Here is a 57,671-nt window from a genome sequence, read left to right on the forward strand (position 1 = left end):
TTTATACTGTTTAAGCATGAATGGCAATAGAGCAGATCGGATCAGAAGCGTAACAATAATGATTCCCAATCCATAATTATCATTAAAAAGATGGGCAGTCCATACGATCAAAAAAGTAAAAGGTTTGACAAAATACAAAGTAAAAAGTTCACTACTTTGCCCGTTATCTAATGAACAAGCCGATAAAAATAAAACAATGAACGTAAGCAATAACAGAAATAAAGTATTTTTCTTATTAACCATCGTGTATTATTTCCCCCAATATTTTATTTGAAATTATTTTTGGTGGGAAATAGATGATGTGGTTCCTCATCTCGATTATCTTTTCTACGGATTGTTTTAATCATCCAGAGGATTCTTTTATCGATATCGATCCGTATATTTGACTTCAGTGTTGGATTTTTAAAAATCTGCTTGTCTGAGGCGATCTGATTGTTTTTTTTGGGACCATTTCAATTCAGTTTTATATACCCATAGGAATTGAAATGTTAAGCTGATCATCAGTCCAAGAACGAAAGAATAATCAACTTGTCCGTTTAAAACATCAATCAATATTTCAAACAATACATTCACCTCCGGAATATTCCGATTCTAATTAGGTGCTTTTGAAGTATATAAGTTTTTCTGTTAATACTCAATAGAAAACAATAGAAGTTCATGAAAGTTTCTCACTTTATAAGTATTAGACAAATATTGAATTAAGGCTATAATATTAAGGGAACATTATCATTAATTGGGCGAATTTGTTTGTTTGAGGATATTAGGGAGGTCTTGCAATTGGTCGATTATTATAAAGATGACAGTTTAACATTACATACAGATTTATATCAGATAAATATGATTGAAACTTACTGGGAAGACGGAATACATAATCGAAAAGCAGTTTTTGAAGTATCTTTCCGCCAATTGCCTTTTGGGAACGGATATGCGATTTTTGCAGGGTTGGAAAAGGTAATTCATTACTTACAAAGTTTACGTTTTACAGAAAGTGATATCGGGTATTTACGTAATGAACTTGGTTATGATGAAGACTTTCTTTCTTACTTGAAAGATCTTCGTTTTACTGGCACTGTACGTTCGGTTGTAGAGGGAGAAATTGTATTCGGATATGAACCATTGATGCGGATAGAAGCGCCGCTTGCGGAAGCTCAATTAATTGAGACGGCCATTTTAAATATCATTAATTTTCAAACTTTGATAGCAACAAAAGCTGCAAGAATTAAGTATGTTATTGGGAATAATGAAGCAGCTGCAGAGTTTGGAACGAGAAGGGCCCAAGAGATGGATGCCGCCATTTGGGGTACACGGGCAGCTTATATTGGCGGGTTTAGTTCAACATCCAATGTACGCGCTGGAAAAATGTTTGGGATTCCGGTTTCAGGAACACATGCTCATTCTCTTATTCAAGCATACATTGATGAATATACGGCTTTTCATAAATACGCTCGCCGTCATAAAGACTGTGTTTTCTTGGTGGATACATATGATACTTTACGTTCTGGGGTTCCGAATGCCATTAGAGTTGCTAAAGAACTAAGCGATAAAATCAATTTCATAGGTATTCGTTTAGACAGTGGAGATCTTGCATATCTATCAAAGGAAGCAAGATTGATGCTTGATGAGGCTGGTTTCCCAGATGCCAAAATTATCGCGTCTAATGACCTTGATGAGTATACGATTATCAACTTGAAGCAGCAAGGAGCAAGAATCGATGGTTGGGGAGTAGGAACCAAACTCATAACTGCCTTTGATCAGCCTGCGTTAGGGGCTGTTTATAAGATTGTATCAATTGAAGATGACAACGGAGATATGGTTGACACCATTAAAATCAGTGCAAATCCAGAAAAAGTTTCCACACCTGGACTAAAAAGGGTCTATCGAATCATCAATTTAGCCAATCAAAAGTCAGAAGGGGATTATATTACGCTTGAACACGAAGATCCCAATAAGGAAAAAAAGCTGCATATGTTTCATCCAACCCATACTTATTTAAAGAAGTATGTAACGAATTTTGAAGCTAAAGAACTTCATCAGGATATTTTTGTGAATGGAAAATTAGTTTATGATCTGCCAACCATTCACGACATTCAAAGGTTCTGTCATCATAATTTAAATTATCTCTGGGATGAATACAAACGCTCATTAAATCCAGCCGAATATCCGGTTGATCTAAGTCCTTTATGCTGGGAAAATAAACGCCGAAATATCGAAACAGTAAGTGAAAGAGTTCGGGAAATGGTAAATAAAGTGAAAAATGAAAAGGGAGAGCAGTAAAATTGAATATGCAAAAAAGAATTATGCAAGAGTTACATATTCAAGCAGTCATTGAACCGAAAGAAGAAATTAAAAAGCGAGTCCAATTTTTAAAAGATTATCTAGTTAAAACAAATGCAAAGGGTTATGTTTTAGGGATAAGTGGGGGACAAGATTCAACGTTGGCAGGTCGGCTTGCTCAGCTTGCTGTCGAAGAATTAAGAAATGAAGGTCGTCAAGCTAAATTTATTGCGGTTCGTCTTCCTCATGGAGAACAAAAAGATGAAGATGATGCAAAGCTGGCCTTAAATTTTATTAAAGCGGATCAAGAAATGATTTTTAATATTGAGAAGGCTGTTAATGCAGTTAAAGAAGAGTATGATAAACAAACGAATGGAGCAGCTCTAGCCGATTATCATAAAGGCAATGTGAAGGCCAGAATGCGGATGATTGTTCAGTACGCGATTGGGGGGCAAGAAGGCTTACTCGTGATCGGAACGGATCATGCAGCTGAAGCGGTTACTGGTTTTTATACAAAATATGGCGATGGGGGAGCAGATGTAACTCCGTTAACTGGCTTAACAAAGCGACAGGGAAAGGCGTTATTGCAAGAGTTAGGTGCAGAAGAAAGACTTTATTTAAAAGTACCAACTGCAGATTTGCTTGATGAGAAACCAGGTCAGGCAGATGAAACCGAACTTGGTGTAACATATGATGAACTTGATGATTATTTAGAGGGCAAAGCGGTAGATCCAATCGTTGCGGAAAAGATTGAAAAGCGTTATTTTGTCTCACAACATAAACGGGAAATGCCAGCTACACTGTTTGACGAATGGTGGAGAAAATAAGAAATGAGGGTGCACGAATTGGGCACCCTCATTTCTTATTTTTGGCTAGCAAAGACAACGGCCTTTGTTAAAATTTGATAAGCATTTTGCACACGTTCTTCACTAGGAGACTCGATGTCGGCTAGTGGATAATCCAAGCCAAGTGCCTCCCATTTATATACACCTAATTTGTGATAGGGTAAAACCTCAACTTTTCGTACATTTTGTAAAGTACTAATAAAGTCACCTAGTTCGTGTAAATCTTCGTCATGATCCGTAATCGTTGGGACAAGAACATGGCGAATCCAAATAGGAATCTGCTTTTTTGACAGTAATTTTGCAAATTGTAGAATATGATCATTAGCCATTCCAGTTAAGCTGATATGCTTTTTACGGTTCATTTGTTTTAAATCTAATAAAATTAAATCCGTATATTGAAGCAGCTCCTGTAATTGTTCTTGAAATAGTGGAGCTGTAGAATAACAACCACCTGAGGAATCGATAGCTGTATGGATACCAAACTTTTTACATTCCTTAAATAATTCAATAAGAAATGGGATTTGTAATAAGGGTTCTCCGCCGCTAACGGTGATTCCTCCGCCAGAAGCTTCAATAAAGGGGAGGTAAGAAGTTAAATCTTGGATAATTTCATCTACTGACATTTGCTTTCCTGTCCCAATTTCCCAAGTATCTGCATTATGGCAGAATTGACAGCGAAGAAGACAACCTTGTGTAAAAATGACATATCTTATGCCAGGGCCATCAACTGTCCCAAATGTTTCAATAGAATGAATGTTTCCGTTCATAAAAAATCTCCCCCTTAATGAATGTGCTAGAACAAACGAAGTAATCTGTTTGCAGCGAATTTGAAGTTGAAAACCAGAGAGGAACCATCCTTCCTGGTTTTCAAGCTTTTTAGGCTAAAACTGTTTCTTTAGGTGAACCCGCTACACTTTCATGGAATGTACGGTTGATCACATCGATTTGTTGTTCGCGAGTAAGTTTAATAAAGTTAACTGCATATCCAGAAACTCGAATCGTTAATTGTGGATATAATTCAGGATGTTCCATCGCCTCTAATAAAGTATCACGATTTAATACGTTAACATTGATATGATGTCCGTGTTTTGTCATATAGCCATCAAGCATAGCAACTAAATTGTTGACTTGAGACTCATCCTCACGTCCAAGTGCATTCGGAGTGATCGTGAATGTATTAGAAATTCCATCTAATGAAGATTCGTAAGGCAATTTAGCAACAGATGTTAAAGAAGCTAGAGCCCCTTTCGTGTCACGGCCATGCATTGGGTTCGCACCAGGTGCAAATGGTTTACCAGCTTCACGTCCATCAGGAGTTGCACCCGTTTTCTTCCCATATACGACGTTAGATGTAATTGTTAATACGGATTGAGTTGGTACGGCATTACGATAAGTTTTGTGTTTTCTAATCTTGTTCATAATGTCTTCAACAAGTTTAACAGCAATCGAATCGACGCGTTCATCATTATTCCCGTATTTAGGGTAGTCGCCTTCCATTTCATAATCAACCACTAAACCATTTTCATCGCGAATGGTTTTTACTTTTGCATATTTAATCGCACTTAATGAGTCTGCTGCAACTGAAAGTCCTGCAATCCCACATGCCATGGTTCTTAAAACTTCACGGTCATGAAGGGCCATTTCAATTCTTTCGTAGGCATATTTATCATGCATATAGTGAATAACATTAAGGGTATTCACATATAATCCACATAACCAATCAAGCATTTTATCATATTTAGCAATTACTTCGTCATAATCTAAATATTCAGAAGTGATGGATTGATAGGATGGACCCACTTGTTTTTTCAGTTTTTCATCAACCCCACCGTTGATTGCATACAATAGCGCTTTGGCCATGTTGACACGAGCACCGAAGAATTGCATTTGTTTACCAATTCTCATAGCAGAAACACAGCAAGCAATTCCATAGTCGTCGCCCCAATGTTCTCTCATGATGTCATCGTTTTCGTATTGGATTGCACTTGATTTAATCGACATTTTTGCTGCATATTGTTTAAATGCTTCTGGAAGCTTAGTAGACCATAGAATCGTTAAGTTTGGTTCTGGAGCAGGTCCTAAATTATCTAATGTGTGTAAGAAACGGAAAGAGTTTTTCGTTACTAACGGACGTCCGTCAAGAGCCATACCAGCAATTGATTCAGTTACCCATGTTGGATCTCCACTATATAATTCATTGTATTCAGGCGTTCTTGCAAATTTAACAAGACGAAGCTTCATTACAAAATGATCGACTAATTCTTGAGCTTCTTTTTCTGTTAATGTACCATTCTGTAAATCTCTTTCAATATATATATCTAAGAAAGTAGATGTACGTCCAAGACTCATTGCCGCACCATTTTGTTCTTTTATCGCAGCTAAATAACCAAAGTATAACCATTGGATCGCTTCTTTTGCATTTGATGCTGGCTTAGAAAGATCATAACCATAAGAAGCAGCCATTTCCTTAAGTTCTTTTAATGCGCGGTACTGTTCACTGTATTCTTCACGGTCACGAATGACATCAGAAGACATGGATCCGTCACCGATATATTGATACTCTCTTAACTTTTCTTGCATTAAGAAATCTACACCGTAGAGGGCAACACGACGGTAGTCACCGATAATCCGGCCGCGTCCATAAGCATCAGGTAGACCAGTAATGACACCGGCAGATCGTGCAGCTCTCATTTCAGGTGTATAAACATCAAATACACCTTGATTATGTGTTTTACGATATTCGGTAAAAGTGTGTTCAACTTCCTTATCTAATTCAAAGCCGTATGATTCTAAAGCAGTTTTCGCCATTCTAATTCCACCGAAAGGCATTAATGAACGTTTAAAAGGTTTATCCGTTTGAAAACCGACAATTTGTTCTAGCTCTTTATCTAAATAACCAGGACCATGTGAAGTAATCGATGATACAATTTTTGTATCCGCATCTAAAACTCCACCAGCTTCACGTTCCCTTTTTGATAAATCCATTACTTGATCCCAAAGCTTAGTTGTTGCTTCTGTAGGGCCTTCTAAAAATTTCTCATCACCCGTATAAGGAGTGAAGTTTTTTAGAATAAAATCTCGAACATTAACCTCTTTTTGCCAAACTCCATTAGTAAAACATTTCCATTGTTCCATATGTGGTCACCTCATCTAATTTATTAAGGTTCGTAATTTCATGTCATCAGTTGTGTTTGTTTCTATATGGTTAGTATAACAGACTAATCTAGAAGTGAAACACATAATAAATGAACACTTTGTGAAGGTTTTAATAATCCAATATTATCAACGTTTAAGGTAATTTGTTTTATAAAAAACAAATTATTTCTAAAAACTGTACTATAATGTAATTGAATCTGTGTACCTGTTATATAAACAGATTACAAATGATGTGAAGGGTAATAACTTCGTATTTGTATTATTATTTTGTTTACGCTTATGGTAAAGTAATGAAACAGGGAAAATATAGGTAAGGCATGATTTCATTCAGCAAATTCGGCACGAATTTTATTGAAGAAATGTAATCAAGATAAAGATGGAACTTACTTATAGATTTACATACAAAATGACTAGAAGAGGTGGAGTTGGATTGATTCATTTATATACCCATAATGATTTAGATGGACTTGGTTGCGGAATATTGGCAAAGTTGGCATTTGGTGAGGAGATTGAGGTTCATTATAATTCAGTAGCGCGATTAAATCCCCAAGTAGAACGTTTTTTTGACAAACAAGGCGCAGGGGAAAAGGATGTCTTGTGGATTACCGATTTAACGGTTAATGAGTCGAATAGTAAAAAAATTGATCAATTTGTAAAGGCAGGTGGAAAGGCACAATTTTTAGATCATCATAAAACTGCATTACACTTAAATGAATATAGTTGGGCCAAAGTTTTAGTTTCTTATGATGATGGGAAGTTAACGTCTGCAACAACCTTATTTTATGACTATTTACTTGAAAATGAATTCATAAAATCGAGTGAGTCTTTGAATGAGTTTGTGGAGTTAATTCGCCAATATGATACATGGGATTGGGAAAAAAACGATAATATAAAAGCTAAACAATTAAATGATTTATTTTCATTGTTATCATTAGATGATTTCGAAACAAGGATGATTGACCGATTAAAAAATGAAGAGACCTTTTCTTTTAATGAGTTTGAGCAACAAATTTTGAAGATGGAAGAGGATAAAATTAATCGTTATATCCGTAAAAAAAATCGCGAGCTTGTCCAAACTTTTATTGGTGATCAATGTGCTGGGGTTGTTCATGCAGAAATGTATCATTCTGAGTTAGGGAATGAATTAGGGAAAGAAAATAGTCACTTAGATTACATTGCCATTTTAAATATGGGTGGGAAAAAGGTTAGTTTCCGAACGATCCATGATCACATTGATGTTTCGGAAGTAGCCGGTCGTTTTGGTGGAGGAGGCCATGTAAAAGCCTCAGGTTGTACGATGACAGACCAAGCATTTGAATTATTTGTAAAAGAAGTGTTTCCTTTAGAATCATCAAAATTGGATGCACCAAAAAATCAACACAATCTTAAAAATAACCCATCAGGTTGTTTATATGAGAACGTAAAAAAAGAAAAATGGTTTATTAAGCAAAACGACAATAAGAATTGGGTAATTGAGCATGAGCATAAGTTATTGCCAATCAGTTTTCCTTCCTTTATAGAAGCTGAGCAATTTGTCAAAAGACAGTATACAGCTGCTTTAACTAGAGATGATCAATATATCGAGTATATTAAAAATAACAAAAAGAATCATTCTTAATTCATTCTTCTAATGCATAATGGCGCTCTTGGATTGGGATTATAAAGGTGGAGGTGTTGAAATGTCGAAACGCAAAAAAGATCCATCTAAAATTGGGTTAAATTCTCCACAAGTTGAGGGACAGGGAACAACGACAACGGAAACTGGTTCTGTTAAAGCTCCATCTTCTCGTAACAAACAAAAGCGCTATTAAATAATAAAGGAAGGTGCTACTAAATATAAATTGCAGCACCTTCCTATTTTTTTCATTAAGCTTGATACATTTGAGCGATTTCTGCTTGAAGATCTTGATTATCTAAATATTCATCATAAGTCATCTGTTTATCAACCATGCCATTAGGAGTTAACTCAATAATTCGATTGGCAATCGTTTGGATGAATTGGTGGTCATGGGATGAAAAGATCATAGAGCCTTTAAATGCAATAAGTCCATTATTCAAGGCTGTAATGGATTCTAAATCTAAGTGGTTCGTCGGCTCATCTAGTAGTAATACATTTGCACCGCTTAACATCATTTTAGAAAGCATGCAACGAACCTTCTCGCCTCCGGAAAGAACACTTGCCTTTTTTAACACTTCTTCTCCTGAGAATAACATTCTTCCTAAGAACCCTCTCAAGAAGCTTTCGCTATCATCTGTTGGTGAGAACTGACGTAACCAATCAACAAGATTAAGATCACTGTTCTCAAAAAACTCGGAGTTATCTTTTGGGAAGTAGGCTTGTGAGGTTGTAATGCCCCATTTAAATGAGCCGCTGTCAGGCTCTAATTCCCCTGTTAATATTTTAAAAAGTGTTGTTTTCGCGATTTCATTTGCTCCGACTAGAGCGATTTTATCGTCTTTATTCATAATAAAGCTTATGTTATCCAAGACCTTTACGCCATCAATGGTTTTACTTAAACCCTCGACACGTAATAAGTCATTGCCTATTTCACGATCAGGTGTAAAGTTGACATATGGATATCGGCGTGATGATGGTCTGATATCATCCAAAGTAATTTTATCTAATAATTTTTTACGAGAGGTCGCTTGCTTCGATTTAGAGGCATTAGCACTGAACCTGGCAATAAAATTCTGAAGATCTTTAATTTTTTCTTCCTTCTTTTTATTTGCATCTTGTGCCATTTTTGAAGCTAACTGACTTGATTCGTACCAAAAATCATAGTTACCTACATAAATTTGGATTTTAGCATAATCTAGATCAGCGATATGTGTACACACTTTATTTAAAAAGTGTCGGTCATGGGAAACAACAATTACTGTATTTTCGAAGTTAATTAAAAACTCCTCAAGCCATTGAATGGCTTTAATATCTAAATGGTTTGTAGGTTCGTCTAGTAAAAGAACATCTGGTTTACCAAATAATGCCTGTGCTAACAGTATTTTTACTTTCTCTCCGCCCGTTAGGTCAGCCATTTTTTTATCATGAAGAGCCTCTTCGATCCCAAGGCCTTTTAATAAAATGGCAGCTTCTGATTCAGCTTCCCAACCATTTAATTCAGCAAACTCGCCCTCAAGTTCAGCTGCACGCATGCCATCTTCATCTGAAAAGTCAGCCTTCATATAAATGGCGTCTTTTTCTTGCATCACTTCGTAAAGTCGGCTATGACCCATAATAACTACCTTTAAGACTTCTTCCTCTTCGTACTGGAAGTGATCCTGTTTCAAAACAGCAAGTCTTTCCCCAGGACCGAGTGTTACAGAGCCTGATTGGGGTTCGATTTCACCTGATAATATTTTCAAAAATGTTGACTTCCCAGCACCGTTTGCACCAATTAGTCCGTAACAGTTTCCAGGAGTAAATTTAATATTGACGTCTTCAAATAATTTACGGTCTCCAAAACGAAGACCTACATCACTAACAGTTATCATAAATCTTTTTTCCTCCAAAACACAATATGTTTCGATTATACCACTTTATATGAAGAAGGGCGAATATTATTCTATAGAAAAAACGGTGTCGCTTTTTGTTCAAATGAAGGGGAAATATTGAATAAAATATAAATTTTGTGAAAGTTTTAAATTATTGCAGGAAAATAGTGGTTAAAAATCGTATTATAAGAATATAGATAGAATGTAGCGAATGTTTAGTCATAATTTTGAGGTGTATATAAAAAGGTGACTATAAAGGAGTAGGTGTTATGCCTAGCAAACAACTTGTTGACCTTGTAACAAGGTTAAAAAAGTCGGGAGTCCAGATTAGCTTTACAAAGCCACGGTCAAAAATGTCGTTGCATCTTTATAACGATATTGTACCATCTACAGATAAAAATGATTACTCATCACATGAAAAGACGAAGGAACGTACATTACTGGAGTATATATAGCTCAGGGGCAAGATGGAGGACATCATTGCCCTTTGTTTTTATGATCAGATTAAAATTATACTTACATAATTTTCTATTATTTGTCTATACTATTTAAAGATGAAAATAATTACTTCTCATTGTATTCCAAATCTCTAATGAAAATTGGGGGATAGTGGAACAGGAACATTGCTTTAATACGCATTATAAAAATATATAGGGGTGATTAACATATTTTTTAACAGAAAAAACCAAGAGGATAAGCTAGAAAATATTTTGGAGGATGTAGAGGTTTATTCTTGCAATGACACTGGATGTAACGGGTGGATGAGAAAGGATTTCGCATCAGAAGATTTAAAATGCCCATTATGTGGAGATGAAATGACAATTGAGATACGGGAACTACCAAAAATATAAACTACACTTTTACAGTGTAGTTTTATATTTTTAGTTCTTATTGTAAAAGATTAAAATTAAATTTAACAGAATATTCATATTTAAGGCGTTTACAATTGAAAAAATGATATATAATAAAGGTGTAGAAAAGAAACAAAGAAAAAAGCTCCAACCAAATACTTAACACTTTTGGAGGCTCAACCATATAGTGTTCGTTTCGTATAAGTAAGCGAAAACCTATATTACCTTCAATCTTAAGAGAAACATTGGGTAAGGTTGAACGAGGTGAGCTCAATAATTTAATATAAGGGAGGAATTCAACCGGGACATAGTGAAAAATTAAGCCTATAACGTTTGTAATATTAAGCAAAATACAATGTCACGAAAAAAAATTATTATAACAAAGAAAAGATCCTTTATAAGATCATTGCAAAAGTTATGACTGACTGAAACCATAAAAATTAAGTAACAAGTTTTGAAACGTTGAAAATCAAAAGGTTCAATAACAAGTAATTAATTGAAAGTTAGAAAGGATAACAGTCACAAATAATAATACACTTAAAAATTGTATAAGTAAGGTAAGTGTAAGGTTATAAAAATTAACTGACATTTGTGTATGCAAACAATGTTATGCGCAATACGCTTAATAAAATAACTCTTGAACCAAAAATCATTTTCACCATAATTAGTGAAAGGGTGTTTCACTAAGGAAAAATGATAGGAATTCTATTTAAGCCCATAACCAAGCAATTATCGAAAGGGAAAATCGATAATTATCTTTTAATAAAGAATTGCGAAACAAACACATATTAGCTGAATAGCTAAAGGAAAATGAGATTACTCATTGGAAATGAATGAATGTGTTCGCAATCAGCTGATGATGGTTGGGTCTCCAAAAGTGTTAATAATTTAAAAAGCTCTTATCCAAGGGGCTTTTTTATTTTGTTTTGATTCAGCTTCATTATTCAATAAACTCAACCTCTATATAGATACTTTATCGGGTTTAACGGCAGTAATCCCCACCTCTTGATTCTAAGAATAGTGAAAGAATATAGCGAATGTACATAAAAAGCCGTTAGTTGAACACAGACTATATACACCGGCGGCAACGTCTGCATGACCAGCATCCGGTGACCTAAGGCTTTCCATTACTAGGGATGAAAGAAAACCCCTTACTGATAGAAGGTTCACTTTATGTTAAAATCAATTTGGTTTTAAAAAATGTTTATTCATGTAAGTTTGATGCCTAGATGATGAGGAGATGAATGAGAAGCTTAATGGAAAGAGTAAAACCAATTTTGGATATGTTTAAAAGAAGTTGGAATAAATATAGTCCTCCCGTTAGTAACTGGTTACAAAAGGTGCTCGAAAAATTAAGACATTATTGGAAAAAGACCCATATTACACAAATTGTTATTTTAACAGGTTTAGTGTTCCTCCTGTCTGTAATTGTATTTTTTGCCTATACGGCTTCACAAGCAAATGTGCAATCATTGCAAGAAGGGTTGTCACAAACAACCATTATTCATGATAAAGACGGGGCTGAAGCGACAAAAGTAAATGTTAATCGAACAGAGGGAATCGATGTTAAACAATTGCCTGAACATGTGTCAAACGCTGTGATTGCTATAGAAGATCGTCGCTTCGCGGAACATAATGGATTTGACCTTATGGGCATTTCAAGAGCATTCTTCAAAAATTTTCTGGCCGGTAAAATTACAGGTGGAGGAAGCACCATCACCCAACAATTAGCTAAAAATGCCCTTCTTACCCATGAGCAAACCATTAGAAGAAAAGTGGAGGAGTTATTTTTAGCTGTTGAGATCGAAAAACACTACACAAAAGATGAAATATTGAGTATGTATTTAAACCAAGTTTACTTTGGCAGTGGGGCTTGGGGAATTGACCATGCTTCCATGAAATATTTTAACAAAGAGATTACCGAAGTTACGATTAGTGAAGCAGCCCTTTTGGCCGGCCTGCTGCAGTCACCATCTGCGCTAAATCCATACAAACATTATGAGAGGGCGATGAATCGAAGAAATGTTGTTCTTGGTACAATGAAGGAACTTAACATGATTTCTAACGAACAATATTCGCAAGCTGTAAATGAAAAAAATGTATTAGAAGATGGCGGGGAAAATCGTATTAAACGTGAATATCCTTATTATGTTGATGCGGTAATCGATGAGGCGATCTCACGTTACGGATTAACGCAAGAAGAGATCATGACACGTGGCTATCGAATCTATACAGAAATGGATCAAGATATTCAAGCATCATTAGAAAACGTCTATCAGAAAAGAGCGAACTTCCCAACTGGAAAAGGAAATGCTTTAGTCCAAAGCGGTGCAGTATTGCTTGACCCGCAAACAGGGGGTGTTCGAGCGTTAGTAGGTGGGCGTGGGGATTATGTGTTTAGAGGATATAACCGAGCCACCCATATTAAGGTACAACCTGGTTCAACGTTAAAGCCACTTGTCGTTTATACGCCAGCATTAGAGGAAGGGTATCAACCAACCTCCCTTCTAAAAGACGAGAAAATGGGGTTCGGGGATTATGCACCGACTAATGTTTCCGGCATCTATCAAGGTGAAGTCCCGATGTATAAAGCCTTAGAACAGTCGATTAATTTATCGGCCGTTTGGTTGCTTAATGAGATCGGTTTAGACAAAGGAATTTCCTCTTTAGAAAAGTTTGGAATTTCGATTGAAAAGGAAGACCGTTATTTAGGAATTGCATTAGGTGGGATGAGTAAAGGGGTTTCACCTTTACAATTAGCAGAAGCTTATTCCACATTTGCAAATAACGGTAAAAGGGAAGGTGCCCATTTAATCACAAGAATTGAAGGGCCAACAGGGAATGTAATGGCCGAACATAAAGCGAAAACGGTAAAGGTTACATCTAAGAAAGTAGCTAATCAGATGACTTCAATGCTACTTGGGGTAGTTGAAGAGGGAACAGGAAAAGCAGCGAACATCCCTGGTGTTCAATTAGCAGGAAAAACAGGTTCAACTCAATTACCTTATAATGATATTAAAGGGACGAAAGATCAGTGGTTTGTAGGATATACTCCTAATTTAGTTGGGGCAGTATGGCTTGGATATGATAAAACGGATCGAGACCATTACTTAGCTTCAAATAGTACGGAAACAGTCGTCCCATTATTTAGGACAATCATGGAGCAAGCCGTTCCATTTATTGAAAAAGAAGAGTTTCCAGTTCAATCCATCCAATCTACTATAAGGGAAGAAGAGGCAGAGAAAGAGAAGGAAAAAGAGAAAGAATCACTTAAGGATCAAACAGAGCGATTGAGAGAAAAAGTGTTAGAAGAATTCCCAAAATGGAAAGAAAGAATTGAGAAAGGTACAGGAGAGTTAGAGGATTTTGGGAAGAAATTGAAAGACAAATTAGAAGATATGGTCGAAACGCAACATTAAATTTACTTCATTCAGCAGAAGAACTTTACTTCTAAAGTTAAGGGATGAATGCAAGTAGCTCTGCGATTCAGTGATTGTTCACCCCCGTGCTGAATGAAGTTAAGCCTCCGGCGGATGTTACGGATTTTTTATCGAGCGAGCTCGATAAAAAAATCCGAACGCAAATTCGAGGGAGAATTTGATTAAATATCTTTAAAAATCTATATTTTGTGATAAAGTATTACTAATAGAATTTCATATTAGTCTGATATTTAGATAGGAGAAGAAGATCATGTCAAACGAAAAATTAACGATTACTAGAGCAACTACTCACAAACCTAAACCTGATTCTGAACACCTTGAATTTGGTAAAGTCTTTACAGATCATATGTTTGTGATGGATTATACAACAGTTCGAGGATGGCATGATGCGCAAATCATACCTTATCAACCATTGTCAATTGATCCTTCAGCCATGATTTTTCATTATGGACAAACTGTTTTTGAAGGTTTAAAAGCCTATTATACAGAAGAGGGTAAAATTCTTCTTTTTAGACCTGATAAAAATATGCAACGTTTAAACCAATCAAATGACCGTTTATGTATCCCAGAAATCGATGAAGCTTTAGCATTAGATGCATTGAAAGAGCTTATTAAAATAGATTATGAATGGGTACCTAAAGCAGAAGGAACTTCCCTTTATATTCGTCCATTTATTATTGCAACACAACCTTCGCTTGGTGTACATCCTTCTGAATCATATAAATTTATTATCATCATGTCACCAGTTGGTTCTTATTATAAGGAAGGAATTAAGCCGATTAAGATTGCAGTTGAAAGCAAGTATGTACGCGCAGTAGCGGGTGGAACTGGACAAGCAAAAACCGCTGGAAACTATGCTTCGAGTTTAAAAGCACAGGAAGTTGCTGATGCAGAAGGGTATTCTCAAGTACTTTGGTTAGATGGAGTAGAAAGAAAATATATTGAAGAAGTTGGAAGTATGAATATTTTCTTCAAAATCAATGGTGAAGTGATAACTCCTGCTTTAAACGGAAGTATTCTGCCAGGTATTACAAGAGACTCGATTTTACATGTATTAAAGCATTGGAATGTACCTGTTGTTGAACGTAAAATTTCAATGGAAGAAGTATTCCAAGCATATGAAGACGGGCTATTAGAAGAAGTATTCGGAACTGGAACGGCAGCCGTTATTTCTCCAGTAGGTGAACTATATTGGGATGATAAACATTTAAATATAAACAATGGCGAAATTGGGGATCTATCATTGAAGTTATATCATACATTAACTTCAATTCAACTTGGAAAAGAAGAAGATCCATTCGGTTGGACCGTCGAAGTGGAACAAGAGGTAACAAAAAATAAGTAAATAGATATACGAGCGAACGATAAGGGGAGAGGGATTTTAAATGATACAAGCCATATTTTTTGATCTTGATGACACATTGTTATGGGATCAAAGAAGTGTTAAGGAAGCTTTTACATCTACGTGTTTAATCGCTTCTGAAAAATATCAGATTGATCCAGAGAGATTAGAAGAATCGGTTCGTGAAGAGGCTAGAAAGCTTTATAGTAGTTATGAGACCTATCCATTTACTCAAATGATCGGGATCAACCCATTTGAAGGACTATGGGGAAATTTTTTAGATGATCATGATGAGTTTCGCAAAATGAAAGAGATCGTGCCACAATATCGTAAAGACGCATGGACAAATGGATTAAAAGCTTGTGGAATTGACGATAAGGAATATGGAGCGTTTTTAGCAGAGAAATTCCCCGAACAGAGGCGCAAGAAACCATTTGTATATGAAGATAGTTTTCAAGTGTTGGATGAATTAAAGGGCAACTATAAGTTATTGCTTTTAACAAATGGTTCACCCGATCTTCAAAATACGAAATTAACAATTACTCCAGAATTAGTCCCTTACTTTGATGAAATTGTGATTTCAGGTGCATTTGGAAGAGGGAAACCTGATGCCTCAATCTTTGAACATGCACTTTCACTATTTAATATTGAGAAAGAACATGTAATTATGGTCGGGGATAATTTAATGACGGATATACTAGGGGCAAAACGGGCAGGGATTAAGTCGGTTTGGATTAACCGTCATAACCAATCAACGAATGAAGTAGTTCCTGATTATGAAATTAGTAGCTTAAGTGAGCTATTAGATTTATTAAAGCAATTGTAAGAATATAGGTAACCCCAAAGTCTATTTGCAAACAAATAAAGAAAATGAGATGATCTTGTTACACTTCTATGTTAGGGGTTATGTTTATGAAATGTAAAATTAATCGTCATGCTGCAAAGGTTCTGCAGGAAATGGTTGCAAACGAAGGGGATACAGGAAAAAAATACTCCGTGTGTATATTACTCATATGCATGGGGATCATGCTCATTATGATCTTCGTTTTGATCTTCCAACAGAATTTGATGAAATTGTTAAAACAGACAAAGACATTGATATTCTTTTAGATACAAGAGAAGATTTTCTAGATGGAGTCTGGATTCAATACTATTATGTTCCTCAAGAGGGCTTTGTGATTACAAACCCAGTCAAGGATCGTGAAGGTCATGGTCATCATTAATAATAAAGTGAAACTACCATCAACGGGGGGCTTTCATCCCCCACTGATGGTTAGTCACGCAGAACCTGATTGATTTATCTAAGGGCTAAAGCCCAAAGATAAATCTTATTGCCCGTTAAGCCTGATAAAAGTCTCGGTATTTGCCGAGACTTTTATTATATTATAAATCTAGTAGACTAGAAAAATATTATGTAAACTAAGAGGACGAAAATATAAAAAGTTCTATAAAAATTAGAAAAAATGTGTGAAAATGGAAATAATAATGAATGAAGGAGATAACCAATGGGAAAAGGGTTAACAGGTAAACATGTAGTGCTAGGTGCAACACGAAAAACAGACGAAATGATCACATTGATTCAAAAACAGGGCGGTACAGCTATTGTTCGTTCATTACAAGGAACCGTTATTAAAGCAGGCAAAGAAATTGAACAGGGGATTGTAAATTTCGCTCAAAATGGTGCAGACTGGGTGATTTTAACCACTGGAATCGGGTTAGACACATTGCTCGATCAGGCCGATCAATTACAATTAAAAGAAACCTTTATTGAAAAATTAAAAATAGCAAAGGTGGCCTCAAGAGGTTACAAAACGGCTAACGCATTAAAACGATTGAGTATTAATGCTGTCATTTCTGATGATGATGGAACAACTCAAAGCTTGATCCGTCAAATGCAGGATATTGATTTATCTGGAAAAAGAGTGATTGTCCAGTTGCACGGAGAAAAAGCACCATCTCTTATTCATTTTTTAGAAACAAAGGGTGCAGAAATATCATTGTTACTGCCATACCAGCATATCGCCCCTGATCAAGAAACCCTTGAAACGCTTTGTAAAGAGATTTTAAATAAAGAAGTAGATGCTATATGCTTTACAACTGCGGTTCAAGTACATGGGTTATTTGAATATGTAAATGAGAAAGAAATTTTAGAGGACATTAAAAAGATCTTTAATGAGGGAAAAACGGTTGCGACAGCGGTTGGAAAAGTAACTGCCGCCGCATTAAAAGAAGAAGGCATAAATAGAATCGTTGTTCCAGCTCACGAGAGAATGGGGGCCATGATCATTGAATTAGCGAGATATTATGAAGAAAATTAAATGTTATAATAAATAAGCTGTAATATTTTGTATAATGATATAAATAGTGGTATGATTAAACGTGGTTTTATTTATAAAAAGGAGATGAATGAAATGGCTAAAAAAGGATACATATTAATGCAAAATGGAGACAAAATCGAATTTGAGCTATATCCAAATGAAGCACCTGGCACAGTAGCAAACTTTGAGAAACTCGTGAATGAAGGTTTTTATAATGGTTTAACTTTCCACCGTGTGATCCCAGGCTTCGTAAGTCAAGGCGGTTGCCCTCATGGAATTGGAACAGGTGGTCCAGGATATACAATTAAATGTGAAACAGAAGGCAATCCACATACACATGAAGTTGGATCATTATCAATGGCGCATGCAGGAAGAGATACAGGTGGAAGCCAATTCTTTATCGTACATGAGCCACAGCCACATCTAAATGGTGTACATACTGTTTTTGGAAAAGTAACTTCAGGAATGGATACTGTGCTAGCTATGAAAAATGGCGATGTAATGGAAAAAGTAGAAGTAATGGATGCTTAAAAAAGATTGAGGTGCTCGGCACCTTCCGATTTGGAAGGGATCGAGCACCTTTTTAAATTTTTACATATTTATAATTATACATTTTTATGATTAAATATTGACTTTTTATAAAAAACAAGTATGATTAAACCATTATAGAAAATCCGTAAAGTGGGGACGAGATATGGTTAAGATCAGAAGGGCAAAAATTTCCGATATAGACAGCCTATATGAATTAATTAATATTTATTCAAAAAAAGGAATTGTGTTACCAAGAACAAAAAAGTCTTTGAGTCAAAATATTTTTTCGATTTTTGTAGCGATCGTAGACAATGAGGTTGTAGGTACAGCAAGTTTGGCTATACTAGATACAGATTTGGCAGAAGTTCGTTCTCTTGTTGTTGATGAATCTAAGATGAAGTTGGGAATCGGTAAAATGCTTGTGGAAAAGATAAAGGAAGAAACAGATCGCATCGGAATTGAAAAATTGATTTCCTTAACCTATCAAGTAGATTTCTTTAAAAAATGTGGGTTTGAAGTGACTGTTAAGGATAAGATGCCGCAAAAAGTGTGGCAGGATTGTATTAATTGTCCAAAGTTGCACAACTGTGATGAAATAGCCATGATCTATTATGTTAAAAATAAAGTGTGTATCTAATAAATACTGTAATAGCAATAAAAAAGGTTTTAGGAAATTTAATCCTAAAACCTTTTTTATTATAATGCTTTTAATGTATCTGTTAGGACAGGTACAATTTGTTTTTTACGAGAAACTACACCTTTAAGGGTAGCAGTATGATTGTCTAATTCAATATTGAATGCTGATTCAACGGCATTTGTCATTTTACCAAGAGCTAAACTAATCGAATCATTTGTTAAAATATCTGTTACAACAAATAAGAACAAATCAAGGTTCTCTTTTGCAATTACCGCTTGGATAGCTTCTTCAATTTCCTTTTGACGTGAAAGGACATCATTTGTATCAACTGCATTTACTTGTGCAATTTTTACTTTATATTCGCCCATGTCAAAGCCTTTTGCATCAAGCGTAATCAATTGTTCTATCGTCTTATCACTTAAATCTGCACCCGCTTTTAGCATTTCTAGACCATAGCTTTCTGCATCAACTCCAGCAATCTCGGCTAATTCACGAGCAGCTGCTACATCTTGTTCTGTACATGTTGGGGATTTAAATAATAATGAATCAGAAATAATTGCCGAAAGCATTAAGCCAGCGATTTCTTTTCTTACTTTTACACCATTTTCCTTATACAGCTTATTTAAAATGGTAGCCGTACAACCTACAGGTTCTGCTCGATAATAAAGCGGGTCGCTCGTTTGAAAATTAGCGATGCGATGGTGGTCAATAACTTCTAAAATTCTCACATCATCAATATCATCTGCACTCTGTTGTCTCTCATTATGATCCACTAAAATGACTTGGCTCGCTTCCTCCGAAACCTTTTCAACTAAACGAGGTACATTTACTTGAAAATACTCAAGTGCATATTTTGTTTCACTGTTAATCTCACCAAGACGGATTGGTTCAGCATTGACACCCAATTCAGACTTAAGATTGGCATAGGCAATAGCCGAGCAAATGGTGTCAGTGTCCGGGTTTTTATGTCCAAATACTAGTACTTTTTTCATTTTTTGTACTCCTTATATGTAGTTATTCCCTTCATCCATCTTTAGATGAAAGTTTATTCAAACAATATCTTACCATATAAAAAGTGAATTTTTAACCATATTTTTCGCAAAGTCAGATATTTTGTCAAGTTTGCACGAAGTGGATGAACTATTCTCCAATGATTAAATATGATATTACAAAACAAATTAGTTGAATCGGTGTACAAACTTAGAGTAGTATAGAAAAAATTACCTTAAGAACGAATTGCTGGATAAATATTTGCATGAATACTAACTTATTAGGAGGGAAATGGGATGAGAGATGTAACATTAGTAAAAATTTTTAATCACCATATAGCCCAAAAATATGTTAATCGATCTGGCTTAGTTCATGCGATAGCGGTTGCTTATCATGCTTTTCATCTCGCCAAAAATCGAGGGGTTGATACAGATAGTGCGGCTAAAGCTGGATTTTTGCATGATATCGGGCATTTTACTTGGTATCAGAACGGAAAGTGGGATTATGAATTATATCGAAAAAATGACATTCATGCGATAAAGGGAGCAGAAAGGGCTCATAAACTCTTAGTTCGTTTAGGGGAAAATCCAGTGAAAGCAAAGGAAATTGCCTTAGCGATTTTATTTCATACAGATTCTTATTTTCCAGGTGGGGATATCATTCGAACACCACTTCAGGAAATTGTCAAACTAGCCGATGAGAAAGATGAGGAGCCTGGTGGCCAGCACCATTATCGAAAAATCGATCATGAGAAAGCAATTAAGTTGTTACAGAAATTAGATGAAAAAATAGACCAAGCTTTAAATGAAGAATCTTGAAATGCTGTAACATATTTTATCCCTTACCAGAATAAGTCTCAATAATGGAGATATTGTTCTAAAAGGGGGATTACCTATGTCTTCACATATGTTTAAAACAGTTGTTAACATTCCGATCGAGACGGTATGGAAATTCCTACATTCAATAGAAGAGTGGCCTGGCGTAATTCCAGGATATATTTCACATGAAATCTTATCTGATCAAATTTCAACGTGGCAAATTAAAAGTGATTTTGGGCTTATTAAGAAGAAGCTTCACTTTAAAGCAGAAATAATCGAGTGGAAGAAATATGAAAAAATTACCTTTCGGATTACGGGAATAAGTGATAAGTTTCATGGGCATGGTCGGGTTGAAACAATTAAATTATCAAATCATAAAACAAGCATTCTAGCTAATTTCCATATTACTGCAGAAGGCTCAATTGCTAAATTAATTAAACCGTTTTTGAAAAGTTCCCTTCCTGAAATGTCTAAAGAAAAGAAATATGAGCTTGAACAACAAATTAAGAAAATTGCAGGAGGGAAATAATTTTTTTGAGATAGATATGCGACTGACTGGGTCTATATCTATCTTTTTTTTATTATACAAACAAAAATATACATGTTTTTACAAAAAAATATAAAATTTATCATGAAAATAGTACACGAATAATTTTAAATGTGTTATTCTATATTCATAAAAAGTATGACATATTTAAAACGCTTTAAAAATGATGGGGTTGATACTAGCAAAGATACTTTTTCATATGCATTCTTTCGTATATTTTAGATTTCAATTGAAGAAAAGGTTGTGAACATCATTAAATCTGAAGAAGTTGTTTATGTAGTTTCAGACTCAGTTGGTGAAACGGCTGAATTTGTAGTCAAAGCGGTGGCCGCACAATTTAACGGGGGAACGGTTGGCATTCATCGATATGCTTTTGCTGAAGCGACTGAGGATATTGATGAGGTAATCAATAGCGCAAAGGATAGCAACTCGATTATAGCCTATACATTGGCTATTCCAGAACTGAAGAAGTATTTGGATCAGCGTGCTGCCGAAGAAGGGATTATGGCTGTCGATATTATGCAACCACTTATTGAAGTCTTTATGAGAAAGTTTAATAAACAGCCTAATCATCAACCGAAATTATTAAGACAACTTGATGATGAATATTTTAGAAGAGTGGAAGCTGTTGAATTTGCTGTTAAATATGACGATGGTAGGGATCCCCGGGGGGTTACACGGGCGGATATTGTTTTGATAGGTGTTTCACGAACATCGAAAACCCCTCTATCAATGTATTTAGCACATCAGGGCTTTAAAGTTGCAAATGTTCCGTTAGTTCCCGAAGTATCTCCTCCCGATGAATTATTTCAAATTCCACGGAATAAATGTGTCGGCCTAATTATTACACCAGATAAATTAAATGAAATCCGTAGAGAACGTTTAAAGGCGTTAGGACTTAGATCTGAAGCCAATTATGCTAGCTTTGAACGTATTCTTGAGGAACTAGATTATGCTGAAAAAATTATGAAGCGTGTTGGCTGTCCAGTCATTAACGTGGCAAATAAAGCTGTTGAAGAAACGGCAGGTTTAATTATCGATATTTTAAAGAAAAGAGGCTCAAAGTAGTTATGACAAAATTTGTTTACTTATTTAATGAAGGAAATAGTAAAATGAAAGATTTACTCGGAGGTAAAGGGGCAAACTTAGCAGAAATGACGAATATAGGTCTTCCTGTACCATTCGGGTTTACGATATCTACTCAAGCTTGTAATGATTATTACGAAGCAGGAAAGAAAATATCCGATGAAGTAAAGGCACAAATTGATGCTGCTTTGATTGCGTTAGAAGAAAAAGCTGGTAAGAAACTAGGAGACTCTTCCAATCCTTTACTTGTTTCCGTTCGTTCAGGGTCTGTTTTTTCAATGCCCGGAATGATGGACACGGTATTAAACTTAGGAATGAACGATGAAACGGTTGAAGCAGTTGCCAAATTAACGGAAAATCCACGTTTTGCCTATGATTCATACCGTCGTTTTATCCAAATGTTCAGTAATGTAGTACTAGAAATTGATGTGTTTTACTTTGAACAATATCTTGAAGAAATAAGAGAAAGAAAAGGATATAACTCAGATCCTGAATTAACAGCTGAAGATTGGAAAGAAGTCATCGCAGGATATAAAGAAATTGTTAAAAAACATACAAAGCAAGACTTTCCACAGGATCCAAAACAACAATTAATCTTAGCGATTAATGCAGTTTTTGATTCTTGGAATAACCAAAGAGCCATTTTATACCGTCGTTTGAATAAAATCCCTGATCATTTAGGAACAGCTGTAAATATTCAAAGCATGGTATTCGGAAATATGGGGAATGATTCTGGAACGGGTGTTGCGTTCACACGAGATCCTTCTACTGGGGAAAATGTTTTATATGGGGAATACCTAATCAATGCTCAAGGAGAAGATGTTGTAGCAGGTATTCGTACCCCACAAGAAATCAAAGTATTAAAACAAGATATGTCAGAAGTGTATGACAAGTTTGTGGCAACATGTGAATTACTTGAAAACCATTATAAAGATATGATGGATATAGAATTTACTGTTGAACGCGGAGTCCTTTATATTTTACAATGCCGGGTTGGGAAGCGTACAGCACAAGCGGCAATCCGAATGGCAGTTGAGATGGTAAAAGAAGGTATTATTGATCAAAAGACGGCAATCCTTCGTGTGGACCCAGATCAATTAAATCAGTTGCTTCACAGCCGAATTGATGAAAAATCAGAACGTGTCGTATTAGCAAAAGGTTTACCTGCTTCACCTGGTGCCGCTACTGGTACAGTTGTATTTGATGCAGATGAAGCTGAGAAGTTAGGAAATGATGGCAAGAAGGTAATCCTTGTACGTCCTGAAACGACTCCGGATGATCTTCATGGAATGGTTTATGCACAAGGGATTGTAACAAGTCGTGGGGGAATGACAAGCCATGCTGCTGTAGTTGCACGTGGAATGGGAAAAGCATGTATTTGTGGCTGTGAAGCATTAAAAATCGATGTAAAAGCACAACAAATTACGGTTGGCGATAAGGTTGTTAATTATGGCGATACGATTACAATCGATGGCTCAACAGGAGAAGTTATGCTTGGTGAAATTCCAATGATTGATCCAGAGCTCTCTGATGAATTCCAACAATTATTATCTTGGGCTGATGAAGCAAGATATTTAGGTGTACGCGCAAACGCAGATAATCCTGAAGATGCGAAAAAAGCACTTGAATTTGGTGCAGGTGGAATTGGTCTATGCCGTACAGAGCATATGTTTACTGATCCAAAACGAACTCCAATTGTTCAAGAGATGATTTTGGCGGATAATCTCGAGGATCGAATGACAGCTCTCGAAAAACTATTGCCAATGCAACAAAGTGACTTTGAAGGAATCTTTGAAGCGATGCAAGGGCATCCTGTTACGATTCGTTTATTAGATCCTCCAATGCATGAGTTCTTACCGGATAAAGAAGAATTATTAGTTGAAGTGACAAAACTGCAAATAACAGCACCAGATTCAGAAGAATTGAAGGAAAAAGAATTCTTGTTGAAAAAGGTGAATCAGTTAGCTGAAACAAACCCAATGCTAGGACATCGTGGTTGTCGTTTAGGTGTAATCTTCCCAGAAATTTATGAAATGCAAGCAGAGGCTATTTTCAATGCGGTGATTACCTTAACTGAAAAAGGCATTCCGGTTAAACCAGAAATCATGATTCCACTTGTGGGCCATGTGAATGAATTAAAACTGATGAGAAAAGTGGTTGTTGAAACAGCTGAAAAGGTTAAAGATGAAGCAGGCATCGGATTCGATTATTTAGTAGGTACGATGATTGAGATCCCTCGTGCAGCTTTAACTGCTGACCAAATTGCTGAGGAAGCTGATTTCTTCTCCTTCGGAACAAACGATTTAACTCAAACGACTTTTGGTTACAGTCGTGATGATGCAGAAGGGAAATTCTTGCAATCATATATTGAACAAAAAGTATTACCTGAAAACCCATTTGCCGTCCTTGATCAACAAGGAGTTGGTAAATTAGTTGAAACAGGTGTTAAACTTGGTCGTTCAGTTAAGCTTGAGTTAAAAACGGGTATCTGTGGTGAGCATGGCGGCGAAAAGAGTTCAATTGAATTTTGCTACAAAGCAGGTTTAGATTATGTTAGCTGTTCACCATTCCGTGTTCCGTTAGCTCGTCTAGCTGCCGCTCAAGCATCTATTCGCCATGAACAAAATGAAACTAAAGTTCCTGAGCTATCAAAATAAAGTCATAGAGAAAAGAGCACCTGAAGCTGGTGCTCTTTTCTCGCTTTTCCATGTTACAATAAGAAGAAATAACGTTTAAGAGGAGGGCTCATATGAAGGCTCAAGTTGTACGTCAGTTCGGAGATGCGACTGTTTTTCAATTGGAGGATATACCAGTACCAACCATTTTGCCAGGACATGTGCTCATTGAGGTAAAAGCAACCAGCGTAAACCCAATTGATACAAAAGTGAGAAGTGGAGCGGTTCCTGCTGTATCTCCTGATTTTCCTGCAATCCTCCATGGCGATGTCGCGGGAATTGTTAAAGAAGTTGGGGCAGGGGTAACTGATTTTAAAACAGGCGATGAAGTTTATGGGCTTGCAGGTGGATTTAAAGGGATGAGCGGCGCTCTAGCTCAATATATGCTTGTAGATACAAGACTTATCTCGCATAAACCAAAAAATTTAACCTTTGCCGAAGCCGCAGCGATTCCACTCGTAACTCTTACAGCATGGCAGGCTTTATTTCAACGTGCCAATATTAGGGAGCATGATGAAATTTTAATTCACGGAGCAGCAGGTGGAGTCGGTCATGTAGCTGTTCAATTAGCAAAGTGGAAAGGTGCAAAGGTTTATACTACCGCTTCTAATGCTGAAAAAATACAAATCGCCAAGGACTTCGGTGCGGATGTTGTAATTAATTACAAAGAAATCTCCGTGGAAAAGTATGTAGATACTTATACAAATGGGAAAGGATTTTCAGTTATTTTCGATACAGTAGGCGGTCAAAATTTAGATCGATCATTTGAAGCTGCAGGAAAACAAGGAAAGGTTGTTACGATTGCAGCTAGGTCCACTCATGATTTATCGCCAATGCATTCAAAGGGTCTCTCTTTCCATGTTGTCTTTCTTTTATTAGATGTTTTAAATGAGTCTCATCGAAGTGAATTAGGAAAAATCTTAAAAACAATAACAGATATAATCGAAAATGAAGAGTTAAAGCCGCTCATTGATTCAAATACCTTTACATTTGATGAAGTCATTGATGCTCATCAGCATCTAGAATCAGGAGAGGCTGTTGGTAAAGTTGTATTAGTAAATCAATGGTAAGACCTTTTATCATTCAACGTTTTTTGATATTATCACTATGAAAATAGATTGAGAGTTTTAAATAGAGGATGAATTAAATGAATGTAAAAAAGTTATGTGAAATGCAAGAGGTACTTGATAACCGTATTATTCAAGAGCATCGATTGGAAGGGCAGAATCTAGAAAATAATAAAATCTTGGCACTCTTAGTTGAGATTTGCGAGTTAGCGAATGAAACTCGTTGTTTTAAGCATTGGAGTAATAAAGGACCAAGTGAAAATAATATATTAATTGAGGAATATGTCGACTCTTTACACTTTTTCTTAAGTATTGCAAATGATCGACAATATGATGTGGAACATTTATATAAAGTCTATGTGAGTGATTTTGAGGTGCAGCAACAAGAAACCTCACTCGTAACAGCATTTAAAGAGGTCATGGCAAAAATATTAACCATGGAACAAAATCAAGATCCGTTCCATTATATCCAGGCTTTTGCGGCCTATTTAAATTTGGGAAAAATGCTTGGTTTCACATGGGAGCAGATTGAACAAGCCTATATTAAAAAAAATGAAATCAATCACAAACGGCAAGATAACGGCTATTAAAGGAATTAGTTTGATTGTTTGATAAGCAAGGAGAACTGACATGAAATTCGTAACATGGAATGTAAATGGCATCAGAGCCTGTGTAAAGAAAGGCTTTTTAGATTATTTTCAACAAGTAGACGCAGATATTTTTTGTATTCAAGAAACAAAACTTCAAGAAAATCAGATTTCGCTAGAACTGGACGGGTATCATCAATTCTGGAATTATGCGGAGCGGAAGGGTTACTCAGGAACTGCCGTTTTTACTAAACAAAAACCGCTATCTGTTCAGTATGGAATAGAGTTAGATGAACCGGATAATGAGGGTAGAGTCATTACATTGGAGTTTGATGATTTCTACTTAGTAAATGTGTATACACCTAATTCAAAGCGAGATTTAACCCGATTAACCTATCGATTAACTTGGGAAGATGCAATGAAAGTTCATTTATTAAAATTAAATCAACATAAACCTGTTATTTTTTGTGGAGATCTAAATGTTGCCCATCAAGAAATCGATTTGAAAAACCCTAAACCGAATATTGGAAATTCTGGTTTTACAGATGAAGAAAGAAGAAAGTTTACTAGTTTACTAGAAGCAGGGTTTATCGATAGTTTTCGGTATCGTTATCCGGAACGTACTGATTCTTATACTTGGTGGAGTTATATGAATAAGGTCCGGGAACGGAATATCGGATGGCGAATTGATTACTTTGTTGTTTCAGAAAATCTTGCCTCATCGATAAAAGATGTGACCATCCACCATGAAGTACTAGGCAGCGATCATTGCCCGGTTATGTTAGAAATAAAATAGAGTATGAAGAGTCCGTTAAGTATAGATTTCTAAAAGTTAGATTAATTACCTATCCTAACTTTTAAGGGTCGCAACCTAAAGGGACTCTTTTTTTTATGTAGTTATTCAGTCTCAATTAGGTGATAATAAAAATAAATAAATCGACAAATGAGAACAAATGTTCCATAGTAAATATATACTAAATAAAAAAGGGGTAATTTTATGAAAAAGCTTATCGCTATTTACCCAGATGCAGTACAGCGAACGAAGGAAAAAGTTCATGATGACATTATTCAATTTTTAAAAACAGAGAAAGAGTTGCCAAGCTTTGATGAGTATATGAATAAGCGTAAACATTATGTTGAACAAATTTGGACGAATATTTGGATCAATAAGGCCACAAGTAGTACACCACGCCACGAAAAAAAGCAGTACTTACAGCAAAAAGGCTTTGAAACAGAAGGTGTCGATAAAAAGATTATTAATCGCTTATTTAGACAAGAAATCAAAGCTTATCAACCTTTTCCAATTGTGGAATGGTTAATTGAAACCTATGCACATAATCATGCAACTTGGCATGACCTATACATACAGGCAAGAAAACTTCATGAACAAGAGTTAGAAAAACAAGCGTTTGACAAGGAAAAACAAGGATTGATCCAAGAATTGAGCGAGTCTGTAGAAAAAATCATGATTGAATTGAAGAGTCTATTTTATTTACAAATTAGAAAGTTGGTTGCTGATAAACTGAAGCTGGATTTCCATACGAATATAAAATATCAGTGGGTCGATCCAAGTCAGATTGAAGAACGGTTAATACCGATCGGGTCATTTCAGCCTATTAAATATGAAACAATTGGTGAGTTTTTTCAAGAGTTAACAGGCCAAGTTATTCTTAGTGATGCCTGGAGGGGATATGAATATGAGGCCTATTTTGATGATTATCAAGATTATATTTATGAAAGTGTCTATCGAATTGTAATAAAAAGTTTAAAAGAGAGGCTACAGGGGGATGTTTTCGTAAAATATGATCCAAAAGTAGTCGACACTGCGTTAGGCGAATATATTCCAGGTGAGAGTAATTTATTAAGCGAGGAGTTATTTTCCCTTATATACGAAGAAAGAGTAATGGATTTATTAAATTTAGCAGAGCTTCCGTTTAATAAACAAAAACATGAAAGAATTTGGATAGAAGATATTAAATTGCGTGAGCGACGGAAGGCAGAAGCAAAGGCGGAAATTCAGCGGAAGAAAGAAGAAGAGTTGCGCATCATCCATGAAATTTTTCACGTTGAATATAATCCACCTACTGAAAGGAATGTTCGCTACATTCTACATATAGGGGAAACGAATACAGGAAAAACCTACCATGCCTTACAAAAAATGATGAAGGCTGACAGTGGAATTTATTTGGCACCTTTGCGATTATTGGCGTTAGAGGTTTATGATTACTTAAATACTCATGGAATTTCATGCTCATTAAAGACAGGTGAAGAGGAAAAAATCCAAGCAGATGCTAAACATATATCTTGCACGGTTGAAATGTTCCATGAGAGAGATCGTTATCAAGTAGTAGTGATTGACGAAGCGCAAATGATTTCAGATAAAGATCGCGGATTTTCATGGTATAAAGCCATTACAAAAGCGCAGGCAGAGGAAGTGCATATCATTGCAAGTCGAAATGCAAAAGAGATGTTAGTCGGACTCTTAGGGGATTCTGAGATTGAAATTCATGAATATAAACGAGACATTCCCTTAAAGGTTGAAAAAAAGGAATTTAAATTAAATCAAGTTAAAAAAGGGGATGCACTCATCTGCTTCTCAAGAAAAAGGGTTCTTGAAACCGCATCAAGATTACAAAATAATGGACATACTGTAAGTATGATATATGGCAGTATGCCTCCTGAAACCCGAAAAAAGCAAGTTGAAAGATTTTTTAAGGGCGAAACCAAAGTGATCGTAGCTACAGATGCCATTGGGATGGGATTAAATTTGCCGATACAACGAATCGTTTTTTTGGAAAATCAAAAGTTTGATGGAACCTCAAGGCGGGTATTAAAATCTCAAGAAGTGAAACAAATTGCTGGACGTGCAGGCCGAAAAGGAATTTATGATATTGGAAAAGTTGCTTTTACCGAAAACATCGGCTTAATGAAAAAATTATTACAGCAAGAGGACGAGCCCATTCATACCTTTACGATTGCTCCAACAAACAATATTTTTGAACGGTTTCAAAAATATTATCGAGACCTTGGAACTTTTTTTGAGCTTTGGGATAAATTTAAAAGTCCTAAAGGAACGAAGAAAGCAACTTTAGCTGAGGAAAAGGAATTATATAAACTCATTCGTGGTTCAGAATTAGAAGCAAGATTATCATTGATCGATCTATATGGTTTATTGCATTTGCCTTTTTCAACAAGAGAACCTGAGTTAATAAAACAGTGGCAAAAGACGGTTGAAGCAATCGTTGAAAAACGAGAATTGCCTGAGCCAAAAATCAAAAAACGTACATTGGAAGATCTAGAATTAACTTATAAGGCGATTGGTCTTCATTTATTATTTTTATACCGCTTAAATGAGCGGACAGAGGGCTATTATTGGGAAAGGCAGCGTTTGGAAATCAGTGACTTAGTTCATGAAAAATTAAAAACCGAGGTAAAAAAGATCCAAAAAAGATGTCGAAATTGTAATAGAACCCTGCCGTGGGAACATCGCTTTCAAATTTGTAATGACTGTTATGAACAAAAATATAGCAATTACTATGAGTATTAATCCCTTTTTACAAGCGAAAAGTAAAATGACAGGAATGAACATTTAAGATGATTTAAATCCATTTAATATTGTTCCTATATGGTACATTAAATGAGAAATATTATCGCTAGTAAATATTTTATCAAGTAACTAATAAACTAGAGGTGAATTCTGTGAGCAAAGAATTGGTAGATCGAATATATGAAGTACTTGAAGAAGTAATGGATCCTGAGTTAGGGATAGATATTGTCAACTTAGGACTGGTTTATGAAGTGGAAGTAAACGAAGAAAAACAAGCATTCATAAAAATGACGATGACCTCAATGGGATGTCCAATGGCTGGACAAATCTTAGCAGATGCGAAAATGAAAGTTTCTATGAATATAAAGGAATTAACGGATATTCAAATCGATATTGTTTGGAATCCGCCATGGGGAAAAGAGCGAATGTCTCGATATGCGAAAATCGCTCTTGGTGTACCAGAATAATAAAAAGAGACACTTGGCAGCTTGCTAAGTGTCGTTTTTGTTATTCTCTGTAACCTAAGTTCTCAGAGATTTCTTTACATGCATGTTTAATTTTTCTTGCAATGGTCGGAATTTTACTGCGTTGAATTCTTTGAATCGGACCAACGATTGAAAGGGCACTAACTACTTTACCAGTATAATCATAGATCGGTGCTGCAATTGTAATGACACCTTCGGAAAACTCCTCAATACTATATGCATAACCATCTTTTCGAATTTCATCTAAATGCTGCCGTAAAACAGTTGGGTTTGTAATCGTATTTTTTGTATATTGCTTAAGTCCATTATCGATAATTTTATCAACCATATAGTCACTACCATATGCCATTAGTACTTTTCCAGAGCTTGTACAATAAGCCGGGTTTCGTTTACCAATATGCGTTAAAAACCTTACAGGGTGAGAACATTCTACTTTTTGTAAATACACAATATCTAAATGATCAAATATTGAAATGTGAGCAGTTTCCCCAATCTGCTCTACTAGTTTATTAAGAATCGGCTGTGATTCTCGATAAACATCTATATTGCTATTCAGCACACCGCTTAATGTTAAAATTGACAAACCTAGTCGATATTTTTTCGTTTCGGAATCTTTATCAACAAATCCCTCACTAGCAAGCGTGGCCATTGTCCGGCTAACCGTACTTTTATTTAAATCTAATTGTCTAGCAATATCGGTTACTTTTTTTTCGGGTTCGTCCATTGTAAAGCTATTTAATATCCTTAAAGCATTTTTAACAGAAGAAAGGTAATTTTCTTCTGTACTTTTTTGTCCCATTATTATTCCTCCTGTATTAAATCTCTCCCATAATTTCGTATAGCCAAACGAATGTTGTTCTATATGAAAATATATCAGAAATTTTTTAAAAAAGAAAGAATAATAAATTCTAAAAATTTAATATATTAGTATATTTGTATTTTATGTATTATAATGAATTTAATGAAAAAATAATTTATTGAAAATATATTTATTGTTTCATATGGAGCAACAAAGGAGTTGTATATGAAACGCGCAAGCGTTATCATAAGAACAGTTAAAGAATTCAATATTGTTTAAAAATAAGGAGGAGTTAGAAAAATGGCAGTTGAAACTAAGAGCTCTATTGTTGAACGTATTGTAGAACCGTTTGATTGTTTACATTTTATTGATGGTAAGTTTGTAGAATCAGTAGATAAAAAGACTTTTAATAATGTTAACCCTGTAACAGAAGAAGTATATGGTACGGTTGCAGAAGGAAGCGCAGCTGATATTGATTTAGCAGTTGCAGCGGCAAAACGTGCGTTTGAAGAAGGACCATGGGGGAAAATGAGCACACAAGAACGCTCAAAGATTATCCGCAAAGTTGGCGATATTCTAGAGGAAAGACAAGAAGAGATCGCCCAACTTGAATCATTAGATACAGGTAAACATCTTAAATTCTCACGTCACGTTGATGCTCCACGTGCAGCAGCAAACTTTCATTTCTTTGCTGACTATATGATTTCTGTTGGTACAGAATCATATCAAGATGAAGTGAATAATGCACTTAACTATGGCTACCGTCGCCCAATTGGAGTAGTTGGTTTAATCCAACCGTGGAATCTACCACTATTTTTATTAACTTGGAAATTGGCTCCAGCTCTAGCAGCGGGATGTACAGTTGTTATTAAACCATCTGAATTAACACCAATGACTGCTACAAAATTAATGGAAATTCTTAAAGAAGCTGGTGTTCCAGACGGAGTTGTTAACTTAGTTCACGGGTTTGGACAAGGTGCTGGAAGCGCGATTAACAAACACCCTGATATCGCAGGTATTGGTTTTATCGGGCAAGTTGCAACTGGGGCTAAGATTATGGAAGAAGCTGCTCCAACATTGAAGAAACTTTCCTTTGAATTAGGCGGTAAAAACCCTAATATCATTTTTGAAGATGTAGATATTGATGAAGTGGTTGCTACTACGATTCGATCAAGTTTTACAAACCAAGGTGAAGTTTGTGTCTGCGGTGAAAACATTTTTGTTCAACGTTCCATCTATGATGAATTTGTTGAAAAATTAGCAGCTAAAACAAGAGAATTAAAAGTTGGTAACCCATTTGATTTGGATTATGACCAAGGGGCATTAGTTGCAAAAGTACATTACGATAAAGTAATGAGTTACTTTAAACTTGCAGAAGAAGAAGGCGGAACTTTCGTTACAGGCGGAAAGCGTCCTGAAGGATTAGATAAAGGATATTTCGTTGAGCCAACAATTATTACGGGCTTAGAATATGGCGCTCGTTGTACGCGTGAGGAAATTTTTGGACCAGTTGTTTCAATCATTCCATTTGATACTGAAGAAGAAGTTATTGCGATGGCAAACGATAGTCGTGTTGGATTAAGTAATACAATCTGGACTAACGATATCCGTCGTGCGCACCGTGTAGCACAATCAGTCGAATCTGGATTATCTTATATCAACTGCTGGTTCGTTCGTGATTTCAGAACTCCATTTGGCGGTACAAAAGACAGTGGACTTGGCCGTGTTGGAGGCGTTCATAGCTGGGAGTTCTACACAGAGTTAACGAATATTTGTGTGAAATTATAATTTCGCTCCGCCGAACGAGTTTGATTGTATACAATAACGCTCACTGTTGCACGGTTCCATGATGAGTACCGTGCAACAGTTGTAACTAATAAATAGGCATGGTGTTTAACTATACATATTGATAGAAAGGGTGTATTAGATTGTCTAAAATTCAGGAATTTGCAGCACAATTGCTGAAAGCTGAAGAAACAAAAGTCGGCATCGATCCGATCATCGCATCTGACCCGGAAATTACTGTTGATGATGCATATTATATTCAATTAGAAAATATTAACAAGAAAGTATCAGAAGGCCAAAAAATTGTTGGTAAGAAAATTGGGCTGACTTCAGTAGCTGTTCAAAAAATGTTAGGTGTTGATGAGCCTGATTATGGTCATCTATTAGACACGATGGTAGTCGAAAACGGTGGAACGATTGATGTTAAAGACATGCTTCAACCAAAAGTAGAAGGTGAAATTGCATTTATTTTGAAGGAAGATTTAAAGGGACCTAATGTGACAGCGGTTGATGTTATACAGGCGACTGATTATGTGGTTCCTGCTTTAGAAATCGTAGACAGCCGTGTCCAAGATTGGAAGATTTCCTTACGTGATACAGTTGCCGATAATGCATCTTCTGGGCTTTATGTCTTAGGTGGAAAACCAACAAAACTTGAGGATGTTGATCTTGAAACTGTTGGAATGGTGCTATACCAAAATGGTGAGGTTGCTAATACAGGCGTAGGTGCAGCTGTACTTGGAAGCCCAGCAACATCTGTTGCATGGCTAGCAAACCGTTTAGCAGATTATGATATTTCATTAAAAGCTGGAGAAGTTATTTTATCTGGAGCACTTTCTGGAATGGTCGTAGCAAACTCTGGAGATAACTTTGTTGCTAGATTTGCTCACTTAGGTCAAGTAAGCGTTAACTTTAAATAAAGTGAAACTTCCATCAATAAGAGGTTTTTCCTCACTGATGGAAAGCCTTAGGCAACAACGTTCTGGTCACGAAAAGTTGCCAAAGGTGTAATTTAGTCTGAATTCAAGCAGGAAATTTTACGGCAATTGGTCCCCACTTATTTTTTGTAATATACTAAGAATTTTTTGGGGGCATACTGCCCGTTAAGAATGGAATAAGCGAGTGTAACAGTTTAATAGATATGTTTTACAAGGAGGAAGTATAAATGTCGAGTGAAATCATTAAGCAAATTGCAGATTATTTAGTATCGGCAGAAGTCGAAAAACGTGAAGTGGTGAAAGTTACGTCAACTATTAAGCCGGACTTAACAGTAGAGGAAGCTTATCAAGCACAAGAATTACTTGTACAGAAAAAATTAGACGAAGGCCATAAAATTGTTGGTCCAAAAATGGGCTTAACAAGTAAAGCAAAATGGGACCAAATGGGTGTTGAAGAACCGATTTACGGTTATGTTTTTGATTATATGTTAGTTGATAATGGTGGAGTTGTTCCATATCAAATTCATCCAAAAGTAGAAGCTGAAATTGCTTTCCTAATTGGTGAAGATATTGAGGGACCTGGGATTACTGGTGCGCAAGTGCTAGCGAAGACAGAATATGTCTTACCTGCCCTTGAAATTATTGATAGCCGTTATGAAAACTTTAATTTCACCTTAACTGATGTTATTGCTGATAATGCGTCAACATCAAGAGTTGTGTTCGGAAACACATTAAGAAAACCAAGCGAATTTGATTTAGAATTAGTAGGATCAACTTTATCAATCAATGGTCAAATTAAAGAATTGGGTGCTGGTGCAGCTGTATTAGGTCACCCTGCAAATGCGATTGCAGTTCTTGCTAATATGCTTGCAAGAAAAGGAGAAAAGATTAAAAAAGGTGACCTCATTTTATCTGGTGCTTTAACTAGTGCTGTGTTGTTAAATGTAGGGGACTTTGTAAGTGCAAAATTTGATGGCCTAGGTGAAGTAACTTTTACTGTTGGTGAATAAAGTGAGCTTCCATCAGTGGATGGTTCTTTTCCCTGATGGTTAGTCACGCAGAGCCTGATTGATTTATCTAAGGGCTAAAGCCTAAAGATAAACCTTATTTCACCAATTGAACCTTTACTGGCAGTTGATCCCTTCCTACAATTAATTATTTCTTAGTATCTTGGAGTAGGGATTTTACTGCCAGTTAAGAGTGGGATAATCAAACGAAAGGATGTTCAATATGCCATTAATTCAAATCAATATAATGGAAGGCAGACCGCCTGAAAAAGTAACAGAATTGATTGCTAATGTAACAGACACTGTGTCTGAAACCTTGAATGCTCCAAAGGAAAATGTTCGTGTTCTTGTAACTGAAATGCCCAAAACTCACTGGGGAATTGCAGGACGACCAGCTTCCGAAGTCAGAAAATAATCTATCAATTATACCTGTATGGACAAATTCATTTAAATAAATGAATTTGATTCGTACAGGTATTTTTTGTATCAAATTTCCAATAAAATTTGCAATTAAGCCTTAAAACAATCAAAATGGTAATTGTGATAAAGTGAAACTTCCATCAGTGGGGTTTTCTTTCATCCCCCACTGATGCTTAGTCACGCTGAGCCTGATTGATTGATCTAAGGGCTGAATCCCAAAGATCAATCTTATTTCACCAAACGTAGCTTTACAGGTAGTTGATCACCACCTTTCTTCTAATATACATACTGAGAAGGTTGAGTTGGTTCTTACTGCTCGGTAAGCTTGATAAACCATGAAAAAGGATGATTATGAGATGTTGAGAAATAAGTTATTAGAATACATAGAAAAACAGTTAGCAAATCAAGGAGCAATAAATGTTGATGGGACTTTCCAAATTGAGCTTTACAAAGAAGAAAAAGATTACCTAGAAAAGCATCCTGAAATTTTAGAGGGATTAGATAAAAAGGTACTAGTTCTTGAAAAAGGTTCTTCTCGTTTTCAAGAAGTTTATATTGAAATGTGTAATAAGGAAACCGATGAACTTCTAGCTGAAGAGCCTTCTACTTTTTTAGATCAACCTATACAATATTTTTATGAACATCTTGAGGAGTTTATGTATCTTGAATCTCCGTGGTTTGATATGATCGGCGTAGATGCGATTAGCTTTGAAATGGATAGTGTCTTTAAAACATATGATGTTATGTTCGGATTGAAACTACAAAAGAAATTTGAGCCAATGTTAAAAGCATTTTTTAAGATGAATTTAAAAGGTGAAAATTCAAATTTTAACGCGATGTTTAATAGCAATGAAGGGATTTGGGATGTAAATTTTTCAATTAATGATTTAGAACAGTATCGTGCTGACTGGACAGTTCAAGAAGCGTATCATGCTGTCTATCGCTTTTTATTTGCTTTAAGAGAATACATTGAAGAAAAATCTTAACTATTTATAAATAATAGAATGAAATCAATAAATATTTGCAATACTTATTCATATCGATCTTGATGATTCATATATCTATGATACAATAATATTATTCAAATATATTTCTACTAGGGGTGCCTTGTGGCTGAGAGAAAAACGGATGTTTTTTAACCCTTTGAACCTGATCCGGCTGGTACCGGCGTAGGAAAGTAGCAAAGTTAAATAACTTTCTCTTACAATTAACCAGGTTCTGTTCAGAGCCTGGTTTTTTTTCCTTTATTAAAAGAAGCCTAAGTAGAACTTTTTTGAATGATTCTTTATAGGAGGTTGGACACCATGGAGAAAACTAAGGTTTATTCATTATTAAATAAGATTAGACATACTAGACCCTTAATCCACAATATTACAAATATCGTCGTGGCTAATTTTTCTGCAAATGGCCTATTAGCCTTAGGAGCATCACCTGTTATGGCAGATGCAATTGAAGAAGTATCTGAAATGGCAAGTGCCGCCAATGCAGTTGTTCTTAATATGGGGACTTTAAATCAGGGAACTGCACAATCTATGTTACTTGCAGGTAAGTCAGCAAATGAACATGGAATTCCGGTTGTTTTAGATCCGGTTGGTGTTGGTGCTACAACCTTTCGTTCTCAAAAAGCGCAAGAGTTAATTGAGCAAATAAAGTTTGATGTGATTCGGGGAAACTCAGCGGAAATTGCTAATTTGATAGGCGAGAAATGGAAGATTAGAGGAGTAGATGCCGAAAACTCAACTGGAGATGTTCAAGCGCTTGCTCAAATGGCTGCAGAGAAACTTAATACAGTGGTCGTTGTAACTGGAAAAGAGGATATGATCACAAATGGGACAGACACCTATGTTGTCTATAATGGACATTCCATTTTAACAAAGGTTACAGGGACAGGCTGCTTATTGTCTACAGTTGTTGGAGCGTTTGCTGCAGTCGAAAAGAATTACTTGGAAGCTGCTACAGCAGCACTCACTTTTTACGGGGTGGCAGCTGAAATAGCGGCCCATAAAACGGGCGAATTAGGTCCTGGAAGTTTTCAAATTGAGTTGATTAATCAATTATCAAGCATATCTTCTTCAGAAATAGATTTAAATGGCTCATTCAAAAGGTTAAATTGATAGATAGGAGAGGTTAAGATGGTAAATAAAGCGTTAACAATTGCTGGTTCAGATAGTGGTGGGGGTGCGGGAATACAAGCAGATTTAAAAACATTTCAAGAGTTAGATGTATATGGCATGTCGGTGATTACAGCGGTTACGGCACAAAATACACTAGGGGTTCAAGGAGTACACCCGATACCTCCAGAATTTATTGCAAATCAAATCGACTCTATAGCAACTGATATTGGTGTTGATGCATTAAAAACAGGGATGCTCTTTTCACCGGAAATTATTGAAGTCGTATCGCAAAAGATAATCCAGTATCAATGGGAGAAGGTTATTATTGACCCTGTCATGATTGCAAAGGGTGGTGCATCCCTATTACAGACAGAAGCCGTCGATGCATTAAAGCGACACTTGTTACCGCACGCTTTTATTGTTACACCAAATATTCCTGAAGCAGAAGAATTAACAGGTATAAACATAAAAACAGAAGATGATAAATTTGAAGCCGCCAAGAGGATTATGGATCTAGGTGTAAAAAATGTAATTATTAAAGGAGGACATGACGAAAGTGTAAGTGAATCGACAGATCTTCTTTATGATGGTGAGAATGTATATTCCTTTACAGAAGTCAGATATCAAACAAAAAATACACATGGTACAGGGTGTACATTCTCAGCTGCCATTACTGCAGGAATGGCAAGAGGTTTGACCGTTTATGATGCAGTATCAGAAGCAAAGAAGTTTATTTCTGTCGCCATTAAAGAAGACCTACACATTGGGAATGGAAATGGACCTACAAACCATTGGGCGTTTAAAAGGATTGAAGGGATACGTATATGAAACTAGCGAGTAAATACGATGTAAAAAATGCCTTAAAAGTCTATTTTATCATGGGAAGTAATAATTGTAATGGACGGTGTCCGAAGGAAGTTCTGTTTCAAGCCATTGAAGGCGGAATTACAATGTTCCAATTTCGAGAAAAGGGAGAAGGTTCTTTAAAAGGCATAGAAAAAATCAAGTTAGCAGAAGAATTACAAATGATATGTCAACAGGCGAACATCCCATTCATTGTAAACGATGATATTGAATTAGCTCTTTTACTAAATGCAGACGGGGTCCATATCGGGCAAGAGGATGAACCAGCGCAAAATGTAAGAGAAAAGCTCCGTGATAAAATAGTAGGAATCTCTGTTCATAATATTCAAGAAGCTAAACAAGCGATAAAGAATGGGGCCGACTACTTTGGGGTTGGGCCGATCTTTCCAACAGTAACTAAAAAAGATACGAATAAAGTACAAGGAATACGAATTATTTCTGAATTACGTAAAAATGGGATTCACATTCCACTTGTTGGCATCGGCGGAATTACAACGGAAAACGCATCTAGCGTTATTAAAGCGGGTGCTGATGGAATTTCAATTATTACAGCCATCAGCCATGCAGAAAACGTGGAATTAGCAGCAAAAAAATTATCAGAATCAGTTGGAATTTAAAAATGAGAAATTTATCGATGGAAGTTTAAACGTATACTTGCTGAGTGATTAACAGATGAATCATCAGCAAGTTTTTTTATGAAATACCAACACTAATTGTTTGATTATACAATATATTGGAACACTTCATGTTATTGAAAAATAATAATGTAAGCGCTATTATTTAGTTATAGCCGAATAATAAATTCTAGTAATTAAATAAAGGGGTGCTCTTGATGAATGGGAATGGGATTGAAAGAGTTGGACGGATCCAATTAAGACAATTTGATTTTGAAAAGTCTGTAGACTATTATACAAATATTATAGGGTTAGATATAACAGGTAGAGATGAGAATAGAGTATATTTAAAAGCATGGGATGAGTGGGATCACCATAGTGTCATACTAGAAAAATCGGATTCTGCTGGAATGGATCATATTGCCTTTAAAGTAACGAATAATGATGCACTTGAACGATTAGAACATCGAATTGAACAATTTGGCTGCACGGTTCATCGGGTTTCAAATCGTACTCGAATTGGTGAAGGAGAGGCCATTCGGTTTATTATTCCAACAGGTCATACATTTGAATTATATAATGAAATCGAGTATGTAGGTGTACCAACAGGAAGATTAAATCCACATCCATGGCCAGATGGTTTAAGGGGCATTTCTCCACATCGGCTTGATCATGCTTTATTATCAGGAGACGATGTAAAAACCACTACTCGATTTTTTACTGAAGCATTAGGTTTTGTTCAAACGGAAAAAGTAATTAGTATTGACGGTGAAGAATTAATCGCTAGTTTCTTGTCCACTTCGATGACAGGTCATGATGTCGCTTTTATAAAAGGTCCAGATGCAAAATTGCATCATGTTGGATTCTACCTAGACAATTGGTATGAAGTATTAAAAGCATCAGATATTCTCTCACGTAATGAAGTCGAAATTGAAGTTACACCTACTAGACATGGCATTACAAGAGGAGAAACCATTTATTTCTATGATCCTTCTGGAAATCGGAATGAAGTATATACAGGAGGTTACGCTGTATATTCTGATTTTCCGACCATTACTTGGACGGAAGACAAGATAGGTACAGGGATTTTCTATCATCGTCGTCAATTAAATGAAACATTTTCAAGTGTTTTCTCTTAAGTTTACTAGTTTTTTATCCATTAGATTGATTGGCTGTTTTCGCTTAATTGAGCAAAAATAGCCTTTTCTATTATTCGTTCGATACTTCGTCACAATTTTATGAAAATAATATGAAATTATTTATAAAGTGAAGGAAGTGAACAAAATGTTCCGAATAAATAAGAATCAGAATCAGAGTTTCTTATGTGCTGAACATCAAACAATCGTAGAATCTGCACGTTTGCAAATGGAAAAAGTACCGTATGCATGTACACGTGGTGGATGTGGCTATTGTAAAGCCAAAGTGTTAGATGGCTCCTATCATATGGAAAGGTATGCGAAAAGCGCATTATCTGATGGGGAAGTTTTAGACGGGATTGTTCTTCTTTGTAAAACATATCCTCGAAGTGATTTAAAAATTATATGTGAATAATGAGACAAAAAGTGGTGTTAGGGGGTGCGGATGATTAAACCGTTTCTAGAAGAGGTGGCACAGTTATTTGACGAACAAACACAAGTAGAGTGGCAAGAATATTTACATATTTTCAAAGAAAGTAAATCATCAGACCCACTCATAAACCATCCTTTTTCATGTTCAAGCGAACTTGCATATGATCAGCTCTTACAGAAATTTGAGATTCTAGTAATAGCAAGTAAAGTTCAACAAAAGCTACTAGAAGTGGTTTTAGAAGGCTGTTCTTTAAGCAAAATGTTAGAGATGTTTTATAATATAACTGGAATTCCTGGAGTTATTTTTAATGTTGATGGTCGTGCCATCACCTCTGTAGGATTAGATCGATTATCAAATGGATTATCATCGGATATATTATTTCAGTTTGTTTCAACCCAACCTATTTCTTTCTCGTATGGAACCATTCATGTATCGAAACGAAATCAAGACCAATGTTACCTTTTAACAAAGGATATCTTATTAAATACGAATAAAGTTGGAAGCTGTACAATTATTTTTAAAGAAGAAAATGAATCCAGTTTAGAATTGTCCATGAACCTGCTTGAACAAATCGCTGTCGCTTGTCCCTTTGTTTCTTGTATAAAAAAACAAACGATGATTCAACGGAACAAATGAAAAGTATGTTATTAAGCAATATCATAAACGGACACTTTCATTCATACGATGAAGTGATTGCAAAAGGAGACTTACTTCAGTTTGATTTAAGACAACCCTATAATATATGATTCCTAAGTTATGAGTTTAATAAAAACAAATTTCAAAGTGAAATGATATTTAGTCATGAAGTCATCCAATGTATCAATTATTTTAATAATATTCATAAGATCCAGATGTTAATTAATCATGAGGACGGTCATATCAATATTATTCTTAAAGATCTTTTTAATGATCATCAAGAGAAGCAGTCGTTTTTCATTTCGATCATTCAGCATTTGTCCATTTGTTTTCCTGATTCTCGGTTTTATATGGGGATTAGCAAAAGAATGGAACCTATTTTAGAAGCTCCAAACGCCTATAAAGAAGCAATGATTGCAAACCGAATGAGTACACCTTATAAGCAGGTGATTCATTATGAGACATTAGGGATGATGGGAACTTTATTAAATAAAGAAAACCAATATGAAGTTAGAAAAGCGGCTAACTCCCTACTGAATCAATTGGAATGCAACGGTCAAATAAATATTGATCTAGTGAAAACTTTATACTTCTTTTTGGTAAATGGCGGAAACTTGGAAAAGACGGCAGATGAACTCTCTCTATCGATAAGCGGATTGCGTTATCGTATTCATAAAATTGAAGAACTGCTACAAAAAGACATCCGCAATCCAGTAATCGGCTGTCAATTGCTAATAGCGATCCAAGGATTAATTTTGCTAGGAGATTTGGAAATAAAGAATATTCTAGAATACTAAATAAAGTGAAGGAACAGAAGGATCTTCAAGAAAATCTCTTCTGTTTTTTCTGTTGCTCAAAAGCTTCTTTTCATATTACAAATGATAGATTTATGATAATATGAGAAGGGTTTTATTTTATCAAAATGGGATCCTTCTTAAGATCCATTTAGGGGGGATGGCTGATGGGACAAAAGAGTCTTGAGTTGAATCCCAAACTAGTACATAAAGAAGAGGATAGCTTTTGGCAAGGGGTTAAAGATTGTGTACCAACATTACTGGGTTACTTAAGCATTGGTTTTGCGGCAGGAGTTGTAGAGAAAACTGCAGGACTTAGTATGATGGAAATTGCATTAATGAGTTTACTATTATATGCAGGCTCAGGTCAATTTATTGCAGCTGGAATGATAGCAGCTAGTAACCCGATTTCTGCGATTATTTTTACGGTTTTCTTTATTAATTTGCGTCATTTATTACTAAGTGCAGCAATTGCACCGTACTTTCAACACCTATCACCTCGTAAAAATATGATCGTTGGTTCGTTATTAACGGATGAAACCTTCGGGGTAGCCATTAATCATGTTCAAAATAAGAAACAAGCTAGTTACAAGTGGATGCTTGGGTTAAATATAACCGCTTATTTAAATTGGTTTGTTGCTAATATTGCTGGAGGTTTTTTCGGACAATGGATTCCTAATCCTGAAGCATTTGGACTTGATTTTGCTCTGCCCGGCATGTTCATTGGCCTGCTTGTGATCCAAATACTTAGTCAAAAAAAGTATTTTGTGGACATTATGGTGGTATTGAGCGCAGTCGCGATCGTGATCATCGTAAGTTTTTACTCCTCTGGCAGTGCTGGCGTCATGATTGCCACTATTTTAGCGTCAACGATTGGGATGGTGATTGAGAGATGGAGGTAAGATGGACCATTTTAATCATCATTATTGGCTGCGCGTTAGTGACTTTTCTTCCACGTGTTCTGCCATTAATGATTTTGAGTCAAATGGAGTTGCCAAAGTGGCTGATACACTGGTTAAAGAACGTTCCAGTAGCAGTAATGGCAGCCTTGTTAGCCCAAGAGCTTCTTCTTTCGAATGATCAATTCTCGTTAACAGAGAATGGGTTGAAATTATTAGCTGCAATCCCTGCTTTTATTATCGCCATTTTGACTAAAAGTTTGCTTGGTACAGTTATTATTGGGATTGCATTTATGGCTGTTTTACGAATCGTTTTTTAAATTTCTCCATGAATTTTAATAGAAAAAATGCTCGTTTGATAGGGTTTACATTTCCGCTACAATCAGGTTTTCAGACCATTTGATTCATTGACTTTTACCTTTGGAATATGGTAAATTTTAATTGACCGTTACGCATCGTATTAGTGATTGCAAGCTGCTTGTTCTGAATTGAAATTCAGTAAATTCAGTTTGAATGAGTAATGGGAGAAAGGCTATCTACGTTGTAAATGGTAAATTTTTAAATGACTAGTTCTAGTCAAGTAGGAGGATTTTGTTACATGAAAAACGGTAAAGTAAAATGGTTTATCTCAGAAAAAGGTTTCGGATTTATCGAAGCTGAAGATGGAAATGATGTTTTTGTCCATTACTCTGCCATTCAGACTGAAGGTTTCAAAACTCTAGAAGAAGGTCAAGAAGTTACTTTTGAAGTGGTTGAAGGTGCTCGTGGACCTCAAGCAGCTAACGTTACAAAATTATAAATTATAATTATATCTAAATAGTGAGCTCAGTCAAAATCGACTGGGCTTTTTTTGCGCAGTAAAACCGTCACAATATCTCTATAATGATTGTGATAATGATATGTTATAATAAAGTAAAATGGACTAACAAGCAGGTGTATGAAATGAGTAAACGTTATTTTACTATAGGGATGGCAGGTCATATTGACCATGGAAAAACAACTTTAACGAAGGCATTAACCAACGTTGATACTGACCGTTTAAAAGAAGAAAAAGAACGGCAAATTACCATTGAACTTGGATTTGCTCCACTATATGAAGATGATGAAATTCAAATTTCTGTCGTCGATGTTCCAGGTCACGAGAGATTTATTCGTCAAATGATTGCTGGTGTAACTGGAATTGACCTCGTTGTTCTTGTTGTTGCAGCTGATGAGGGGGTAATGCCGCAAACAAAAGAACATCTTGAAATATTAAAATTTTTAGGTGTGAAAAACGGAGTTGTAGCGATCACGAAAATTGATCGTGTCGACGAAGATTTTATTGAATTAGTTAAGGATGATATTTTTACAGAATTAGAGGGATCCGTTTTTGAACAGGCACCTTATGTTTTGGTTGACAGTATTTCACTTAAAGGAATAAATGAACTGAAAACTTTAATTATAGATACATTAAAAAGTCAGGAAATGCGTGACATCCGCGGGGCATTTCGATTACCTATTGACCAAGTCTTTACGGTTAAAGGACAGGGTACTGTTGTGCGTGGAACGGTTTCTGAAGGTCATGTCCAAGGAGGTCAACTGCTTCAAGTGATGCCTAAAGGATTAAAAGTTAAAGCACGACAAATTCAAGTTCACCATCATAATCAATCAGAGGCATTTGCTGGTCAACGAGCGGCAATCAATCTGACAGGTGTGTCAAAGGAAGAATTGGAACGAGGCGATGTGCTTGTTTCGTCAGAACAGTTTATTGTGACGAAAACGATAGATATTGCGCTTCATGTAGTGAGTGACCTAGATTATATCGTAAAACAAAGAATGCCGATCAAATGTCATATCGGAACTGCAGAAGTTATGGGTAAGATTGTATTTTTTGATCGGAATGAGATTGAAGATGAAAATGATGAAATTCTATGTCAACTTCGACTGGATGAGGAAATTGTTACAAAGCGTGGTGATCGCTTTATTTTAAGGCGCCCAAGCCCTCAAGAAACGATTGGTGGTGGCTGGGTGATTGAACCTCGTGGAGAAAAATATAAGTTTGGCTACCGGACGATCGAGCAACTAGGAAAGAAAAAAGTCGGATCGCCAGTAGAGCGTATTACCGCTGCTTTAGTCGAAGCAAAAACGTTAACATTATCGGAGTTAATCACGATCACTGCACTTGATGAAAGCGTAATCAAGGATGAGCTTTCAACAGATGAGTTCATCTTATTCCAAAGGACACAGTATACACTACGCTCTCTTGTAGAAACATTACAGGAGGAATTTACCGATAAGATTTCCTTTAACCATGACCAAAACCCGATGAAGCTAGGTATGAATAAAGCTGAACTCTTCCATCATCTTGAAAAAGACTTTCCAAAAAGTCTGTTAGAGTTTGTGCTGCAAGATTGTGTTGAAACGGGATTATTAAAGAGAAAAGGTCAGTTTGTTGCTAACCCTGCTTTTACACCTCATGTACCTGAAAATTGGCAAAAACGAACAGAAAATATGTTGAAAAAGCTTTGTAAAGATGGCTATGATGTTCGCTATTTGGCTGAATATATTAAAGAAGCGGGAATACCTGACCGTTTAAGTCACGAACTTAAACATTTTTTAGAGGGACAGGAGCAGATTGTCTCTTTAGATGAACAATATTATTGGCATGGCACTGTTTTTCAAGATGCATTGAATCAATTACGATCTACAACAGATTCAGAATTCGAGATTAAACATGCGAAAGAAGCTTTAGGGTTATCACGAAAACTATTGGTTTTATTTCTAGAGAAATTAGATCGAGTTGGTTTAACGAAGCGTGTGGAAAACAAGCGGATATGGATGAACTAAATACGTTTAAACCTTATAAAGGAGGCTTAACCAAGTGGTTAGGCTTCTATTATTATTTTCACAAATAACCCGTTCATTTGATCCAATATGAAAAGGCCGCTATAATTAATAAGGGAAACATCTTGGAAAATAAACGATAAAGAAGGGGATATGAAAATGAGTAATTGTCAATTAGACCATAGTCATGAGGATGTACATAAAAAATATCAATCACAAAAAGAATTTTTACCGAATGAAATGAACCCATTGTTTGAGCAATTCTTTTCAAAAGAACATTCTCAAACGATTTTAAATGAAATGTTTCATTTATTAAAAAAGTATGATTTATCATCAGATGAGGAAAAGGAACATAGAAATAATCAAATGCGGTTACTATTAAATAATCGCTAAGAACGAGGAAAAATGTTGTTTTAGGTGGGGTGCTTGTGAGCGAAGGAAATGAAGAGTGGCATACGGAACAAAATCGTATTGATGAAGTTATTGAGATAATCAAGATTTGGTTTCGTCGTTTGCTCTCACTGGAAAAAGATGTTCATGGAGATACTCTAGAACTAAGAAAGACCTTCTGGCAAGATGTAACCGTTAACCTAGATGAACCAGACGATGTGATTGAAACTCATACAAGTATTAAGCAGCAAGCTGAATTGCTAGCGGAACGTGAACGAAGCCATGGGCAGATTCATAAACGTCTTAAAACTCTAACGAGATTAAAAGATTCACCATATTTTGGGCGGATTGACTTTCTAGAAGATGGTGACGAACATATAGAGTCTGTTTATCTTGGGATCGGATCATTAATGGATGAGAATGAGGAAGAGTTTCTAATCTATGATTGGAGAGCCCCCATCTCAAGTATTTATTATGATTTTGCGCCTGGTCCTGCCTATTATCAAACACCAGAGGGCCAAATTGACGGTCAAGTTAAATTAAAACGGCAATTCATTATTAGAAATGGCAAATTGGTAAGTATGTTTGATACGGGGATTACCATTGGCGACGAGTTGCTTCAAGAGGTATTAGGTGGGAATGCCAGCACAGGAATGAAAAGCATTGTAGCCACTATTCAACGGGAACAGAATCAGATTATCCGAAATGAAAAAAGCAAATTACTTGTTGTGCAAGGGGTTGCAGGAAGCGGGAAAACGTCTGCGGCCTTGCAAAGGGTTGCCTATTTATTGTATCAATATCGAGATACTTTATCGGCGGAAAATATGATTCTTTTTTCACCAAACCCTCTTTTTAATAGTTATGTTTCATCTGTATTGCCAGAATTAGGTGAAGAAAACTTAAAGCAAACGACCTTTCAGGAATACTTGAATAACCATTTAGGCCATGTTTATAAGGTAGAAGACTCTTTTGCCCAGTTAGAGTATTTACTTCAAGGTGATAAAACACCACTGTATAAAACAAGAGTTAAGTCGATTCGCTTTAAAGCTAGTCTTCAATTTAAAGAATACATTGATCAATTCCTTCAATCCATGCATTTAGGTGGATTGTATTTTAAAGATATCATTTTTAGAGACGAGATGATTGTTTCAAAAATGGATATACTAGAATACTTTTACGGACTAGATGAGTCAATGTCGATCCCAAATCGAATGAAAGTTCTTACCGAATGGCTAATAAAGAAATTAAGAGTCCAAGCGAAAATAGAACAAAAAAAGAGTTGGGTAGAAGAAGCTATTCAATATTTAGATAAAGAAGATTACCTAAAAGCCTTTCAAGCGATTAAGAGAAAGAGCGAAGATTTATCATTCGATGACTTTCAACAAGAAGAAAAATATTTGGTAAAATATATTGTAAATCGCGAAATGAAACCACTTATGAGAAGTGTAAAAAGGTTGCGGTTTATTGATATGAAAAAAGTATATAGTCAATTGTTTACTGGTTCGATCCCATTTAATGGGGAGCTTCCAAAAGAATGGAAACGAATTTCGCAAATGACCCTACAATTTCTGAAAAAAGGTATTTTAACTTATGAAGATGCAACTCCTTTTTTATATTTAAAAGAACGAATTGAAGGGAAAAAAGCGGATTTGAGTTTACGTCATGTTTTTATTGATGAAGCTCAAGATTATTCTCCTTTTCAATATGCCTATTTAAAGGAGACATTTCCATCTAGTAAAATGACATTGCTTGGCGATATGAATCAATCGATTTTTTTACACTCTCAAGAAGTGACAAATCTCTTTCAAAACAATGCTGAATCAGATATAGAAACGATTGTATTAAATAAGAGTTATCGTTCAACAAGGCAAATTGTTGAGTTTACAAGAGGGCTCACCAAGAATGGGGAAGAGATTATTCCGTTTAATCGGAATGGCCGCAAACCAACTTTAACTAAGGTTTCCCATGAGCGGGAGTTAATAACGAAAATTCAGGAGCGGGTTGAAGAACTGAAAGAAAAAGGACACCAAACCATTGCCATTATTGGAAAAACAGCGAGTGAATCAACTCAAGCCTATGAAGCACTTTCTAAAAAGGTTGGCGGACATTTAATTGAAAAAGGAACGATTCAATATGAAAAAGGTCTCCTGTTCATACCTGCATACTTAGCAAAAGGCATAGAGTTTGATGCGGTTATTATGTATAATACTTCGCAACAAAATTTTGGTAGGGAAATGGAACGTGAGCTTTTCTATACGGCTTGTACGAGAGCTATGCATGAATTACATATGTATTCAATTGGAGAGGAAAGTGTGTTTATTTTAAAACAACCAGAAGATACATATGATATCTCATCATATTAATTAACTATCATAAAGTAGGGATCTTACTCGTATTGAGACAAGATCCCTTAACTTTTAGTCCATCATTTCCTGAGACCATTCTTCAACATTCCAAACTTTTGTAATCCACCCCTCATAAAACTCGGGTTCATGGCAAACGAGGACGATCGTTCCTTTATAGGCCTGAAGTGCTCGTTTCAACTCTTCCTTTGCAATTCCATCGAGATGGTTCGTTGGCTCGTCAAATAATAGCCAGTTGCTTTCGTTCATTAATAATTTACAAAGTCGTACTTTTGCTTGCTCTCCACCGCTTAATTGGTTCAACGGTCGTGAAATATGTTCATTTTTTAATCCACAACGAGCAAGTGCGGCTCGGACTTGATGTTGGTCAAGACTTGGAAACTCATTCCAAACATCCTCAATCGGAGTGATAGTCCCAACTTTTACCTCTTGTTCAAAATAAGAGGGATATAAAAAATCACCTCGTTCGATTTTTCCGCTAAGCGGCTCGAGATTTCCGAGCATTGTTTTAAGTAAAGTAGACTTACCAACCCCATTACAACCAACAATAGCAATCTTTTCGCCTCGTTCAATGGTCATGGACATCTTTGGAAGAAGTGGATGGGTGTAACCAATTTCAAAGTCTATGCCTTCAAAAACGAATCGGCTGCTTCCACGCGCTTCTTTAAATTCAAATGTAGGTTTCACAGTCGATTCAGGCCGATCAATTCGCTCAAGCCGGTCTAACTGTTTTTGACGGGACTTTGCACGACCGGTTGTAGAGTAGCGTGCTTTATTTTTAGCAATAAAGTCTTCTTGTTTTTTAATGAATTCACGTTGCTTTTCATATGCTTGTAAGTGTTGATTTTTATGCAATTCTGCTAGTTCAAGGAATTTTTCATAGCTGGCCGTATATCGGGTTAACTTTGAAAATTCAAGATGGAAAATTACATTTGAAATCTGGTTCATGAATTCTGTATCATGCGAAATCAAGATAAAGGCATATGGATAATCCTTTAAATAGGAAGTTAACCAACGAATATGTTCCTCATCTAAATGGTTTGTCGGCTCGTCAAGTAATAGGACCTGTGGTTGTTCTAGCAAAAGCTTGGCCAATAAAACCTTTGTCCGTTGTCCTCCACTTAATGCCGAAACATCGCGGTCAAGTCCGATCGCATCTAAACCAAGACCACGTGCAGCCTCTTCAATTTTAATCTCTAATGTATAAAAGCCACCGGCATCAAGACGATCTTGAATGTCACCCATTTTTTCTAGGAGCTTCTCAAGTTCTTCTGGGGTAGCTTCTGCCATTTGAGCCGTAACTAGATTTAATTCATTTTCCTGTTCATATAGAGGAAGAAAAGCATCTTTTAGAACATCGCGTATGCTCTTTCCTTTAGTCAGTACTGTATGTTGGTCTAAATAACCATAGTGAACATTGGGAGTCCATTCAACTTTTCCAGTATCATGGATCAGTTGTTTTGTAATAATATTCATCAAGGTAGATTTTCCTACTCCATTTGCACCGACAAGTCCAACATGATCCCCTGCAAGCAGTCGAAAAGAAACATCCTTAAAAAGGGTTCGGTCACCAAAAGTATGACTTAAGTTTTCAACAGTTAATAAACTCATTCAATTATTCCTCACTTTTATAAAAATACACACTTTATCCCACTCTTAATGGGCATTGGATGCACTGCCCGTAAAGGTCCGAAAAGTTGAAACAGACTAAATTCACCTGAGACAACGTCTGTGAGACCAGCAAGCTGTGGTCTAAAACCTTCCAATAATGGGGGATTGAGAAAAATCCCATTAACGGAAGTTTTTATTTTATCATACAAGAATTTAGTCTATTTAACTATAGTAATATTTTAGAAAACAACTATTCGACAACTTAAATGATTGATTGATGTTTTAAAATCATACTAAAAAATTTTTTTAGTTCATGCATAATATTCAAAAAATATATAATTAGACAATTTTCTATATTTACGATAAATTTAGATTATAGTTGAAGGTTATTCTAGAATAAAAACTTCGGGGAGGAAGAAAGATGATCCGATATAAAAAATTGGGATATGTTGTATTGAGTGTAACAGACCTTGAAAAGTCTTTAGATTTTTATGTAAATGTTGTAGGACTGCAATTTGTTGAACGTGATAATGAAAACGTATACTTAAGAAGTAGTTACGATCATCATAACTTAATTTTGCAACAGGGGCCTGAGCCAGGGCTTAAAAGAGTTGGATGGGAGCTTGAAAAGGCTGATCAATTCCAAGATGTATTTAACTATTTAACGGATAAGGGGTTAAATCCGGTTGAATTAAGTGAAAAAGAAACACAAAAATTAGCACAAGGTAGAACATTACGATTCAATGACCCATACGTGGGCACGACATATGAATTTTATGTTGAAATGATGCAGTTAGGTTTGCCATTTAAACCTTCAAATGGGGCAAATATTGAGACTTTATTACATGTTGTTTATGAGTCTCCATACTTGGAAGAAATCACTGACTTCTTTGTGAATACGCTTAACTTTAAGATTTCTGATTTCTCTGGAAGAGAAACAAACTTTGTATGGCTAAGAGCATTCCCTAACAAATGGCACCATACGTTTGCTGTTACAAAAGGGCCTGAAAACAAATTGAATCACTTAGCTTATAAAGTAAGCACAGTTGACGATATCGGAATTCAAGTAAATCGTCTAAAAGAACAAGGCGTGCCTATTTTGTTTGGACCTGGAAGGCACCATCCATCAGGAAGTATTTTCCTTTACTTTGCAGATCCAGACGGTATCTCAATCGAGTACAGTCAAGGGATGGAAGAGTTTCCTGAAGAAGGAGCGAGAGAGCCACGTCGTTTAGAACCAAGTAAGGAAACGATTGATGAGTGGGGCGGAACACCTGAACCTGCATTCGGTCAAGTTGGAAAATTATTAACTGATGATTCCCTTGAAACGGTAAAGAAATAATTACTTCAGAAATAACGTTTGAGTTCAACTTCCCAATCCACATATAACATTAGAGGAGGAAATATTTTGTCTAACGAAAAACCACTTCGCGTGGATTTCCACGCTCATATTATTCCACATGATTTTCCAGATTTAGAGGAAAAATACGGAGATAATCGATTTCCAACATTAAAGCATACATGTGATTGTGGAGCGGAAATTTACAAAGATGGCAAGGCATTCCGTAAAATCGAAGATAATGCTTGGGATCCAATAAAACGTATTGCACAAATGGATGAAGAGGGAATCGATGTTCAAGTTCTTTCTCCAATTCCAGTAACATTTACTTACTGGGCTGATGCAGAAAAATGTTTAGAGTTATCAAAAGCACAAAATGATTTTATTGCTTCGGTTGTAAAAGAATATCCGACTCGATTTGTTGGACTAGGAACAGTTCCTTTGCAAGATGCTGACTTAGCGATTGCTGAAATGGAAAGAGCAATTAATGAATTAGGATTAAAAGGGATTGAGATTGGTAGTAATGCAAATGGAAAAACTTTAGATGATCCAGAAATCTTAAGATTTATAGAGGCTGCTGCAAAAATGGAGGTACCGATTTTTGTACACCCATGGGCTACTGTTGGAGTAGAAAGAATGCAAAATCATAATTTCATGTACTCAATTGGTATGCCATCAGAAACTGCGCTAGCTGCTGGGAGCTTAATTTTTAGTGGAATCCTAGAAAAATATCCAAACTTAAAAATATGTTTCTCACATGGCGGAGGATCATTCCCATATGTTTTAGCACGAATCGATCAGGCTTGGGAATCTTGGCCACATATTCGTACAACCGAAGAAAAACCAAGTTTCTATGCCCAAAAGCTTTATTTTGATACACTTGTTTATGATCCAAAAAACCTTCAATTTATGATTGACAAATTTGGTACAGATAAATTGATCGCGGGATCCGACTATCCCTTTGTTTTACGTGAAGTTCCTTCTGGAAAAGTTGTCGATCTTATTGAAAATGTTTCAGCTGAAGATAAACAAAAAATGTTAGGTGACAATGCGGTTAAATTCCTTGGCTTACGTAAAGAAGATTATGTAAAAGAAGAATTAGTTAAATAACTGCACAAAATTTGAAGAGAGTTCCTTATTTTTAAGGAGCTTTCTTTTATTCGTTTAGAACAAGAACAAGAGTAAAAACAGTAATAATAAGGAACTTTTTCTATTACGCTTATGTCGTACTAGAAAAGCTCCTTAGTTATATTACTATAAACGGCTATACACATTTAAAAATAATATGCTCCTTTATCGTTGAATTTAATTTAAACATTACACTGTTAAACACTTCATTTTTATAGGTTTGGAGCAATGCATGCTTAAATGTAAATTGCTTAAAAAAGTAATCGATTCTACGTTTGATATATCTCACAATCTGTTCTCTATAAATGAATTTCCTCTGCGTAATCTTTTCACGTATTTCATCTGTAATTGAAAAAATAAACTGGAGAATTGAGTATTCTGCCTTCCCGCAATATTCAACTAATTCCACAGTTAAGACCTCCTTCTTGCTATGTCAATAAACTTAACGAAAATTTTACAATAAATTTACAATACTTATTATCATTTTAATATAACTTAATTAAAAATCAACCGTTCCGACAAAAGTAGTCAAAAAGTTCATAATTAATACTATCCTTGGCAAAAATAATAAAATAATGCTTAGTTGTTGCAAAGTATACTTATCTTTCATTAAAATGTTTAGTATGAGAAACTTTTTATATAATCATGCATATATTATCTCAAAAATAAAAGCTCAAAAATTTTTTCGAAAAAAGTTGGGCGAGGTAAACATTTTATCCCTTGGACAAAATTTAGAAGGGAGTTTTTTAAAGGAGAGGAAACCGGAGTGGAAAATGTTCTATTAGCATTTGCATTGACCCTATTCGCAGGCCTGGCTACTGGGATAGGAAGTTTATTAGCTTTTTTTACCTCACGTACAAACACGAAATTTTTATCACTTGCTTTAGGATTTTCCGCAGGTGTTATGATATATGTCTCAATGATTGAGATTTTTGCGAAAGCACAAAATGCTTTAGTAAGTGAGATGGGGAAAGGACCAGGCAATTGGGTTACCGTTGGAAGCTTTTTTGCAGGTATGTTGTTGATCGCTTTAATTGACAGGTTAATTCCAAAGCAAGGGAATCCACATGAACTAAAGAAAGTGGAGGAAATGAATGATCCAAGTAAGACAACAACAGACCCCGCTTTATTAAAAATGGGGACCTTCACGGCACTTGCGATTGGAATCCACAACTTTCCTGAAGGAATAGCTACATTTGCTTCGACCATTCAAGATCCGGCATTAGGAATTGCAATAGCATTGGCGGTTGCTATTCATAATATTCCAGAGGGGATTGCTGTATCTGTTCCGATTTATTTTGCCACAGGTAGCAAGAAAAAGGCCTTTAAGTTGTCTTTTTTATCCGGCTTAGCCGAACCAATTGGAGCACTCCTTGCCTTTTTAGTATTGATGCCCTTTTTAAATGAAATTGTATTCGGAATAATATTTGCTGCTGTAGCAGGGATCATGGTCTTTATCTCCCTTGATGAATTATTACCTGCAGCAAAGAAATATGATGAGGCACACACCTCGATTTATGGATTAATTGCAGGGATGGCTGTAATGGCGGTTAGCCTTATCCTATTCATGTAAAATTTAATTTCACTTATATTAATAACAATGAAATATTAAAAGTAGGAAAAGCAACTAAAGGTTTCTCTAGTTGCTTTTTTTACTATTTTTTGTACATAAAAACTTAAAATATGTGCAAAAATTCAAAAGATAATAAAAGTAATTTTTAGGAGGAGTACGATATGAATATTAAAGCATGGTTAGTATCTTTATTGTTTGTAGGCATATTAGCTGGCTGTGGAGGCGGGAATGATAACGCGGGAGACAACAACAATAATGAAAATAACAATCAAACGGAAGAGCCGGCAACAGAAGCTCCGGCTGGTGAGGAAAACACTGATACAAACCAAAATGATGAGGAAACGGCAGATAAAGGAACAGACGTAAATACGACAGCTTCAATTGTTAATGACGCAGATGCTTTTGTCAAAGCAGTTAGTGAAAATGGAACTTGGATTATTGCTACATTGAGAGATTTAAATATTGATAAAGATGTGGTAGTTGCAGGAGAATTTCATGACAAAAACGATGCATCAAAAGAGTTATACCGTAAGATAGCACCATATGAACAAGATGAAAATCGTAATATCACAAAAGAATATACCATTACAGTACCAAAAATGACGATTCAAAGTCCGAATACAAAAATCGCTCCTGGAACAATTAAAGGAGACGTTTATGTCGAAGTTAAGGGATTTAATCTTCCTGATGGGGCAACAATTGGCGGAAACATCTTCTATGCAAATGAAGAAGTAAAAGATTCGGCTGTCATTGAAGGTGATATTACTGGAACGGAAACTGTCCAGTAAATCATATTAAATAATAACTCAAGAAGATTGACTACAAGGGTAGTTTGGCTTCTTGGGTTTTTTATTATTTAGGAGAATATTGCTTACCATTTCATTTGTATGAAGACTACGCTTAGAAAACTTGTCCTTCTTTTTAGGTATCCCGCATATATTATGTGAGAGTATCATTTCAGGAGGGATAAGATGTTCCATTTAATCGAAAAGACTATTTTAGGGATGGCATTTCTACGTATGTTTTCGGGAAGCCTTGAAATTTTCGTAGCTCTAATGTTCATTAAATACAACGATATTGAGAAAGCGTTAGTAATCAATAGTTCATTAGCTTTAGTGGGACCAATTATTCTACTCCTCACAACGACAATCGGTTTAGTGGGTATGGCTGAGAAAATTTCGATCACAAAAATTATTTGGGTTTTTGGAGGCGTTGCTTGCATTATTTATGGAGTAAAAAGTAACTAGTTTTGGAATTATTCCTCCATAGGCTATTTCTCTCTATTTATATGTGACTTTTGAGGTAAATTCGTAAATGGGTACGAAATATGTCGAAAATCATGTATAATATGTAAATGCAGATGACAGATTATTAGTTGAGGAGGATAATAGAATGATGGAATGGGCTTTGGCCTTCTTATTTGGTGCAGCTGTTTTGCTGTTCATTTTATCGTTTAGTAAAAATAAGCAGGCTTCCAATCAGATGGAGAAGCAATTAGAAGAAATTACTTTTACTTATATGGAAGAAGTTAATAAGTTACAACAACAAATTCGGAACTTGGAATTAGATGCTGAAATCACTGCTGTTCAAGCTGGATTCAATCATCCAAATGGACAACAGCGTGCCTTATTTCGAGAAATCCTTGACCTACATAAACGTGGTTATTCAATTGAAAGTATCGCATTAAAGAAGCGTTTATCTGTAGATGAAATAGAAGAGTTCCTTTCCCCTTTTAAACAAGGTAAACCTGAAGGAGGGGAAGTTGCTCATGACATCTAATACAATCCGAAGCTTTGCCTTAGGGATTCTAATTGCTTCAGGAGTCTTGGGGGCAGTCTATTTTTTAGAGCCTAAGGAAGCCGGCAGTAATGAAACAAAAGAAGCAAAAACGGTTGTAGAGACTCCATCTGCTGATGAAATGAAAAACCACCTTGCAAAAGAAGGTTATCTGGTCCGTACGGAAGCAGAATGGAACGATCAGCTTGCAGCTGCTAAAGCAGAACAAAGTGAGAACCAAGCAGCACCTACAGAAGAAAAGGTCATTTACCGAACGATGATATCTGTTTCTTCAGGGATGACTAGTATTGATGTAGGTAGAGCACTAGAGAAAACGAATATTATAGAAAATGCCTTTGCTTTTTCGAAAGAAGTTGAAAAAAGAGGAGTGTCTAACGGATTACGCCCAGGCATGTACGAAGTCAGCAGCGAAATGTCCTTAGATGAAATTATTTCAACTATTTTCAAGTAAACATATTATGTAAACTAGGCTAGGTGAAGAGGTGTCCACTTAAAACTGGATGCCTCTTTTTTTGTTTGAAACAACTACTTAAAACTTACTACACTATGTGCTAAATACATAAATCAATTAATATTCCTCGCTCATTTCATTGAGGATAATCAATAATTGAACACGCAAGGTAGTTAGTATAAATAAATTATATTGGTTAGAAAGTGTTCCAGGATTTACTTCGTGTAACTGACAGTTTAGAGAACATGGATTCCATTTAAGGGTTAGTAAATCATGGATTTCGAAGCGATGTATGTTTATGTTTGTGATCCATGAAGCGGGATTCGTGTAAGTTATTTATAAATGGCTAGCTTATTTTTAGGAGTGAATTGAGTGGACAATCGATGAGGTGGATGTGAACTTTACATCTTATAGAGATCCAATCGATACGACACCAGAAAATTATCCAATAACAATATACATTTCAATTATGATCAAAATGACTCTATGGCAAGTAGTTAGGAGTCTTTTTGATTTTAATAAGCTTGAATTAGATCGTAATATTCCAGAACCTAGCGGCTTAATAGTGTTTACACTTTATATATGGTAATATACAACTATCAAAATTTCATATATTTCCAATTTTTTTCCCGTATTAATAATTTAATAGATTGGAATAGAACAACCCAGAAAATTTAATAAGCGTTTAAAGGATGGTTATTTAGATGAATCAAAGTCAGACAAGCTCGATGCTATTAAGGAAAAACAAATCAAAACGGTTATGGATGGCCATTCTTTTGGGATCTTTTGCTGCAATCGCTCCATTATCAACAGATATGTATTTGCCATCATTGCCGGCATTAGCAGAGGATTTGCAAAGTAATACATCTGTCGCGCAGCTTACATTAACTGCAAGCTTTCTAGGGATGGGATTGGGACAGTTATGGCTTGGAACGTTGAGTGATCAAAGGGGGCGGCGTATTCCCTTGATTATTTCTTTATCCGTTTTTTGTTTGTCCTCATTTTTATGTACCATTGCATCTTCCATTGAAATGTTGATTGTCCTCCGGTTTATCCAAGGTGTTTCAGGAGC

56 protein-coding genes, 1 pseudogene and 1 riboswitch (2 of these 58 cut by a window edge) are annotated in these 57,671 nt (G+C 35.8%); of the genes and pseudogenes, 48 read left to right on the forward strand and 9 right to left on the reverse strand.

Annotation, left to right across the window (positions count from 1 at the left end; translation table 11 throughout):
• Positions 1 to 243 carry the 5' end (the start) of a membrane protein insertase YidC gene (yidC, locus tag R4Z10_RS10685; RefSeq protein ID WP_338469296.1) on the reverse strand. Its footprint begins 534 nt before the window's first position, so 243 of the gene's 777 nt are visible here — the first part of the coding sequence; it begins with the start codon at positions 241 to 243; the stop codon falls past the left edge of the window.
• Between the two features lie 159 nt (positions 244 to 402).
• The gene (locus tag R4Z10_RS10690) at positions 403 to 564 is read right to left on the reverse strand and encodes a hypothetical protein (RefSeq protein WP_338469297.1); all 162 of its coding nucleotides are present in this window, start codon (positions 562 to 564) and stop codon (positions 403 to 405) included.
• Positions 565 to 777: 213 nt separating this feature from the next.
• On the opposite strand from R4Z10_RS10690, the gene R4Z10_RS10695 reads away from it, so the two are divergent.
• Positions 778 to 2,274, forward strand: coding sequence for a nicotinate phosphoribosyltransferase (locus tag R4Z10_RS10695; protein ID WP_338469298.1), 1,497 nt, complete (start codon positions 778 to 780; stop codon positions 2,272 to 2,274).
• A 2-nt stretch (positions 2,275 to 2,276) separates the two neighbouring features.
• Positions 2,277 to 3,101, forward strand: a complete 825-nt coding sequence (gene nadE / locus R4Z10_RS10700) for an ammonia-dependent NAD(+) synthetase (protein WP_338469299.1) — start codon at positions 2,277 to 2,279, stop codon at positions 3,099 to 3,101.
• A 35-nt stretch (positions 3,102 to 3,136) separates the two neighbouring features.
• Here the strand turns inward: nadE and pflA are convergent, their stop codons facing one another.
• The gene (gene pflA / locus R4Z10_RS10705) at positions 3,137 to 3,886 is read right to left on the reverse strand and encodes a pyruvate formate-lyase-activating protein (protein ID WP_338469300.1); all 750 of its coding nucleotides are present in this window, start codon (positions 3,884 to 3,886) and stop codon (positions 3,137 to 3,139) included.
• Between the two features lie 109 nt (positions 3,887 to 3,995).
• Positions 3,996 to 6,254, reverse strand: coding sequence for a formate C-acetyltransferase (pflB, locus tag R4Z10_RS10710; protein ID WP_338469301.1), 2,259 nt, complete (start codon positions 6,252 to 6,254; stop codon positions 3,996 to 3,998).
• Positions 6,255 to 6,705: 451 nt separating this feature from the next.
• On the opposite strand from pflB, the gene R4Z10_RS10715 reads away from it, so the two are divergent.
• Together R4Z10_RS10715 and R4Z10_RS10720 are read left to right on the forward strand one after the other, a co-directional pair.
• Complete coding sequence (locus R4Z10_RS10715; protein WP_338473219.1) at positions 6,706 to 7,893, forward strand: DHHA1 domain-containing protein; 1,188 nt, start codon at positions 6,706 to 6,708, stop codon at positions 7,891 to 7,893.
• A 61-nt stretch (positions 7,894 to 7,954) separates the two neighbouring features.
• A complete protein-coding gene (locus tag R4Z10_RS10720; RefSeq protein ID WP_338469302.1) occupies positions 7,955 to 8,086 on the forward strand; it encodes a YuzL family protein in 132 nt (43 codons plus the stop codon).
• Positions 8,087 to 8,141: 55 nt separating this feature from the next.
• Here the strand turns inward: R4Z10_RS10720 and R4Z10_RS10725 are convergent, their stop codons facing one another.
• Positions 8,142 to 9,764, reverse strand: coding sequence for an ATP-binding cassette domain-containing protein (locus R4Z10_RS10725; RefSeq protein ID WP_338469303.1), 1,623 nt, complete (start codon positions 9,762 to 9,764; stop codon positions 8,142 to 8,144).
• A gap of 269 nt (positions 9,765 to 10,033) precedes the next feature.
• Here R4Z10_RS10725 and R4Z10_RS10730 point away from each other — a divergent pair, with 269 nt between their 5' ends.
• The 9 genes and pseudogenes from R4Z10_RS10730 (at position 10,034) to R4Z10_RS10770 (ending at position 18,883) form a co-directional block, all read left to right on the forward strand.
• The gene (locus tag R4Z10_RS10730; RefSeq protein WP_338469304.1) at positions 10,034 to 10,219 is read left to right on the forward strand and encodes a hypothetical protein; all 186 of its coding nucleotides are present in this window, start codon (positions 10,034 to 10,036) and stop codon (positions 10,217 to 10,219) included.
• 201 nt (positions 10,220 to 10,420) lie between these two features.
• On the forward strand, positions 10,421 to 10,615 hold the full coding sequence (locus R4Z10_RS10735; protein ID WP_338469305.1) for a cold-inducible protein YdjO-related protein: 195 nt from the start codon (positions 10,421 to 10,423) through the stop codon (positions 10,613 to 10,615).
• A gap of 1,244 nt (positions 10,616 to 11,859) precedes the next feature.
• Entirely contained in the window at positions 11,860 to 14,034 is a 2,175-nt protein-coding gene (locus tag R4Z10_RS10740; protein ID WP_338469306.1) for a penicillin-binding protein 1A, read from the forward strand.
• Between the two features lie 271 nt (positions 14,035 to 14,305).
• Positions 14,306 to 15,400, forward strand: a complete 1,095-nt coding sequence (locus R4Z10_RS10745) for a branched-chain amino acid aminotransferase (protein WP_338469307.1) — start codon at positions 14,306 to 14,308, stop codon at positions 15,398 to 15,400.
• Positions 15,401 to 15,440: 40 nt separating this feature from the next.
• Positions 15,441 to 16,223: an HAD family hydrolase gene (locus R4Z10_RS10750; protein ID WP_338469308.1), complete on the forward strand. Its 783-nt coding sequence runs from the start codon at positions 15,441 to 15,443 to the stop codon at positions 16,221 to 16,223.
• Between the two features lie 86 nt (positions 16,224 to 16,309).
• Positions 16,310 to 16,620 (forward strand): annotated as a pseudogene (locus tag R4Z10_RS10755) (iron-sulfur cluster assembly accessory protein).
• Between the two features lie 282 nt (positions 16,621 to 16,902).
• Complete coding sequence (locus R4Z10_RS10760) at positions 16,903 to 17,715, forward strand: uroporphyrinogen-III synthase (RefSeq protein ID WP_338469309.1); 813 nt, start codon at positions 16,903 to 16,905, stop codon at positions 17,713 to 17,715.
• A gap of 93 nt (positions 17,716 to 17,808) precedes the next feature.
• On the forward strand, positions 17,809 to 18,246 hold the full coding sequence (locus tag R4Z10_RS10765; protein WP_338473220.1) for a peptidylprolyl isomerase: 438 nt from the start codon (positions 17,809 to 17,811) through the stop codon (positions 18,244 to 18,246).
• A gap of 163 nt (positions 18,247 to 18,409) precedes the next feature.
• A complete protein-coding gene (locus R4Z10_RS10770) occupies positions 18,410 to 18,883 on the forward strand; it encodes an N-acetyltransferase (RefSeq protein WP_338469310.1) in 474 nt (157 codons plus the stop codon).
• A 59-nt stretch (positions 18,884 to 18,942) separates the two neighbouring features.
• Here R4Z10_RS10770 and R4Z10_RS10775 read toward each other — a convergent pair whose 3' ends face one another.
• Positions 18,943 to 19,875, reverse strand: coding sequence for a manganese-dependent inorganic pyrophosphatase (locus tag R4Z10_RS10775; RefSeq protein WP_338469311.1), 933 nt, complete (start codon positions 19,873 to 19,875; stop codon positions 18,943 to 18,945).
• A 294-nt stretch (positions 19,876 to 20,169) separates the two neighbouring features.
• On the opposite strand from R4Z10_RS10775, the gene R4Z10_RS10780 reads away from it, so the two are divergent.
• The 9 genes from R4Z10_RS10780 to R4Z10_RS10820 all read left to right on the forward strand — a co-directional run bounded on the left by R4Z10_RS10780 (position 20,170) and on the right by R4Z10_RS10820 (position 30,667).
• Positions 20,170 to 20,691 carry an HD domain-containing protein gene (locus R4Z10_RS10780; protein ID WP_338469312.1) on the forward strand — a complete coding sequence of 174 codons (522 nt, stop codon included), beginning with the start codon at positions 20,170 to 20,172 and terminating at the stop codon, positions 20,689 to 20,691.
• A 76-nt stretch (positions 20,692 to 20,767) separates the two neighbouring features.
• A complete protein-coding gene (locus R4Z10_RS10785; protein ID WP_338469313.1) occupies positions 20,768 to 21,220 on the forward strand; it encodes an SRPBCC family protein in 453 nt (150 codons plus the stop codon).
• Positions 21,221 to 21,490: 270 nt separating this feature from the next.
• A complete protein-coding gene (locus R4Z10_RS10790) occupies positions 21,491 to 22,306 on the forward strand; it encodes a pyruvate, water dikinase regulatory protein (protein ID WP_338473221.1) in 816 nt (271 codons plus the stop codon).
• A gap of 2 nt (positions 22,307 to 22,308) precedes the next feature.
• Entirely contained in the window at positions 22,309 to 24,981 is a 2,673-nt protein-coding gene (ppdK, locus tag R4Z10_RS10795) for a pyruvate, phosphate dikinase (RefSeq protein ID WP_338469314.1), read from the forward strand.
• A gap of 92 nt (positions 24,982 to 25,073) precedes the next feature.
• Positions 25,074 to 26,069: a zinc-dependent alcohol dehydrogenase family protein gene (locus R4Z10_RS10800; RefSeq protein WP_338469315.1), complete on the forward strand. Its 996-nt coding sequence runs from the start codon at positions 25,074 to 25,076 to the stop codon at positions 26,067 to 26,069.
• Positions 26,070 to 26,146: 77 nt separating this feature from the next.
• Entirely contained in the window at positions 26,147 to 26,656 is a 510-nt protein-coding gene (locus R4Z10_RS10805) for a dUTP diphosphatase (RefSeq protein WP_338469316.1), read from the forward strand.
• A 40-nt stretch (positions 26,657 to 26,696) separates the two neighbouring features.
• Positions 26,697 to 27,449 (forward strand): exodeoxyribonuclease III, encoded by a 753-nt coding sequence (locus R4Z10_RS10810; protein ID WP_338469317.1) that lies wholly within the window; start codon positions 26,697 to 26,699, stop codon positions 27,447 to 27,449.
• Positions 27,450 to 27,650: 201 nt separating this feature from the next.
• Positions 27,651 to 30,200 (forward strand): DEAD/DEAH box helicase, encoded by a 2,550-nt coding sequence (locus R4Z10_RS10815; protein ID WP_338469318.1) that lies wholly within the window; start codon positions 27,651 to 27,653, stop codon positions 30,198 to 30,200.
• 152 nt (positions 30,201 to 30,352) lie between these two features.
• Positions 30,353 to 30,667 carry a metal-sulfur cluster assembly factor gene (locus tag R4Z10_RS10820; RefSeq protein ID WP_338469319.1) on the forward strand — a complete coding sequence of 105 codons (315 nt, stop codon included), beginning with the start codon at positions 30,353 to 30,355 and terminating at the stop codon, positions 30,665 to 30,667.
• A 40-nt stretch (positions 30,668 to 30,707) separates the two neighbouring features.
• Here R4Z10_RS10820 and R4Z10_RS10825 read toward each other — a convergent pair whose 3' ends face one another.
• A complete protein-coding gene (locus R4Z10_RS10825; RefSeq protein ID WP_338469320.1) occupies positions 30,708 to 31,484 on the reverse strand; it encodes an IclR family transcriptional regulator in 777 nt (258 codons plus the stop codon).
• 300 nt (positions 31,485 to 31,784) lie between these two features.
• On the opposite strand from R4Z10_RS10825, the gene R4Z10_RS10830 reads away from it, so the two are divergent.
• The 18 genes from R4Z10_RS10830 (at position 31,785) to helD (ending at position 48,700) form a co-directional block, all read left to right on the forward strand.
• A complete protein-coding gene (locus R4Z10_RS10830) occupies positions 31,785 to 33,272 on the forward strand; it encodes an aldehyde dehydrogenase (protein WP_338469321.1) in 1,488 nt (495 codons plus the stop codon).
• Positions 33,273 to 33,412: 140 nt separating this feature from the next.
• Positions 33,413 to 34,189: a fumarylacetoacetate hydrolase family protein gene (locus R4Z10_RS10835; RefSeq protein WP_338469322.1), complete on the forward strand. Its 777-nt coding sequence runs from the start codon at positions 33,413 to 33,415 to the stop codon at positions 34,187 to 34,189.
• 245 nt (positions 34,190 to 34,434) lie between these two features.
• Complete coding sequence (locus tag R4Z10_RS10840; protein WP_338469323.1) at positions 34,435 to 35,217, forward strand: fumarylacetoacetate hydrolase family protein; 783 nt, start codon at positions 34,435 to 34,437, stop codon at positions 35,215 to 35,217.
• Positions 35,218 to 35,437: 220 nt separating this feature from the next.
• Positions 35,438 to 35,629, forward strand: coding sequence for a 4-oxalocrotonate tautomerase (locus R4Z10_RS10845; protein WP_338469324.1), 192 nt, complete (start codon positions 35,438 to 35,440; stop codon positions 35,627 to 35,629).
• A 340-nt stretch (positions 35,630 to 35,969) separates the two neighbouring features.
• Positions 35,970 to 36,620, forward strand: coding sequence for a branched-chain amino acid aminotransferase (locus R4Z10_RS10850; RefSeq protein ID WP_338469325.1), 651 nt, complete (start codon positions 35,970 to 35,972; stop codon positions 36,618 to 36,620).
• A gap of 102 nt (positions 36,621 to 36,722) precedes the next feature.
• A riboswitch (TPP riboswitch) is annotated at positions 36,723 to 36,827 on the forward strand.
• A 111-nt stretch (positions 36,828 to 36,938) separates the two neighbouring features.
• A complete protein-coding gene (thiM, locus tag R4Z10_RS10855) occupies positions 36,939 to 37,748 on the forward strand; it encodes a hydroxyethylthiazole kinase (RefSeq protein ID WP_338469326.1) in 810 nt (269 codons plus the stop codon).
• 18 nt (positions 37,749 to 37,766) lie between these two features.
• A complete protein-coding gene (gene thiD / locus R4Z10_RS10860; protein WP_338469327.1) occupies positions 37,767 to 38,576 on the forward strand; it encodes a bifunctional hydroxymethylpyrimidine kinase/phosphomethylpyrimidine kinase in 810 nt (269 codons plus the stop codon).
• Positions 38,573 to 39,229, forward strand: a complete 657-nt coding sequence (gene thiE, locus R4Z10_RS10865) for a thiamine phosphate synthase (RefSeq protein ID WP_338469328.1) — start codon at positions 38,573 to 38,575, stop codon at positions 39,227 to 39,229. Before thiD ends, thiE begins: the two co-directional genes overlap by 4 nt.
• Before the next feature lie 215 nt (positions 39,230 to 39,444).
• Positions 39,445 to 40,365, forward strand: a complete 921-nt coding sequence (locus tag R4Z10_RS10870) for a catechol 2,3-dioxygenase (protein WP_338469329.1) — start codon at positions 39,445 to 39,447, stop codon at positions 40,363 to 40,365.
• 145 nt (positions 40,366 to 40,510) lie between these two features.
• Entirely contained in the window at positions 40,511 to 40,777 is a 267-nt protein-coding gene (locus R4Z10_RS10875; RefSeq protein ID WP_338469330.1) for a 2Fe-2S iron-sulfur cluster-binding protein, read from the forward strand.
• A 30-nt stretch (positions 40,778 to 40,807) separates the two neighbouring features.
• Positions 40,808 to 41,431: a hypothetical protein gene (locus R4Z10_RS10880; protein ID WP_338469331.1), complete on the forward strand. Its 624-nt coding sequence runs from the start codon at positions 40,808 to 40,810 to the stop codon at positions 41,429 to 41,431.
• A 215-nt stretch (positions 41,432 to 41,646) separates the two neighbouring features.
• Complete coding sequence (locus tag R4Z10_RS10885) at positions 41,647 to 42,228, forward strand: helix-turn-helix domain-containing protein (RefSeq protein ID WP_338469332.1); 582 nt, start codon at positions 41,647 to 41,649, stop codon at positions 42,226 to 42,228.
• 164 nt (positions 42,229 to 42,392) lie between these two features.
• Complete coding sequence (locus R4Z10_RS10890) at positions 42,393 to 43,127, forward strand: AzlC family ABC transporter permease (protein ID WP_338469333.1); 735 nt, start codon at positions 42,393 to 42,395, stop codon at positions 43,125 to 43,127.
• Positions 43,118 to 43,444: an AzlD domain-containing protein gene (locus R4Z10_RS10895; RefSeq protein WP_338469334.1), complete on the forward strand. Its 327-nt coding sequence runs from the start codon at positions 43,118 to 43,120 to the stop codon at positions 43,442 to 43,444. The genes R4Z10_RS10890 and R4Z10_RS10895 overlap by 10 nt, the downstream gene beginning before the upstream one ends.
• A 278-nt stretch (positions 43,445 to 43,722) precedes the next feature.
• Positions 43,723 to 43,923: a cold-shock protein gene (locus R4Z10_RS10900; protein ID WP_338469335.1), complete on the forward strand. Its 201-nt coding sequence runs from the start codon at positions 43,723 to 43,725 to the stop codon at positions 43,921 to 43,923.
• Between the two features lie 143 nt (positions 43,924 to 44,066).
• A complete protein-coding gene (gene selB / locus R4Z10_RS10905; protein ID WP_338469336.1) occupies positions 44,067 to 45,950 on the forward strand; it encodes a selenocysteine-specific translation elongation factor in 1,884 nt (627 codons plus the stop codon).
• Positions 45,951 to 46,106: 156 nt separating this feature from the next.
• Complete coding sequence (locus R4Z10_RS10910; protein ID WP_338469337.1) at positions 46,107 to 46,340, forward strand: hypothetical protein; 234 nt, start codon at positions 46,107 to 46,109, stop codon at positions 46,338 to 46,340.
• 35 nt (positions 46,341 to 46,375) lie between these two features.
• Positions 46,376 to 48,700 (forward strand): RNA polymerase recycling motor HelD, encoded by a 2,325-nt coding sequence (gene helD, locus R4Z10_RS10915; protein WP_338469338.1) that lies wholly within the window; start codon positions 46,376 to 46,378, stop codon positions 48,698 to 48,700.
• A gap of 54 nt (positions 48,701 to 48,754) precedes the next feature.
• Here the strand turns inward: helD and R4Z10_RS10920 are convergent, their stop codons facing one another.
• On the reverse strand, positions 48,755 to 50,311 hold the full coding sequence (locus R4Z10_RS10920; RefSeq protein WP_338469339.1) for an ABC-F family ATP-binding cassette domain-containing protein: 1,557 nt from the start codon (positions 50,309 to 50,311) through the stop codon (positions 48,755 to 48,757).
• Positions 50,312 to 50,732: 421 nt separating this feature from the next.
• Between R4Z10_RS10920 and R4Z10_RS10925 the strand changes: the two genes are divergently transcribed.
• Together R4Z10_RS10925 and R4Z10_RS10930 are read left to right on the forward strand one after the other, a co-directional pair.
• Positions 50,733 to 51,653: a VOC family protein gene (locus tag R4Z10_RS10925; protein ID WP_338469340.1), complete on the forward strand. Its 921-nt coding sequence runs from the start codon at positions 50,733 to 50,735 to the stop codon at positions 51,651 to 51,653.
• A gap of 66 nt (positions 51,654 to 51,719) precedes the next feature.
• On the forward strand, positions 51,720 to 52,760 hold the full coding sequence (locus R4Z10_RS10930) for an amidohydrolase family protein (RefSeq protein WP_338469341.1): 1,041 nt from the start codon (positions 51,720 to 51,722) through the stop codon (positions 52,758 to 52,760).
• A 154-nt stretch (positions 52,761 to 52,914) separates the two neighbouring features.
• Here R4Z10_RS10930 and R4Z10_RS10935 read toward each other — a convergent pair whose 3' ends face one another.
• Positions 52,915 to 53,187, reverse strand: a complete 273-nt coding sequence (locus tag R4Z10_RS10935; RefSeq protein ID WP_338469342.1) for a hypothetical protein — start codon at positions 53,185 to 53,187, stop codon at positions 52,915 to 52,917.
• Positions 53,188 to 53,544: 357 nt separating this feature from the next.
• Between R4Z10_RS10935 and zupT the strand changes: the two genes are divergently transcribed.
• The 6 genes from zupT to R4Z10_RS10965 all read left to right on the forward strand — a co-directional run.
• On the forward strand, positions 53,545 to 54,351 hold the full coding sequence (gene zupT, locus R4Z10_RS10940; protein WP_338469343.1) for a zinc transporter ZupT: 807 nt from the start codon (positions 53,545 to 53,547) through the stop codon (positions 54,349 to 54,351).
• A 161-nt stretch (positions 54,352 to 54,512) separates the two neighbouring features.
• Entirely contained in the window at positions 54,513 to 55,139 is a 627-nt protein-coding gene (locus R4Z10_RS10945) for a hypothetical protein (protein ID WP_338469344.1), read from the forward strand.
• 183 nt (positions 55,140 to 55,322) lie between these two features.
• Complete coding sequence (locus tag R4Z10_RS10950; RefSeq protein WP_338469345.1) at positions 55,323 to 55,598, forward strand: YqhV family protein; 276 nt, start codon at positions 55,323 to 55,325, stop codon at positions 55,596 to 55,598.
• Between the two features lie 145 nt (positions 55,599 to 55,743).
• Entirely contained in the window at positions 55,744 to 56,130 is a 387-nt protein-coding gene (locus R4Z10_RS10955; RefSeq protein WP_338469346.1) for a hypothetical protein, read from the forward strand.
• Entirely contained in the window at positions 56,120 to 56,599 is a 480-nt protein-coding gene (locus tag R4Z10_RS10960; RefSeq protein ID WP_338469347.1) for a hypothetical protein, read from the forward strand. Before R4Z10_RS10955 ends, R4Z10_RS10960 begins: the two co-directional genes overlap by 11 nt.
• 704 nt (positions 56,600 to 57,303) lie before the next feature.
• On the forward strand, positions 57,304 to 57,671 hold the start of the coding sequence (locus tag R4Z10_RS10965; protein ID WP_338469348.1) for a multidrug effflux MFS transporter. It continues 847 nt past the right edge of the window; the window shows 368 of its 1,215 coding nt (coding positions 1-368); its start codon is at positions 57,304 to 57,306; its stop codon lies beyond the right edge, outside the window.

The sequence above is a fragment of the Niallia sp. XMNu-256 genome, from assembly GCF_036670015.1.
Classification (GTDB): domain Bacteria; phylum Bacillota; class Bacilli; order Bacillales; family Cytobacillaceae; genus Bacillus_BD.

Excerpts from the sequence above, each read along its gene's own strand:
- pflA (WP_338469300.1), bottom strand. The coding sequence starts at position 3,886 with ATGAACGGAAACATTCATTCTATTGAAACATTTGGGACAGTTGATGGC.
- pflB (WP_338469301.1), bottom strand. The coding sequence starts at position 6,254 with ATGGAACAATGGAAATGTTTTACTAATGGAGTTTGGCAAAAAGAGGTT.
- R4Z10_RS10720 (WP_338469302.1), top strand. The coding sequence starts at position 7,955 with ATGTCGAAACGCAAAAAAGATCCATCTAAAATTGGGTTAAATTCTCCA.
- R4Z10_RS10725 (WP_338469303.1), bottom strand. The coding sequence starts at position 9,764 with ATGATAACTGTTAGTGATGTAGGTCTTCGTTTTGGAGACCGTAAATTA.
- R4Z10_RS10730 (WP_338469304.1), top strand. The coding sequence starts at position 10,034 with ATGCCTAGCAAACAACTTGTTGACCTTGTAACAAGGTTAAAAAAGTCG.
- R4Z10_RS10740 (WP_338469306.1), top strand. The coding sequence starts at position 11,860 with ATGAGAAGCTTAATGGAAAGAGTAAAACCAATTTTGGATATGTTTAAA.
- R4Z10_RS10745 (WP_338469307.1), top strand. The coding sequence starts at position 14,306 with ATGTCAAACGAAAAATTAACGATTACTAGAGCAACTACTCACAAACCT.
- R4Z10_RS10750 (WP_338469308.1), top strand. The coding sequence starts at position 15,441 with ATGATACAAGCCATATTTTTTGATCTTGATGACACATTGTTATGGGAT.
- R4Z10_RS10760 (WP_338469309.1), top strand. The coding sequence starts at position 16,903 with ATGGGAAAAGGGTTAACAGGTAAACATGTAGTGCTAGGTGCAACACGA.
- R4Z10_RS10765 (WP_338473220.1), top strand. The coding sequence starts at position 17,809 with ATGGCTAAAAAAGGATACATATTAATGCAAAATGGAGACAAAATCGAA.
- R4Z10_RS10770 (WP_338469310.1), top strand. The coding sequence starts at position 18,410 with ATGGTTAAGATCAGAAGGGCAAAAATTTCCGATATAGACAGCCTATAT.
- R4Z10_RS10775 (WP_338469311.1), bottom strand. The coding sequence starts at position 19,875 with ATGAAAAAAGTACTAGTATTTGGACATAAAAACCCGGACACTGACACC.
- R4Z10_RS10780 (WP_338469312.1), top strand. The coding sequence starts at position 20,170 with ATGAGAGATGTAACATTAGTAAAAATTTTTAATCACCATATAGCCCAA.
- R4Z10_RS10785 (WP_338469313.1), top strand. The coding sequence starts at position 20,768 with ATGTCTTCACATATGTTTAAAACAGTTGTTAACATTCCGATCGAGACG.
- ppdK (WP_338469314.1), top strand. The coding sequence starts at position 22,309 with ATGACAAAATTTGTTTACTTATTTAATGAAGGAAATAGTAAAATGAAA.
- R4Z10_RS10800 (WP_338469315.1), top strand. The coding sequence starts at position 25,074 with ATGAAGGCTCAAGTTGTACGTCAGTTCGGAGATGCGACTGTTTTTCAA.
- R4Z10_RS10805 (WP_338469316.1), top strand. The coding sequence starts at position 26,147 with ATGAATGTAAAAAAGTTATGTGAAATGCAAGAGGTACTTGATAACCGT.
- R4Z10_RS10810 (WP_338469317.1), top strand. The coding sequence starts at position 26,697 with ATGAAATTCGTAACATGGAATGTAAATGGCATCAGAGCCTGTGTAAAG.
- R4Z10_RS10815 (WP_338469318.1), top strand. The coding sequence starts at position 27,651 with ATGAAAAAGCTTATCGCTATTTACCCAGATGCAGTACAGCGAACGAAG.
- R4Z10_RS10825 (WP_338469320.1), bottom strand. The coding sequence starts at position 31,484 with ATGGGACAAAAAAGTACAGAAGAAAATTACCTTTCTTCTGTTAAAAAT.
- R4Z10_RS10830 (WP_338469321.1), top strand. The coding sequence starts at position 31,785 with ATGGCAGTTGAAACTAAGAGCTCTATTGTTGAACGTATTGTAGAACCG.
- R4Z10_RS10840 (WP_338469323.1), top strand. The coding sequence starts at position 34,435 with ATGTCGAGTGAAATCATTAAGCAAATTGCAGATTATTTAGTATCGGCA.
- R4Z10_RS10845 (WP_338469324.1), top strand. The coding sequence starts at position 35,438 with ATGCCATTAATTCAAATCAATATAATGGAAGGCAGACCGCCTGAAAAA.
- R4Z10_RS10850 (WP_338469325.1), top strand. The coding sequence starts at position 35,970 with ATGAAAAAGGATGATTATGAGATGTTGAGAAATAAGTTATTAGAATAC.
- thiM (WP_338469326.1), top strand. The coding sequence starts at position 36,939 with ATGGAGAAAACTAAGGTTTATTCATTATTAAATAAGATTAGACATACT.
- thiD (WP_338469327.1), top strand. The coding sequence starts at position 37,767 with ATGGTAAATAAAGCGTTAACAATTGCTGGTTCAGATAGTGGTGGGGGT.
- thiE (WP_338469328.1), top strand. The coding sequence starts at position 38,573 with ATGAAACTAGCGAGTAAATACGATGTAAAAAATGCCTTAAAAGTCTAT.
- R4Z10_RS10870 (WP_338469329.1), top strand. The coding sequence starts at position 39,445 with ATGAATGGGAATGGGATTGAAAGAGTTGGACGGATCCAATTAAGACAA.
- R4Z10_RS10875 (WP_338469330.1), top strand. The coding sequence starts at position 40,511 with ATGTTCCGAATAAATAAGAATCAGAATCAGAGTTTCTTATGTGCTGAA.
- R4Z10_RS10880 (WP_338469331.1), top strand. The coding sequence starts at position 40,808 with ATGATTAAACCGTTTCTAGAAGAGGTGGCACAGTTATTTGACGAACAA.
- R4Z10_RS10885 (WP_338469332.1), top strand. The coding sequence starts at position 41,647 with ATGTTAATTAATCATGAGGACGGTCATATCAATATTATTCTTAAAGAT.
- R4Z10_RS10890 (WP_338469333.1), top strand. The coding sequence starts at position 42,393 with ATGGGACAAAAGAGTCTTGAGTTGAATCCCAAACTAGTACATAAAGAA.
- R4Z10_RS10895 (WP_338469334.1), top strand. The coding sequence starts at position 43,118 with ATGGAGGTAAGATGGACCATTTTAATCATCATTATTGGCTGCGCGTTA.
- R4Z10_RS10900 (WP_338469335.1), top strand. The coding sequence starts at position 43,723 with ATGAAAAACGGTAAAGTAAAATGGTTTATCTCAGAAAAAGGTTTCGGA.
- selB (WP_338469336.1), top strand. The coding sequence starts at position 44,067 with ATGAGTAAACGTTATTTTACTATAGGGATGGCAGGTCATATTGACCAT.
- R4Z10_RS10910 (WP_338469337.1), top strand. The coding sequence starts at position 46,107 with ATGAGTAATTGTCAATTAGACCATAGTCATGAGGATGTACATAAAAAA.
- R4Z10_RS10920 (WP_338469339.1), bottom strand. The coding sequence starts at position 50,311 with ATGAGTTTATTAACTGTTGAAAACTTAAGTCATACTTTTGGTGACCGA.
- R4Z10_RS10925 (WP_338469340.1), top strand. The coding sequence starts at position 50,733 with ATGATCCGATATAAAAAATTGGGATATGTTGTATTGAGTGTAACAGAC.
- R4Z10_RS10945 (WP_338469344.1), top strand. The coding sequence starts at position 54,513 with ATGAATATTAAAGCATGGTTAGTATCTTTATTGTTTGTAGGCATATTA.
- R4Z10_RS10950 (WP_338469345.1), top strand. The coding sequence starts at position 55,323 with ATGTTCCATTTAATCGAAAAGACTATTTTAGGGATGGCATTTCTACGT.
- R4Z10_RS10955 (WP_338469346.1), top strand. The coding sequence starts at position 55,744 with ATGATGGAATGGGCTTTGGCCTTCTTATTTGGTGCAGCTGTTTTGCTG.
- R4Z10_RS10960 (WP_338469347.1), top strand. The coding sequence starts at position 56,120 with ATGACATCTAATACAATCCGAAGCTTTGCCTTAGGGATTCTAATTGCT.